Annotated in this window: 35 protein-coding genes (1 of these 35 only partly in view); 14 read left to right on the top strand and 21 right to left on the bottom strand. The window is 71.6% G+C overall.

What is annotated here, in order from left to right; genetic code table 11:
• Nucleotides 1-168: 168 nt before the first annotated feature.
• Entirely contained in the window at nt 169-759 is a 591-nt protein-coding gene (locus tag ABT053_RS23100) for a TetR family transcriptional regulator (protein WP_350971177.1), read from the bottom strand.
• An 85-nt stretch (nt 760-844) separates the two neighbouring features.
• On the opposite strand from ABT053_RS23100, the gene ABT053_RS23095 reads away from it, so the two are divergent.
• From ABT053_RS23095 to ABT053_RS23085, 3 genes are all read left to right on the top strand, one after another.
• A complete protein-coding gene (locus ABT053_RS23095) occupies nt 845-1,726 on the top strand; it encodes an SDR family NAD(P)-dependent oxidoreductase (protein WP_350971175.1) in 882 nt (293 codons plus the stop codon).
• Nucleotides 1,727-1,978: 252 nt separating this feature from the next.
• The gene (locus ABT053_RS23090) at nt 1,979-2,605 is read left to right on the top strand and encodes a class I SAM-dependent methyltransferase (protein WP_350971173.1); all 627 of its coding nucleotides are present in this window, start codon (nt 1,979-1,981) and stop codon (nt 2,603-2,605) included.
• 86 nt (nt 2,606-2,691) lie between these two features.
• On the top strand, nt 2,692-3,273 hold the full coding sequence (locus tag ABT053_RS23085) for a P-loop nucleotide/nucleoside kinase family protein (RefSeq protein ID WP_350971171.1): 582 nt from the start codon (nt 2,692-2,694) through the stop codon (nt 3,271-3,273).
• Nucleotides 3,274-3,287: 14 nt separating this feature from the next.
• Here the strand turns inward: ABT053_RS23085 and ABT053_RS23080 are convergent, their stop codons facing one another.
• On the bottom strand, nt 3,288-3,515 hold the full coding sequence (locus ABT053_RS23080; protein ID WP_350971169.1) for a DeoR/GlpR family DNA-binding transcription regulator: 228 nt from the start codon (nt 3,513-3,515) through the stop codon (nt 3,288-3,290).
• Between the two features lie 54 nt (nt 3,516-3,569).
• Here ABT053_RS23080 and ABT053_RS23075 point away from each other — a divergent pair, with 54 nt between their 5' ends.
• The gene (locus tag ABT053_RS23075; RefSeq protein ID WP_350971168.1) at nt 3,570-4,439 is read left to right on the top strand and encodes an SIS domain-containing protein; all 870 of its coding nucleotides are present in this window, start codon (nt 3,570-3,572) and stop codon (nt 4,437-4,439) included.
• 126 nt (nt 4,440-4,565) lie between these two features.
• Here the strand turns inward: ABT053_RS23075 and ABT053_RS23070 are convergent, their stop codons facing one another.
• The 3 genes from ABT053_RS23070 to ABT053_RS23060 form a co-directional block, all read right to left on the bottom strand.
• A complete protein-coding gene (locus ABT053_RS23070; protein WP_350971167.1) occupies nt 4,566-5,714 on the bottom strand; it encodes an NAD(P)/FAD-dependent oxidoreductase in 1,149 nt (382 codons plus the stop codon).
• A gap of 177 nt (nt 5,715-5,891) precedes the next feature.
• Nucleotides 5,892-6,860 carry an LLM class F420-dependent oxidoreductase gene (locus ABT053_RS23065; RefSeq protein ID WP_350971165.1) on the bottom strand — a complete coding sequence of 323 codons (969 nt, stop codon included), beginning with the start codon at nt 6,858-6,860 and terminating at the stop codon, nt 5,892-5,894.
• 88 nt (nt 6,861-6,948) lie between these two features.
• Nucleotides 6,949-8,370 carry an NAD(P)/FAD-dependent oxidoreductase gene (locus ABT053_RS23060; protein ID WP_350971164.1) on the bottom strand — a complete coding sequence of 474 codons (1,422 nt, stop codon included), beginning with the start codon at nt 8,368-8,370 and terminating at the stop codon, nt 6,949-6,951.
• A gap of 515 nt (nt 8,371-8,885) precedes the next feature.
• Between ABT053_RS23060 and ctaD the strand changes: the two genes are divergently transcribed.
• Entirely contained in the window at nt 8,886-10,553 is a 1,668-nt protein-coding gene (gene ctaD / locus ABT053_RS23055; protein ID WP_350971420.1) for an aa3-type cytochrome oxidase subunit I, read from the top strand.
• Nucleotides 10,554-10,595: 42 nt separating this feature from the next.
• On the opposite strand, the gene mshB is transcribed toward ctaD, so the two are convergent.
• The gene (gene mshB / locus ABT053_RS23050) at nt 10,596-11,447 is read right to left on the bottom strand and encodes an N-acetyl-1-D-myo-inositol-2-amino-2-deoxy-alpha-D-glucopyranoside deacetylase (RefSeq protein ID WP_350971162.1); all 852 of its coding nucleotides are present in this window, start codon (nt 11,445-11,447) and stop codon (nt 10,596-10,598) included.
• Between the two features lie 103 nt (nt 11,448-11,550).
• Nucleotides 11,551-12,561, bottom strand: a complete 1,011-nt coding sequence (locus tag ABT053_RS23045) for a hypothetical protein (protein ID WP_350971160.1) — start codon at nt 12,559-12,561, stop codon at nt 11,551-11,553.
• 738 nt (nt 12,562-13,299) lie between these two features.
• Here ABT053_RS23045 and mshA point away from each other — a divergent pair.
• Nucleotides 13,300-14,577: a D-inositol-3-phosphate glycosyltransferase gene (gene mshA, locus ABT053_RS23040; protein WP_502991832.1), complete on the top strand. Its 1,278-nt coding sequence runs from the start codon at nt 13,300-13,302 to the stop codon at nt 14,575-14,577.
• A gap of 84 nt (nt 14,578-14,661) precedes the next feature.
• Here mshA and ABT053_RS23035 read toward each other — a convergent pair whose 3' ends face one another.
• Entirely contained in the window at nt 14,662-15,447 is a 786-nt protein-coding gene (locus ABT053_RS23035) for a tyrosine-protein phosphatase (protein WP_350971157.1), read from the bottom strand.
• A 186-nt stretch (nt 15,448-15,633) separates the two neighbouring features.
• Nucleotides 15,634-17,145, bottom strand: a complete 1,512-nt coding sequence (locus tag ABT053_RS23030) for a condensation domain-containing protein (protein ID WP_350971155.1) — start codon at nt 17,143-17,145, stop codon at nt 15,634-15,636.
• A 484-nt stretch (nt 17,146-17,629) separates the two neighbouring features.
• Between ABT053_RS23030 and ABT053_RS23025 the strand changes: the two genes are divergently transcribed.
• Together ABT053_RS23025 and ABT053_RS23020 are read left to right on the top strand one after the other, a co-directional pair.
• Nucleotides 17,630-24,691 carry a non-ribosomal peptide synthetase gene (locus ABT053_RS23025; protein ID WP_350971153.1) on the top strand — a complete coding sequence of 2,354 codons (7,062 nt, stop codon included), beginning with the start codon at nt 17,630-17,632 and terminating at the stop codon, nt 24,689-24,691.
• A 94-nt stretch (nt 24,692-24,785) separates the two neighbouring features.
• Entirely contained in the window at nt 24,786-25,169 is a 384-nt protein-coding gene (locus ABT053_RS23020; protein ID WP_350971151.1) for a phosphopantetheine-binding protein, read from the top strand.
• A gap of 69 nt (nt 25,170-25,238) precedes the next feature.
• Here the strand turns inward: ABT053_RS23020 and ABT053_RS23015 are convergent, their stop codons facing one another.
• From ABT053_RS23015 to ABT053_RS23005, 3 genes are all read right to left on the bottom strand, one after another.
• Nucleotides 25,239-26,228: an MBL fold metallo-hydrolase gene (locus tag ABT053_RS23015; RefSeq protein ID WP_350971149.1), complete on the bottom strand. Its 990-nt coding sequence runs from the start codon at nt 26,226-26,228 to the stop codon at nt 25,239-25,241.
• Nucleotides 26,229-26,568: 340 nt separating this feature from the next.
• Nucleotides 26,569-27,228 (bottom strand): response regulator transcription factor, encoded by a 660-nt coding sequence (locus tag ABT053_RS23010; RefSeq protein WP_350971148.1) that lies wholly within the window; start codon nt 27,226-27,228, stop codon nt 26,569-26,571.
• The gene (locus ABT053_RS23005) at nt 27,201-28,478 is read right to left on the bottom strand and encodes a sensor histidine kinase (protein WP_350971146.1); all 1,278 of its coding nucleotides are present in this window, start codon (nt 28,476-28,478) and stop codon (nt 27,201-27,203) included. Before ABT053_RS23005 ends, ABT053_RS23010 begins: the two co-directional genes overlap by 28 nt.
• Before the next feature lie 134 nt (nt 28,479-28,612).
• Between ABT053_RS23005 and ABT053_RS23000 the strand changes: the two genes are divergently transcribed.
• Nucleotides 28,613-29,221 carry a class I SAM-dependent methyltransferase gene (locus ABT053_RS23000; RefSeq protein WP_350971144.1) on the top strand — a complete coding sequence of 203 codons (609 nt, stop codon included), beginning with the start codon at nt 28,613-28,615 and terminating at the stop codon, nt 29,219-29,221.
• Nucleotides 29,222-29,358: 137 nt separating this feature from the next.
• On the opposite strand, the gene ABT053_RS22995 is transcribed toward ABT053_RS23000, so the two are convergent.
• The 3 genes from ABT053_RS22995 to ABT053_RS22985 form a co-directional block, all read right to left on the bottom strand.
• A complete protein-coding gene (locus ABT053_RS22995; protein WP_350971142.1) occupies nt 29,359-30,240 on the bottom strand; it encodes a LysR family transcriptional regulator in 882 nt (293 codons plus the stop codon).
• A gap of 960 nt (nt 30,241-31,200) precedes the next feature.
• A complete protein-coding gene (locus ABT053_RS22990; RefSeq protein ID WP_350971140.1) occupies nt 31,201-32,094 on the bottom strand; it encodes a serine/threonine-protein kinase in 894 nt (297 codons plus the stop codon).
• A gap of 25 nt (nt 32,095-32,119) precedes the next feature.
• Entirely contained in the window at nt 32,120-34,099 is a 1,980-nt protein-coding gene (locus ABT053_RS22985; RefSeq protein ID WP_350971138.1) for an N-6 DNA methylase, read from the bottom strand.
• A gap of 84 nt (nt 34,100-34,183) precedes the next feature.
• Here ABT053_RS22985 and ABT053_RS22980 point away from each other — a divergent pair, with 84 nt between their 5' ends.
• Nucleotides 34,184-34,987 carry a PP2C family protein-serine/threonine phosphatase gene (locus ABT053_RS22980; protein WP_350971137.1) on the top strand — a complete coding sequence of 268 codons (804 nt, stop codon included), beginning with the start codon at nt 34,184-34,186 and terminating at the stop codon, nt 34,985-34,987.
• A 428-nt stretch (nt 34,988-35,415) separates the two neighbouring features.
• On the opposite strand, the gene ABT053_RS22975 is transcribed toward ABT053_RS22980, so the two are convergent.
• From ABT053_RS22975 to ABT053_RS22950, 6 genes are all read right to left on the bottom strand, one after another.
• A complete protein-coding gene (locus tag ABT053_RS22975; protein ID WP_350971135.1) occupies nt 35,416-36,249 on the bottom strand; it encodes a phosphoribosylaminoimidazolesuccinocarboxamide synthase in 834 nt (277 codons plus the stop codon).
• Between the two features lie 191 nt (nt 36,250-36,440).
• Nucleotides 36,441-38,492 (bottom strand): protein kinase domain-containing protein, encoded by a 2,052-nt coding sequence (locus tag ABT053_RS22970; RefSeq protein ID WP_350971133.1) that lies wholly within the window; start codon nt 38,490-38,492, stop codon nt 36,441-36,443.
• Between the two features lie 110 nt (nt 38,493-38,602).
• Entirely contained in the window at nt 38,603-43,906 is a 5,304-nt protein-coding gene (locus tag ABT053_RS22965) for a DNA repair ATPase (protein ID WP_350971131.1), read from the bottom strand.
• Nucleotides 43,903-46,062: a flotillin family protein gene (locus ABT053_RS22960; protein ID WP_350971130.1), complete on the bottom strand. Its 2,160-nt coding sequence runs from the start codon at nt 46,060-46,062 to the stop codon at nt 43,903-43,905. Before ABT053_RS22960 ends, ABT053_RS22965 begins: the two co-directional genes overlap by 4 nt.
• Nucleotides 46,063-46,075: 13 nt before the next feature.
• Nucleotides 46,076-46,666 carry a hypothetical protein gene (locus ABT053_RS22955; protein ID WP_350971129.1) on the bottom strand — a complete coding sequence of 197 codons (591 nt, stop codon included), beginning with the start codon at nt 46,664-46,666 and terminating at the stop codon, nt 46,076-46,078.
• Between the two features lie 784 nt (nt 46,667-47,450).
• Nucleotides 47,451-48,212: a PP2C family protein-serine/threonine phosphatase gene (locus ABT053_RS22950; RefSeq protein WP_350971419.1), complete on the bottom strand. Its 762-nt coding sequence runs from the start codon at nt 48,210-48,212 to the stop codon at nt 47,451-47,453.
• 250 nt (nt 48,213-48,462) lie between these two features.
• On the opposite strand from ABT053_RS22950, the gene ABT053_RS22945 reads away from it, so the two are divergent.
• The 4 genes from ABT053_RS22945 to ABT053_RS22930 all read left to right on the top strand — a co-directional run.
• Nucleotides 48,463-50,046 carry a peptide chain release factor 3 gene (locus ABT053_RS22945; protein ID WP_350971128.1) on the top strand — a complete coding sequence of 528 codons (1,584 nt, stop codon included), beginning with the start codon at nt 48,463-48,465 and terminating at the stop codon, nt 50,044-50,046.
• A gap of 117 nt (nt 50,047-50,163) precedes the next feature.
• The gene (locus ABT053_RS22940; RefSeq protein ID WP_350971126.1) at nt 50,164-51,144 is read left to right on the top strand and encodes a Gfo/Idh/MocA family protein; all 981 of its coding nucleotides are present in this window, start codon (nt 50,164-50,166) and stop codon (nt 51,142-51,144) included.
• A gap of 605 nt (nt 51,145-51,749) precedes the next feature.
• On the top strand, nt 51,750-52,934 hold the full coding sequence (locus ABT053_RS22935) for an amidohydrolase family protein (protein ID WP_350971124.1): 1,185 nt from the start codon (nt 51,750-51,752) through the stop codon (nt 52,932-52,934).
• 593 nt (nt 52,935-53,527) lie between these two features.
• Nucleotides 53,528-57,671 carry the 5' portion of a LamG-like jellyroll fold domain-containing protein gene (locus ABT053_RS22930; RefSeq protein ID WP_350971122.1) on the top strand. The gene runs 4,862 nt beyond the window's last position, so only the first 4,144 of its 9,006 coding nucleotides appear in the window; it begins with the start codon at nt 53,528-53,530; the stop codon falls past the right edge of the window.

Raw genomic sequence — 57,671 nt, 5'->3', positions numbered from 1 at the left:
CCCGTCCGGTGCGCGACGGCGCCCACCCGCCGCCATCGCGGTTCGTCCACCGCGCCGTCGCGGCGGCCGGGCGGGGAACACGCCCGGCGAGGAGGGGCGCGCCCGGGGGGAGAAGCCCGTCCTCGCGGATCCGCGTGCTCCCGGGGGGCCGGTGTGTTCCGGCGCGGTTCACCTGACGGTGTCGCCGAGGTCCGGTTTCAGCAGGGCGAACGCGCGGTCGACCAGGGCGGCGCGGTCCGCGGTGCCGTCGGAGCGGAGCCACTCCCGGGAGACGGTGTCCAGGGCGGCTCCCGCCGCGTTGGTGAGCAGGTCCGCCGTGAAGGCGTCGAGCCCGGAGCCGGGACGGCCGCGCAGCGCGTCGGCGACCTGCTGACGCAGCCGGTCCCGCCTCTGGTGCGTCCGCGCCCGCAGGGACGGGGTCGACTCGATCAGCCGGAGGTCGGCCAGTTCCCGCTGGGACGCGTGGATCCGCCGCTCCCAGCGGCCGAGGACGACGCGCAGGGACTCCCACGGATCCTCGCCGGCGGGGCGGGCCCGGATCTCCTCCGCCACCTGCTCGCCCAGGTCGTCCACCCCGCCGAAGATCACGTCCTCCTTGGACGGGAAGTAGCGGAAGAAGGTCCGCTTCGACATTCCCGCGGCCCGGGCGATGTCGTCCACGGTGGTCTCGTCGAAGCCGCGGTCGGCGAACATGCGCAGGGCCAGTTTCGCGAGCTCGTCACGCATCGCCTGCCGGGTGCGTTCGCGCAGTCCATCCATGCACCCGAGTTTACTTGGGTCATTGAATGCCTTTAGTGTCACCGAGTGACATACTCTTGCGTCAGGGGCCGAACGAGGAGGAGACGTGCGCGGTAAGAGGGTCCTGGTGACCGGCGGCACCGGTGGGATCGGCAAGGAGACGGCACGAGGGCTGGCACGGCTCGGCGCCCACGTCGTCCTCGTGGGACGGGATCCGGGCCGGGCCGAGACGGCCGCCGACGAGCTCAGACGCGACACCGGCAACCGGCGGATCGACGCGCTCACGGCGGACGTCACCCGTCAGGAGGATCTCCACCGGCTGGCGGGACAGGCGGCGGAGCGATACGACGGGCTGCACGTACTGATCAACAACGTCGGCGTGAACATGGCGCGGCGCGAGCTGACCGTGGACGGTGTCGAAACCGCGTTCGCGGCGAACGTCCTCGCGCCGTTCACCCTCACGCGCCTGCTGACGCCCCTGCTCCGCGCCGCCGCCCCCGCGCGGGTCGTCAACATCACCGGCGGCATCCCGCGCGGGCCGATCGACCTGGACAACCTCCAGGGCGAGAGGAGATACCTCGGCTGGACGTTCACCCAGTACAACCACACGAAGGTCATCATGATGGCGATGAGCCACGTGTTCGCGGAGCGGGTCGCGGGCACCGGCGTGACGGTCAACGTGGCCTATCCCGGGCACGCCTACACGCCGGGCAACAGGGCCACGCCCATGCGGGCGTTCCCGCTGGTCTACCGTCCCCTCGTCCCCCTGATCCGGCTGCTCGGGCCGGTTCTGCTGGCGGACCTGGCGAGGCCCGCGCGATCCAGCCTCCGGCTCGCGTCGAGCGCCGAGGTGGAGGGGGTGAACGGGACGTACTTCGGCACCGACGGCGAGCCGACGCCGTGGCCGGCCTCCGTCCGGGACGAGCGCAACCGCAGGGCGGTCTGGGAGCTGTGCGAACGACTGGGCGGTGTGGATGTGGCGTGGTGAGCTTCTGACGCGTGACAGGCGGGCGGACGGATGCCGGGCCGCCGGAACGGTATCGGGGAGCGGTTCGTTACAGGGGGACCCGGCATCCGGCCGAGGTGGCGGGGCGTGACACGGGCGGGCGGGGTCTCGGCGGGATGGCCGTGGACGCGGCCGTCGCCTCGGGTGCGGTCCTCGCCTCGGTGAGGGTGGTCCTTCGCCGTCTCACGGCGGCGGGACGACTGTGCGGGGTTTCCGTTTCGGAAGGGGTGCTCGATGCGTACCACCACGGACGCCGACGTGCGGCGGGTGTTCGACCGGATGGCGGATCGCTACGACGACCAGATGCGGGTCTGGGAGCGGCGCCTGTTCCCGGGGAGCCGGGAGTGGGCCGTCGGGCAGGCGCGCGGCCGTACCGTGGAGATCGCGGTCGGCACCGGGCTCAACCTGCCGCTGTACGACGCCGGCGTCACGGTGGTCGGGATCGAGCTGTCCGAGCGGATGCTGGAGCTGGCGCGGCGGCGGGTGGCGCGGGAGGGCCTGGGGGAGCGGGTGGAGTTGCGGCAGGGCGACGTGCAGCGCCTGGACCTGCCCGACGGCCTCGCGGACACCGTGCTGTCCACGTTCACGATGTGCACCATCCCGGACCCGGTGGCCGCGGCGCGTGAGGCGTACCGCGTGCTCAGGCCGGGCGGGCGGTTCGTGCTGGCCGAGCACGGGCCGTCGAGCAACCGGCTCATCCGGGCCGGGATGCGGTTGGTGGAGCCGGCGCTCGTGCGGTTCGAGGCCGACCATCTCACCCGCGACCCCCGGCCGTTCCTGGAGCGGGCCGGGTTCCGGATCGAGTCGGTGTCCCGGATGACGCGCGGTGTCAGCTTCCGGGTGCTGGCGGTCCGGCCGTGACCCGCTCCTGGCTTTCCGTCCGTTCACGACACGGGGCCTCGCCGGTACGTCGATGGTGAGGCGCCCGCGGGCGTTAGGGTCGGATCATGGTCGCTGTGCTGGTCAACGGGTTGCCGGGAGCGGGTAAGACGACGCTCGCACGAGCGCTGGCCGACGAGTTGAGGCTTCCGCTGTTCAGCAAGGACTCCGTGAAGGAGTCGCTGGCCGAGACGATGGGCGCGGTGCGGCCGAAGGACTGCGCGCCCGGGGAGTGGAGCCGGGTCCTCGGCCGCGCCGCCTCCGAGACCCTGTGGACGTTGCTGGCCGACGCCCGTGGCAGGGCCGTCCTGGAGAGCCCGTGGCTGGCCCATCTGCGTCCCGTCGTCGCGGAGGGGCTCCGGCGCGCGGAGGTGACCGTGGTGCACGAGGTCTGGTGCGACGTGCCGCCGGAGGTCGCCCGCGCCCGCTTCGTCGCGCGGGCCGCCGGCCGGCACGCCGTGCACGCCGGGAGCGGCGGCTCCTCCGACGAGGAGTGGCGCTTCTGGGAGCGGGTCGCCGAGCCGCTCGGCCTGGGAGCCGTCCACCGTGTCGACACGACGAGGCCGGTCGACGTGCGGGCGCTCGCCGGACGCATCACCGCCACCGGCTGCGGGCGGGCGACGACGGCCTCGACGCCCGGCGAGGCCTGACCGCCCCGGGACCCTCAGGCCTGGACGACCTCGATCCCGGCCTCCGCGAAGCGCCGGACCGTCACGGCGGGGGCGTCGCCGTCGGTGACGAGGACGTCGATGTCCTCGCAGGGGCAGATCCTGGCGAACGCCCGCGCGCCGAGCTTGGAGGAGTCGGCCACGACGACCACCCGGTGGGCGGTCCCGGCCCGTGCCGTTCCGCGAAGCGTATCGAGCGTCGCAACGGTTACCGTTGCTCGCACATGCTCGAATATGGCAGGTCGCAAGCATGAACAAGCACTCACGAGGAGGCGCACGTGACGTACGTCCTGCGGGAGATCGCCAGTCAGCCCGCGTGCTGGCGGCGGGCGCTGGATCTCGGCGCGGCGAACCCGGCGGGCCTGCCGCGGGCGGGCGAGCGCGTCGCGGTGATCGGCTGCGGCACCTCGCTCTACATGGCGCAGGCCTACGCGGTCCTGCGCGAGCGGTCGGGGCAGGGGGAGACCGACGCGTTCCCCGCCTCCGAGCTGCCCGCGCGCCGCTACGACCGGCTGATGGCGATCACCAGGTCCGGGACCACGACGGAGGTGCTGCGCGCCCTCGAAGCGGCCGGAGACGTCCCGACGGTCGCCGTCACCGCCGACCCCGCGACCCCGGTGACCGGCCTGGCCGGGACGGTGGTCGCGCTGGAGTTCGCCGACGAGCGCTCCGTGGTGCAGACCCGGTTCGCCACCAGCGGGCTCGCCCTGCTCCGCGCGCACCTCGGGGAGGCCCCCGCCGACCTCGCGGCCCAGGCCGAGGCCGCGCTCGCCACGCCGCTCCCCGAGGGGGCGCTATCGCGGCGGCGGTTCACCTTCCTGGGAAGCGGCTGGACCAACGGCCTGGCCCAGGAGGCGGCCCTGAAGCTCAGGGAGGCCGCGCTGGCCTGGTCGGAGGCGTATCCCGCGATGGAGTACCGGCACGGGCCGATCAGCGTCGCCGACGAGAACAGCCTGGTGTGGTTCCTCGGCGGCGAGGAGGAGCTGCTCGACGACGTCGCCCGCACCGGGGCACTGACCACGGCCACCGCCCTCGACCCGCTGGCCGACCTGATCCGGGCCCAGCGGCTCGCGGTGGAGCTGGCCCGCTCGCGCGGCCTCGACCCGGACAGCCCGCGCAACCTGACCCGCTCGGTGATCCTCCGGTAGTCATGGGCGAGCCGCCGGCGGGCGGCTCCCGCCGGAACCGTGACCGCGGTCGCGGACGGCGACGCCACGATCCTCAACGAGCCGGACCGGCGCCGGACGTGTCGCCGGCGGCCGCCGGGGCCGTGGTCAGCGTCGCCGGACGGTGTTCAGGAGCCAGCGGCGGGCCACGGCCAGCGCCAGGGGCACGGGCACCGTGCCCGCGCCGAGTCCCACGTCGACCAGCAGGTCGAACACCTCCTTGCGGCGGGCGGCGGTGTCGATCGCGGCGTCGATGAAACCGGGTGACTGGGAGGCGAGGGCGAGCACGTCGGTGGTGCGCAGGTGCCGCCCGAGGGCCTTCCCCAGCCCGCGCCGGTACGCGGGCAGCGGGTCGCCCGCCGCCTGGACCGCGGCCTCCCCGGCGAGCCGGCCGGAGACCAGCGCGTAGAAGATGCCCTCGCCCGTGAGCGGGTTGATGAGACCGGCGGCGTCACCGGCGAGCATCACCCGCCCGGAACCCGGCCTCGGACGGCCGGGGGACAGGGGCAGGTGGTGGGCGCGCAGGTCACGGGCGTGCACGTGGGGCAGCAGCTCGGCGAGCCGTCCGTGCAGCACCTCCTTCCCCGGCAGGCCGGTGGCGTGCAGCCGGGGCAGGAGCATGCCGTAGCCGACGTTGGCGGTGCCGTCGCCGATCGGGAACGACCACGCGTACGCGGGCCAGCCGTCCCGCTGCATGAAGATGGACTGGACGTCGTCGTCGGCGTCCACGTCGGCGTAGCCGCGCACGGCGATCGCGGTGTGCCTCTCGGGGGAGGGGGAGATGCCGATGAGGCGCCGTACGGTCGAGTTGGCCCCGTCCGCGGCGACGACGGCGCGGGCGGTGACGGTGCCGTCGAGGACGACGTGATCGCCGAGGACGGCGAGCGCGCGGACCTGGTGGCGGCGGACCTCGACGCCCCGGGCGCGGGCGGCGTCGACGAGGCGGGCGTCGAAGACCTTGCGGGGCACGACGTGGTTGGGCCGGGCGGAGGTGGCCGAGACGCGCGCGCCACCGGGGGAGACCACCGCCAGGCGCTGCGTCGGCCTGTAGTCGGCGATGAGGTCGGGGACGCCCAGCAGGGCGAGCTCGTCGCGCCCGTGGGCGGCGATGCCGTCGCCACAGGCCTTGTCGCGCGGGAAGTCGGCCCTGTCGAGCAGGAGGACCCGCGCCTCGGGCCTGAGCTGCCTCGCCCGCAGGGCCGCGGCGGCCCCCGCGGGCCCGCCGCCGACGACCACCAGATCCCAGACGTCATCCACCCCGGTGAGCCTTCCCCGTACGTCCCGGGGGAACCTCTGCCGAGGTGAGGTGAGGTGAGGTGAAGGGAGGCGAGGGGCGTGGGCGGCGGGTGGGGTCCGCCGTCCCGGGCGCGTGTCGTGGTCCCGGCCCTCCCGTGACTCGTCCCGGACGGGTCCGTGACCCACGCCGGGCGAAGGCTAGAGGTTGCTCAGGGCGGGGAGCAGTTCCTTCTCGGACCAGTCGAAGAAGGAGTCCTGGTGCTCGTGGCCGATCTGGACCAGGGCGACGTGGGTGAAACCGGCGTCGGTGTAGGCGCGTACCGCCTCCACCACGGCGTCCACGTCGGGGCCGCACGGCACCTTCGCCGCGACGTCCTCGGGCCGCACGGTCTGGGCGGAGGCGGCGAAGTTGACGGGTCCGGGAAGCTCGGCCATGACCTTCCACCCGGCCAGCGACCAGCGCCACAGCCGGTGTGCCCGCTCCTTGGCGGCCTCCACGTCGGTGTCGTAGCAGATGGCGAGCTGGCCGTAGACGGGCTTGCCCGTGCCGCCCTCCCCGGAGAACAGGCGTACCAGCTCCGGGTCGGGGTCGACCGCGACCAGCGCGTCGCCGTGCTCTGCGGCGATCCTCCCCGACTGGCCGCCCGAGGCGGCGATCGCCAGCGGGACGGGCTCGTCGGGCAGGTCGAACAGCTTGGCCGAGTCGACGTCGAAGAACTCGCCTCGGTAGGTGACGTACCCGCCCTCGAAGAGTTCCCTGATGATCTGCACGGCCTCGCGGAACATCCCGTGCCGGGTGTCGGCCGAGGGCCAGCCCTGGCCTGTCACGTGCTCGTTGAGGTTCTCCCCGGCGCCCAGGCCCAGCGTGAAGCGGCCCTCGCTCAGCACGCCCATGGTCGCCGCCTTCTGCGCCACCACGGCCGGGTGGTACCGCATGATCGGGCAGGTCACGTACGTCATCAGGGGGAGTCGCCGGGTGGCCTGCGCCGCCGCGCCGAGCACCGACCAGGCGTACGGGGAGTGACCCATCTCCTCCAGCCAGGGGAAGTAGTGGTCGGAGATGACCGCGTAGTCGAAACCGACCTGCTCGGCGGTGGTGACGTCCTTGACCAGCTGCCTGGCGGGCGTCTGCTCGCACATCATCGTGTAACCGATCTTTGCTGCCATACCCCGCCCCCTACCCGGCTCCCTGGAAGCATCGCCGGGAGAGCCGAAAATCTCGCCGCACTTTATGAATTTTACGAATTACGGCCTTTTACGAATCGTCTGCCTTCGAGGAGTTGCCCGCCTTCGACGAGGCTCCCGCCTTCGACGCCCCCGCCTTCGGGGACGCGCCCGCCTTCCGCGAGGCGTTCGTCTTCGGCGGGTCCTCTCCCGGGCCGTGGGGGTGCTCGGGGGTGGCCTGGGTGAGCGGGACCGCCGGGCCGCGGACCAGGTTCAGCTGGACGGTCTGGCGGGGCACGACGAGGTCCAGCAACCAGCTTCCCGCGATGCGCGCCCGGTTGCGCGGGATGGCGAGCAGGTGGTAGCCCCGGGTGACCGCCTTGGCGAGCATGCCCGACAGCGGCACGCCCAGCGGGTTCGCGGCGGCGCCGGTCCCGCCCAGGTCGACGACGAACCCCAGGTCGTGGTGCTTGTACGGCTGGAGCTCCCCGTGGCCGTAGGAGGCGGCGATGTTGCGGGCGGCGCGCTTGCCCTGGCGGCTGGCGTGCTGGGCGGTCATCGCCGCGTACTCGCCCGGCCGGGTGAGGTCGGGAACGGCGGCCGCGTCGCCGCAGGCGAAGATCTCGGGGTGGCCCGGCACCTTGAGGTACTCGTCGACGAGCAGGCGCCCCTTCTCGGTCGGCAGCCCCAGGGACTCCACCATCGGGTCGGGACGCACCCCGACGCACCAGATCAGGGACCTGGTCGCCACGAACTCCCCGTCGGAGAGCTTGACCCCCTCCGCCGTCGCCTCGGCCACGCTCGTGCCGGTGCGGATCTCCACGCCGCGCTCGGACAGCGTCCGGTGCGCGGTCCGGGACAGGCGCTCGTCGAGCTCGGGGAGGATGCGCGGGGCGACGTCGGCGAGGATCCAGCGCACCGGCTGGCCGCGCAGCCCCGGCCGCCGCCCGCGGAGGTCGCGGGTGAACAGCTGGCCCTGGGCCGCCACCTCGGTCCCGGTGTACCCGGCGCCCACGACCACGAACGTGCACCGGGCCCTGCGCTCCTCGGGGTCGTCGGACGCGTCGGCGAGCTCGATCTGGCGGATCAGGTGATCACGCAGGTAGAGGGCCTCGGCGATGCTGCGGAAGCCGTGGGCGTACTCGGCGACGCCCGGGACGGGGAGCAGCTTGTTGACGCTGCCGACCGCGACCACCAGGCGGTCGTAGCCCAGCTCGCGGTGGTTGCCCTCGGTGTCGGTGCACTTCACGCGGCGCGCCTCGACGTCGACGGTGTCCACCGTGGCGAGCAGGTGCCGTACCCCGGGATGGTCGCCCGCCAGCGAGACCGCCACCTTGCGCGGGTCGAGGATGCCCGACGCGACCTCCGGCAGCAGCGGCAGGTAGAGGAAGTAGTCGGTCGGATTGATCAGGACGATCTCGATCGCGCCCTTCGCGATCCGGGAGAGGGTACGGACCACGGTGAAACCCGCGAACCCTCCTCCGATCACGACGACTCGTTGTCGCTGGACCATGACGTCGTTCCTTTCCGTGCTCTCCGTACTCCGTTTCCGTACTCCGTTTCCAGCGGCGTGCCCTGTCTGCCCCCGGGTCAAGCACGACGGGCCGTCCGATGTTGCCCTTATGCCGCGTACGGTCCGGGCTGGGCCGGTGATGCCGGCCGGTGGGGCGAGGATCGCCAGAAGGCGGACAAGAGGGATTAATCGCCAGGTCATCGCGCGGGCAAGATGACGGCGCGGGCGAGTGGGAGCCGCTTTCCGCGGGGATGGCCGGGGGAAGGCGGTGGGAATCGGATGCCGCGCCGGTTCGAGAACGGTCCGGTTCGTGGACGGTTTCGTGGATGGTTCGGTTCGAGAACGGTTCGTTCGCGGACGGTCCGGTTCGAGAACGGCCCGGTTCGGCGGGAGGTCCGGTTCGTGGGTGGGCCGCTCGCGGGGACGGGCCGGTCGCGAGAACGGTCCGGTTCGGGGGCGAGCCGGTTCGAAGGGGGTGGGTCGTGACGACCTTCGAGAAGTCGCGCGAGGAGCCGCTGACCTCACCGCTGGCACCGCGCGGGAAGGCGCCGGGCTCGATCGTCGTACGCTGGCTCACGAGCACGGACCACAAGGTCATCGGCTACATGTACCTGATCACCTCGTTCGTCTTCTTCATGCTCGCCGGGCTGATGGCCATGGTCATCCGGGCGGAGCTCGCCCACCCTCAGCTGCAGGTGGTGACCCAGGAGCAGTACAACCAGCTGTTCACCATGCACGGCACCCTCATGCTGCTGCTGTTCGCCACGCCGCTGTTCGCCGGGTTCGCCAACGTGGTCATGCCGCTGCAGATCGGGGCGCCCGACGTTGCCTTCCCCCGGCTCAACATGGTGAGCTTCTGGCTGTTCCTGTTCGGCGGGACCATCGTGTTCTTCGGCCTCATCACCGAGGGGGGCGCCGCCGACTTCGGCTGGACGGGATACCCTCCGCTCTCCACCGCGACCTACTCCCCGCAGCTCGGCGGCGACCTGTGGATCGTGGGCCTGGCGATGTCCGGGCTCGGCACGATCCTGGGGTCGGTGAACTTCATCACCACGATCATCTGCATGCGGGCCCCCGGGATGACGATGTTCCGCATGCCGATCTTCACCTGGAACACGCTGCTCACCGGCGTGCTGGTGCTGATGGCCTTCCCGGTGCTGGCCGCCGCGCTGCTCGTCCTGCTGGCCGACCGCCGGTTCGACGCCCGCGTCTTCGACGCGCAGACCGGGGGAGCGCTGCTCTGGCAGCACCTGTTCTGGTTCTTCGGCCATCCCGAGGTCTACATCATCGCGCTGCCCTTCTTCGGCATCATCACCGAGGTGATCCCGGTCTTCAGCCGCAAGCCGATCTTCGGCTACATCGGCCTGGTCGGCGCGACGATCGCCATCGCGGGCCTGTCGATGACGGTGTGGGCGCACCACATGTTCGCCACCGGCCAGGTGCTGCTGCCGTTCTTCTCCTTCATGTCGTTCCTGATCGCGATCCCGACGGGGGTGAAGTTCTTCAACTGGGTCGGCACGATGTGGCGCGGGCACCTGTCGTTCCACACGCCGATGCTGTTCGCGCTCGGGTTCCTGGTGACGTTCCTGCTCGGCGGGCTGACCGGGGTGATCATGGCCTCCCCGCCGCTGGACTTCCACGTGACCGACTCGTACTTCGTGGTCGCGCACTTCCACTACGTGGTCTTCGGCACCGTGGTGTTCGCGATGTTCGCGGGCTTCTACTTCTGGTGGCCGAAGATGACCGGCAAGATGCTGAACGAGAAGCTGGGCAAGTGGCACTTCTGGACGCTGTTCATCGGCTTCCACACCACCTTCTTCGTCCAGCACCTGCTGGGCGCGCACGGCATGCCGCGCCGCTACGCCGACTACAGCGCGTACGACGGGTTCACCGGCCTCAACCTGATCTCGTCGATCGGGGCCTTCCTGCTGGGCGCCTCCACACTGCCGTTCATCTACAACCTCTGGCGCACCGCGCGCCACGCCCCACGCGTGACGGTGGACGACCCGTGGGGGTTCGGGAACTCGCTGGAGTGGGCCACCTCCTGCCCGCCGCCCCGGCACAACTTCACCTCGATCCCGAACATCCGCTCGGAACGTCCGGCCTTCGACCTGCACCACCCGAGGGCGGCGATGCAGCCACGCCAGCTCGACCCGGCGGCCGGGCTCAACGAGGAGATCTGACGGCCGGCTCGCCGCGCGTGGACGCGGTGCGGGACGGGCGGGTCAGCCGAAGAGGCCGGTCTCGCGGCCGTCCTCGCCGGGCGGGCCCGGCTCCCCCGACAGCAGCGTGTAGTACTCCATGCCCAGCGCGGGCTGCCCCACGTTGTCGGAGAGCGCGAAGAACAGGCCGTCCACGCTCAGCTGCGTGCGGTGCGCGCGCAGTGCGGTGATCTTGGCGCCCAGGTGCGCCCTCGCGTCGACCCGCGTCGTCACCCGCTCGCCGGGGACGCCGAAACCGAACTCCTCGACGGAGCCGACCCGCTTGAACGGCCCGGTGCCCACCACGTGCTCCAGCTCGTCCAGCGGCATGGCGGTGACGTAGAACCGGGAGGGCCGCCACGGCTCGCCCTCGCCGAAGGACGGGTCGGAGGCCTTCTCGAACGCCCGCCACGCCACCCGGTGGGCCTGGATGTGGTCGGGATGGCCGTAGTAGCCGTTGTCGTCGTAGGTGACGATGACATGGGGTCTGACCTCCCTGACGACGCGGACCAGCTCAGCGGCGGCCTCGTCGAGGTCGGCGCGGTAGAAGCAGTCCGGGTGGTCGTTGGACGGCGAGCCCATCATGCCGGAGTCGCGCCAGCGTCCGGGCCCGCCGAGGAAGCGGTGGTCGGCCACGCCGAGGGCCGCGCACGCCACCGCCAGCTCGCCCACGCGGTACGGGCCCAGCCGGTTCTCCCGCCCGGCGGCGAGGTGGCCCAGCTCGGGCGGGACCACGTCACCCTCCTCGCCCAGGGTGCACGTCACGAGGCAGACGTGCGCGCCCTCGGCGACGTACCTCGCGATCGTGGCGCCCGTCCCGATGGACTCGTCGTCGGGATGGGCGTGGACGAGGAGAATGCGACGGTCGTACGGCATGGCTCCGCTCGGCTCTCTGTTCTCGTGGTGAACGCCGTTCTCGTGGTGAACGCCGTTTTCGGGGTGACCCCCGCCGGTTCCCGTCACCGGGCCCCGGCGGGGGTCACCGCGCGTCGACGTACCCGCTCGCGGCGGCCCGGATCCCGGCCTGGAACCGGCTCACCGCGCTCAGGTTCTGCAGCAGCGCGCCGATGTGGCGGCGGCAGGTGCGCACGGACATCCCCAGCCTGCGGGCGACGGCCTCGTCGGTGAAGCCCTGGGCCAGCAAGGTGACGATGGCGTGCTGTATCTCGTCCGTCGCGCCCTGGTAGCCCAGGTCGGAGGCGGAGTAGGGGGTCGCGGAGTTCCACAGGTGCTCGAAGACCTCCGACAGGAACCCGACGACGGACAGGTCGCGTGCGGCGACCGCCCCCGGCGCCGCACCCTCCTCGCCCGGCCGGGACATGAAGGCGATCTCCCCATCGAAGATCACGAGATGGTTCGGCAGCTGGGGCGTGGTGCGCACGCTGGCACCGGCCGCGATGAGCTTCTTGATGTGCCCCCTGGTGGGCAGGTCGGCGCGGGCGCTGTGCTGGTAGAGCATCCGCAGCCGCACCCCCCGTTCCAGCATGGCGAGGTTGCGCGTCAGCGTGTCGTCGAGGTCGGCCCAGGAGGGCGCGTTCGGCTCGACGCTCAGCATCTCGCGCTCGCACGCCGCAGCGGCCATGTGCAGCGAACCGCGCACGGCCGCGCCGTCGGGCAGCGACTCCACCGGGTTCGCCGGTTTCCTGGTGCGCTGCACCTCGTCGTATCCGTGCATCAGGGAGTGCATCTGCGTACGGATACCGGTGATCAGGTCGCGCCGGTGGTGGATCTCCGTCTCCATCGGCGATATCAGCGAGGCGGCGGCGATCTCCGGGTTCACCGGTACGAGGTTGGTCAGATGTCCCGGCTCCGGGCGGAGCAGGTGCAGGCGGGTCAGCCGTTCTATCGCGTCCTCGACGGTGCGGGGGTCGAGGCCGAGCTCTTCGGCGACGTCGCGGGCCGTACCGATGTGGCCCCTGTGAAGCGCCCTGAAGTAGACGGAGGCGGTGTCCTCGTCCAGGGCACGTAGTTGGTCAGATAGTCCACCCACAAGCCTTATCCCCCTTGCGGCTATTCTTGCCAGAGTGTGCCAGAAAATTGCACAACATTGCTAGATAGTTGTGAAGAACTGTCTGGATCGCTTTCCACATCGCTGCCGAGGGGGCCGGCGGGCAGGGAAGGCCGGTAGAACCGGTGGAACCGGGAGAACCGGGGGAGCGGCAAGAGCCGGGAGAGCGGAAACCGGGAAGGCCGGGAGCCGGGAAGGCCGGGAGCCGGGAAGGCGGGAGCCGGGAAAGCCGCCGGCGGGCCTTTTCCGAGGGCCGCGAACGTAACCGCACACCAAGGGCGCTGGCACCATCGGGGTGGCCAATTGTTGCCAATGTCCTGCGCCGTGACGTCGGCGTCAACCGGTTGACGACGTCGTGGGCGAGAGTGTCTGATCATTCACAGTTCGCGACCGGCGCGTACCGCCGGATCGCGACGACCACACCCGGCCCCCCGTGATCCCGCGGCGGCCGGGCACGACTTCCGGATTCCGTCCCGGGAGAACGGCGGGGGCGCCGCGTGCGGCAGCCGTACCTCGCCGGACTTCCGCACGCCTCCACCGAGATCCTGTACGGCGCGGTCGCCCGGGAGACGGGACGGGCGGAACGGGTGGGACGGGCGGGACGGCTCGCGCCGCGCCGTCCGAGAACCCGGCACCGGTGCCGGGGTTCCGGTCACCGGAGATTCCCGGCCGCGGGAGCGGAGAACGACGCGCCCCGGGCGAATGCTCAAGCGGAGGTGAATGCCTGTGCCGCGACGCCTTCCCCCTCCCCGGAGGATCGCGACCGTCAGCGTCCTTACTTCCCCGTTCGCCCAGCCGGGCGGGGGCGACGCGGGGGGACTCAACGTCTACATCGTCGAGGTCGCCCGGCGGATGGCGGCGCTGGGCGTCGAGGTGGACATCTTCACGCGCGCCGACGCCCCGGGCGCGCCGCCGCTGGCCGAGCTCTTCCCCGGCGTGCTGGTCAGGCACCTGGCCGCGGGGCCGCCCAGGGAGCTCGACAAGAACGACCTCCCGGCCACCCTCGGCCCGTTCACCGCCGAGATGCTGCGCGCGGGGGCCGGGCGCGGGCCGGACGGCGGGTACGACCTCGTGCACGCCCACCACTGGCTGGCCGGACGGGTGGGGGCGGTCGTCAAGGCGTGCTGGGGCGTTCCCCTCGTGCAGTCCATGCACTCGCTCGGCGCGGTGAAGAACGCCTCGCTCGCGGCGGGCGACGCGCCCGAACCCGCCGGGCGCATCGCGGGGGAGACGGAGGTGGTGGCCGCCGCCGACCGGCTCGTCGCCAACACCGTGCAGGAGGCCGACCAGCTGGTCACGCTGTACGGGGCCGACCCGGCCAGGGTGCGGACCGTCAATCCCGGCGTCGACCTGTCCCTGTTTCGCCCCGGCTCGCGGGCCGAGGCCCGGCGCGCGCTCGGCCTCCCGCCGGACGCGGTCGTGCTGCTGTTCGCCGGGAGGGTGCAGCCGCTCAAGGCGCCGGACGTCCTGCTGCACGCCGCGGCCAGGATGATCCGGCGCGACCCGGGCCTCGCCGGGCGCCTCGTCGTGGCGGTCGTGGGCGGGCCCAGCGGGGCCGGTTGGGGCCGCCCCGACCACCTGGGCAAGCTCGCCGCCACCCTCGGCATCACCGGCCAGGTACGGCTGGAGCCGCCCTGCCCGCAGCCCCGGCTCGCCGACTGGTACCGGGCGGCGACCGCCGTCGTGGTGCCTTCCCACGCCGAGACGTTCGGCCTGGTGGCCGTCGAGGCCCAGGCGTGCGGCACCCCCGTGGTCGCCGCGGCCGTCGGCGGCCTCCGCACCGCGGTGCGCGACGGGGTCTCCGGCGTGCTCGTGGACGGGCACGACCCGGCCGCGTACGCCCGCGTGCTCGGCGACCTCGTGGCCGCGCCCCGGCTGCTGCGCGCCCTCGGCGCGGGCGCGCTCGCCCACGCGTCCCGGTTCGGCTGGGACCAGGCCGTCGACAGGCTGACGGAGGTGTACGCCGACGCCGCCCGGGTGGCGACCCCGTCCGGGTGACGGGGGTGGCGGGTCGTGTCATCCAGGGCCGCCGCGGCGGGCCGTGTCGTCCGGGTGGTGGCAGACGTGGTCGGACGGTGCCGCTCAGGTGGCGGGGCCGACGAGCCGGGCGCGGGCGGCGGCCAGGTCGGCCTCGCCGAGCCCGGCGCCGCGCAGGTAGGACTCGACGTCGAGCGACTCCACCGTGGCCACGATGACCTCGCGGGCCGTGGTGTTCGCGCGGGCGAGCGCCGCCTCGATCCTGGGACTCTCGTCGGCCTCGCCGAGCTTGACGAAGAGGGGCCGCAGCCGCCCGGCGCTCAGCTCGTAGTCGTCGGCGATGTCGGCGGCCGGCACGCCCGCGAGGGCGAGCATCAGCAGGGTGACGAGCCCGGTGCGGTCGCGGCCCGCCATGCAGTGCACGACGACCCCGCCGGGCTCGGCGCGGGCGATCGCCGATATCGCGGCGGCGCACCGCTCCGCCTTCCGTTCCAGGAAGGGCCGGTAGTACAGGGGGGTGCCGTACAGGCCCTCGGCGAGCCCGGACCAGAACTCGGTGTCCCCCCGGTCGTCCAGCGGCACGCGCACGGTGGTCAGACCGGCGGGACGGCGTACCTCCTCACCCCGCCAGTCACCGTCGTTGCGCAGGTCGACGACCGTGCGGACGCCGTGGTCCGCGAGCGCCCGCCACCCGGCCGGGCTGAGGCGCTCGGGGGCGTCGGAGCGGACGAGCGCGCCCCAGCGCGTCTCGCGGCCGTCGGAGGTGCGCATGCCACCGAGGTCGCGGACGTTGTGGCAGCCGTCCCAGTCGAGGTGCCGGTCTCGCGGGACGACGGCGTCCCCGGAGGCAGCCGGTCCTTCGTGACCTCGGTCGTCACGTTGAGCGTCCATGCGGGCCTCCCGGCGTCTCGTCGTGCCGCTGCCGTGTTCACGGCGATCATGCCACCGCCGTTCTCACGATGATCGTGCCGGCGCGGTGTGCGTGACGGCCGTGCCACCGCCGTTCTCGCGGTGTCTGTGCCATCGCCGTGTGCGTGGCGGTCACGTCGTCGCCGTTCGCGCGGCGGACGTCCCGCGTCAGGTCGCCGGGCCCGTGACGCCGAGCGCCGGAGGGTCCCCCGCGCACTCCGACGCGGCCCAGACCATCAGGTCCTCGATGTACAGGAGCATGTCCTCGGCGGTCTCCCCCCAGCCGGTCGCGTCACTCCACTGGAGGCTGAACACGGCGCCCGCGGGGCGGTGCAGGACGGTCATCATGTAGCGGGCGCCCAGCGGGCGGGGCGGTGAGAAGGTGACGACCCGGTCGTCCTCGTCGCCGGGGAACCCGTCGTCGCCCGCAGGCCACAGCGTGTTGAGGTCGTCCGCGACCCCCTCGTCCATATAGCTGAACCGGGGGTAGGCCACCCCGGTCTTGTACAGGTCGCCGAGGATCTCCTCGCACATCCGTTCCGTGGCATACGGGTCGGCGTTGGCGAACCGGTGGCCGGACAGCTGCTGGGCGGCGCAGTCCGCCAGCGCCCTGCGGTACGCGGTCCCCGGCGACTCGGCGGACACAGCGGACACGTTGGACACGGCGGGCAGGAGCATGGGCATCGTCATGGTGGCCTTGCGCACCGACCGTCCCGCCCCGGCGGAGAAGCGGTTCGCCGAGATCGCGAAGATCCCGGCCCGCGACGACCGCTCCACCGCGCAGACGCCGGCGCCGAAGGCGAGGAGGAAGGCGGCGGAGGGGGAGACGCCCGTCGCCCGCGCTATGGCGCCCGCCGCCCGTCCCGCGCGGCGGGACGCCAGCCAGCAGGACCGGAACTCCCCCTGAACGGACACCCCGGACGCACCTGACTTGCCGCCGGGCTGTGACTCGCCGGGTTGCCCGAGGGAGGCCCGTGAGGGCGCGAAGGGCACGTGGCCGTCGAGCGCCTTGCCGATCTCGCCCAGCCTCCGCTCCCAGTAGCCCAGGGCTCGCCGCTGGTAGGCCAGCCCGGCGGGAGAGGCCTCGGCGAGCGCGGCGTCGATCGGCTGCTCGACGGCGAGACCGCCGGGCCTGCCGGGGCCACCGGAGCCGAACGGCTCGCGGCCCGCGGCCCGCGCGCGGAGCGCGTGGTTCAGGTCGTCGCACAGGACCCGCATCCCCCACGGGTCGATCGCGACGTGGTCGACGACGAGGTCGATCCGGCGTACGCGCCCACCGGTCGTGTCCAGCACGGCCTTGACGGGCCACTGCTCGCCGATCCTGAAGCAGGTGCGCCGCCACGGCGTGTCGAACCGCCGCCTGAACGACGCCTCGTCCTCCATCACCTGGACCACCTCGTCCAGCCGGTCGTCGACCGGGCAGACGTACTGGCGGCTGTCCTCACGGCCCGCGCGGCGGACCAGCGACCGCAGCCCCTCGTGCCGGGCGAGGACGTCGCGTACCGCCGTGACGACCTGGCCGGTGGGCAGGTCCCGCCCCGGTACGGCGGCGCAGATGTTGTCCTCGTAGGAGGTGTCCGTGTCGGTGGGGATCCACTGGACCCACTCGTGCTGGGCCCAGGTGAGCGGCCCGTCACGCACCACCCTCGCGTCCGGAGACCAGCCGGGTCCGGTCAACAAAAGCCCCCGCCTTCGAATATCGGAAATCTCTCCCCGGGCCGGAGGCCGACAATGGTTCGGACGGGACGCCGGGCGGAGGGAGAGAACGTCGTGGGCGAACGCCCGGACCGCGTCCGGCGCGATTCCGCGAGCCGCGTGATCCGCCCGTGAAGCCGCTCGCCGACAATGAATCAGACACTCCCGGCGTCGGCGCGGTCAACCACCCACCCCCCGCCCTCGCGGCCCGGGCACCGGCAACTAGTGTCAGGCAACATGATGTCAGCGGTACGCTCGGCGGCGTTCCGGGCGGTCCGGAACGAAGTCAGCGCCTCCCTCGAAGGCGGTATCCATATCCGGGGGTAAATGTCTACTCCTTGCGGATTTATGTTTTTATCTGACAGTCTTTTGTCGTGATTATGAGGAATCTCCTTTCGGGCTCGAGATCTGCCAGTGGGGAGGCCGTCATGAGAACGGCTCCCGCGCCTCTCCGGCGGGAGGTTTAGGCATGGACATGCTCGCGCGGGGGGACGCGCGGGACGGGATCGCTCCCCGGCCCGATGGCATCCGCGAGCTGCCGCTCTCGTTCGGCCAGGAACGCATGTGGTTCCTCGACCGGCTGGAAGGGGCCGCCGGTGGCGGCGCCCACAACGTCTTCATCGCCGAACGGCTCCGGGGACCGCTCGACCCGGACGCCCTGGAGTGGGCGATCGCCGGGATCGTGGCGAGGCACGAGATCCTGCGGACCCGCTTCCCGAGCAGGGACGGCGCTCCCGTCCAGGTCGTCGACGAGCCGCGCCCGCCCGGCGACCGGCCGTACACCGGCGCGGCCGGGACCTGGGACGGGACCGGAGCGTGGGGCGAGAGCGGAGCACGGAGCGAGACCGGGGTACGAGACGGGACCGGGGCGCGGGGCGACACAGAGGTACGGGGGAAGATCGGGGCACGGGGTGGGTTCGGAGCGCGGGACGAGGCCGGTTCGGGAAACCAAGGAAACCAAGGGCACCCGGGGAACCAGGGAAACCGGGAAGACCGGGAAGACCGGGGAGACCGGGGAGACCGGGGAGACCAGGGGACCGAGGGGAACGAGGGGTACGACCGGCCGTACCTGAAGCTGCTGGACCTGTCGGATCTTCCCGAGGCGGAACGCGAGGCGCGGACCGTGCGGCTCGTCCGGGAGCAGATCGAGCGGCGGTTCGACCTGGCGGGCGAGCCGCCGCTCAGGGCAGGCCTGTTGCGCCTGTCCGAGCGGGAGCACGCGATCTACATCGTGTTCCACCACATCGCCGTCGACGGCTGGTCGGTCGGCGTGTTCGCGCGCGAGCTGGCCGCGCTGTACGAGGCGTTCCCCACCGGTGACCGGCCGTCGTGGGCGCCGCTGCCGATCCAGTACGCGGACTTCGCGCTGTGGCAGCGCGGGCAACCGGACGACGCGGCTGACGAGCAGCTCAGTCACTGGCGGCGAAGGCTCGCCGACCCGCCGACGCTGGAGCTCCCGACGGACCGGCCGCGTCCCGCGGTCAGGACCTCCGAGGGCGGCTGCGCCCTGCTCCGGCTCCCCGCCGAGCTGGCCGGGGGCGTCGACGAGCTCGCCCGGCGCACCCGCACCACGCCGTTCATGGTGCTGCTCGCCGCGTACATGGTCCTGCTGTCGCGCCGCTCCGGCCAGGAGGACGTCTGTGTCGGCACGCCGATCGCGGGACGGGACAAGGACGAGCTGGAGCCGCTCATCGGGCTCTTCCTCAACACGCTGGTGATCCGCGGGGACCTGTCGGGCGACCCGACCTTCGGGGAACTGCTCGTCAGGGTCCGTCGCTCGGCTCTTCAGGCGTACACCAACGCGACCCTGCCCTTCGACCGGCTGGTGAGCGAGCTGAACGTCCCCAGGGACCTCAGCCGCACGCCCCTCTTCCAGGCCCAGCTCGTCCTGCACGACTACCAGGACACCGCCCTCGCCCTGCCCGGCGTCACCGCGGAGGCGGTCGACCTGGGCGACGCGCGGTCGGCGAAGTTCGACCTGTCGCTGGAGTTCGGGCGGCGGGACGGCGACCTCGAACTCTCCCTCGTCTACAGCACCGCCCTGTTCGACCACGCCACGGCGGAGCGGATGGCGGCGCACGTCGCGGCCATGCTGCGCCGGGCCGTCGCGGACCCCGGCACGCGGCTGTCGGAGCTCGGCCTCCCCCCGGAGGAGGAGCGCGAGCTGGCCCTCACCACCTGGAACGACACCGCCGTCCCGCGCCCGGAGACCACCCTCCACGATCTGGTCGCGGGCGAGCCCGGGGCGGTCGCGGCCACGTGCGGGGGGCGGAGCCTGACGTACGCGGAACTGGGGACGAGCGTCAACCGGCTCGCCAACCGGCTGCGGCGCGAGGGCGTGCGGCCCGGCGCCGTGGTGGCCGTGTGCGCCACCCGTTCGCTGGAGATGCTGGTCGCGCTGCTGGCCGTGATGAGGGCGGGCGGCGCCTACCTGCCCCTCGACCCGGACTACCCCGCCGAACGCCTCGCGTTCGTCCTGCGCGACTCGGGCGCGGAACTGCTCCTCACCGAGGAGAGCGTCCGCGGACGGCTCCCCGAGGACGCCGGGAGCGACGGGAACACCGGGAGCGACGGGAACACCGGGAACACCGCGCGGGTCCTGCTCATCGAGGACCCGCTGGCCTTCGCCGACGAACCCGGCACGCCTCCCGCGCCGCTCGCGACGCCGGACGACCTCGCGTACGTGATCTACACGTCGGGCTCGACGGGCCGCCCCAAGGGGGTCGCGATCGAGCACCGCGCCGTGGTCAACCTGCTGCTCGCGATGAAGGGCCTGCTCGGCGCCGGGCCCGGCCACGTCTGGCTCGCGCTCACCTCCCTGTCGTTCGACATCTCGGTGCTGGAGTTCTTCCTCCCGCTGGTCAGCGGCGGCAAGGTGGTCGTCGCGGGCAGCGCGGAGGCGCCGGACGCGCTCGCGCTGGTGAGGCTCGCCGCCGCGCACGGCGTGACGCACGTCCAGGCCACGCCGTCGGGCTGGCGGGCGCTGCTCGACGCGGGGTTCGACGGGCCGAGGGTGACCGCCCTGGCCGGGGGCGAGGCGCTGCCGCCCGCCCTCGCCCGCGCGCTGCGAGAGCGCGTACGAACGATGTGGAACGTGTACGGGCCCACCGAGACGACGATCTGGTCCACCCACGAGCCGGTGCCCATCGAGCCCGGGGCGGTGGCGATCGGCAGGCCGCTGGACAACACCCGTGTGCACGTGCTCGACGAGAGGTTCGACCCGGTCCCCATCGGGGTGGTCGGCGAGCTGTTCATCGCGGGGACGGGGCTGGCCCGGGGCTACCTGAACCGGCCGGGCCTGACCGCCGAACGCTTCCTGCCCGACCCGTCCGGCCCCCCGGGATCGCGTCTGTACCGGACCGGCGACCGGGTGAAGTGGCTGGCGGACGGGCGGCTGGAGTTCCTCGGCCGGGCCGACGGCCAGGTGAAGCTGCGAGGCCACCGCATCGAGCTGGGCGAGGTCGAGGCCGCCCTGGAGACCCACCCGGGAGTCTCCCGCGCGGTCACCGCGATCGTCGACGACATCCTGGTGGCGTACGTCGTCGGGGTCTCGCCCGCAGTCGGAGTCGGAGCCGGAAGCGGGCCCGGAACCGGTTCGGGCACCAATACCGAGGGCGGAGTTGGCGCGACCGCTGATGGACCGGATCTCGCCGGGCTCCAGGAGCACGTCGCGCGGTCGCTGCCCGCGATCATGGTCCCCGCGGTCGTGGTGCCGCTGCCCGCGCTGCCCCTCACCCCGAACGGCAAGGTCGACCGCAAGGCGCTCCCCGCGCCCGGCAGGCCGTCCGCGGGGCACGGCCGCCCGCCGGAGAGCGACCTGGAACGACAGGTGGCCGGGATCTTCGCCGAGGTGCTGGACGTGGCCGTCGGCCGGCTCGGCGCCGACGACGACTTCTTCGGCCTGGGCGGGCACTCGCTGCTCGCGGTCAAGGTCACCGCGCGGATCGCGGCGCTGCTCGGCGTGGAGGTACCCGTCAGGGAGCTGTTCGGCCGGCCGACGATCGCCGGGTTCGCCGAGGCCGTCGGCGCCGCCGCATCCGGCCCCGCGGACGACCGCGACGGTCGTGCCGCCCCGCTGCGTCCGCGCCCCGAGGGCGCGCCGCCCACGCTCTCGCCCGCGCAGGAGCGGCTCTGGCTCATGCACCGGCTGGATCCGGACGACGCGGCGTACAACATGTTCACCGTCTGGCGCCTGCGCGGCGATCTCGACACCGCCGCGCTGGAACACGCTCTCCGGGACCTGGCGGCGCGGCACGAGACCCTGCGCACCCGCTACCCGGAGGTGGACGGCGGGCCGGTCGCGATCACCGACCCCGCGACCGGTCCGCTGATCGAGTACCTCGACCTCACCGGCGAGGGACCGGCGGGCGACGTACCGGAAGGGCGGCTCGCGGGTGGAGAAGCCGCTGGAGGAGAGAACGGCGAGCGGCTCGCGGGGGAAGGGACCGCCGCAGGAGAGGGCGGCGAGCGGCTGTCGAGGGGAGGAGCGGGCGGTGAGCGGCTCGCGGAGCGGGAACGGGAGGCGCGGAGGCTGGTCGCGGAGCGGACCAACGCCCCCTTCGACCTCACGGGCCCGCCCCCGTTCCGGGTCACCCTGCTGCGCCTGGCCGAGCGCGACCACGTGTTCTGCCTCACCCTCCACCACATCGCGGGTGACGGCTGGTCGCTCAACGTCCTCGCCGACGACCTGACCGCCCTGTACGTCGCGCGCAGGGACGGGACCGACCCCCGTCTCGCCGAGCCGTCGATCACGTACGGGGACATCGCGTTCTGGCAGCGGGGCCACGACGACGGGGCGGCGCTCGGCTACTGGCGCGAGCGGCTCGCCGACCCTCCCGTGCTGGAACTGCCGCTCGACCGTCCCCGCCCGCTGGTCTCCGCGCACAGAGGAGGGTTCCACCCCTTCCGCCTGCCCGCCGGTCTCGCCGCGCGGCTGGAGGAGGTGGCCCAGGAGTGCGGGGCGACCCTCTTCATGGTGCTGCTCGCCGCGTACCAGGTGCTGCTGGCCCGCCACACCGGCCAGGACGACGTCATGGTCGGCTCCTCCTACGCGGGGCGGGACCGCGTCGAGCTGGAGCCGGTCGTCGGCTATCTCGCCAGCACCCTGGTCCTCCGGGGCGACCTGTCGGGAGATCCCGCCTTCACCGACCTCGTGGGGCGCACGCGGAAGGTCCTGCTGGAGGCGATGGCCTACCAGGAGGTGCCGTTCGAGAAGCTCGCGACGGAGCTGGAGGTGGAGCGCGGCCTGAGCCGTACGCCGCTCTTCCGGACCATGGCCATCCTGCACAGCCAGGACGACGGCACCAGGGACTCCTTCGCCGACCTGGACCTGGAGTTCTTCGACGCCGGGTACCGGCAGGCCAAGTTCGACCTCATGCTGGAGATGTGGCGGGACGACGACGGGCTCTTCCTGGTGCTCGGCTACGACGCGGAGCTGTTCGAGGCCGAGACCGCCGCGCGGTTCGCGGACCGGTTCGCCGTCCTGTGCCGCGCGGTCGCCGTCGATCCCGGCCGGGCCCTCTCCGCGCTGCCGCTGCGCACCGACGAGGACGACGCCCGGCTGCGCGTCCACGAGGAGGCGACGGCCCACGTCCCCGGTCCCCTCGTGCCGGAACTCGTCGCGGAGGCGACCGCCTCGCACGCGGACGCGACCGCGGTGGGCTGCGGTGACGAGACGCTGACCTACGCGGGCCTGGAACTCCGCGTCGCCTCGCTGGCCGCGCTGCTCCGGCGGCACGGTGTCGTACGGGAGACGGTCGTCGCGGTCCTCGCGGACCGGTCGATCGACGTCGTCGCGGCACTGCTCGCGGTGTGGCGCGCCGGTGGCGCCTACCTGCCCGTCGACCCCGAACTCCCGGCGGAGCGGGTCGGGACGCTCCTGTCCGGCAGCGGGGCCGCTCTCCTGGTGACGGCCCGCCGCCCCGAGGGACCGCCGCCGGTGGACGTCCCGGTGCTGGTCCTGGACGACCTGGAGCCGGGGGAGCCGGAGGAGACTGCGCATCTCGCGGACGGGGACGACGCCGCGTACGTGATCTACACCTCGGGCTCCACCGGGCAGCCCAAGGGCGTGGTGGTGGAGCACCGGGCCCTGGCCGACCGGGTGGCCTGGATGAGGGAGGCGTACGGGCTGGGGCCGGGAGACCGCGTGGTCCAGTTCGCGGCGCTCGGCTTCGACGCGCACGCCGAGGAGATCTACCCCGCGCTGGCCTCGGGGGCGGCCCTCGAACTCCTGCCGGGCGGCGCGGTCACCCTTCCCGAGGTGCTCGCCGGGCCCCGGGGGCGCGAGGTGACCGTGCTGGACCTGCCCACCGCCTACTGGCACCGGCTGGTCGACCAGATCGACGAGGTGGCCTGGCCGGAACGGCTGCGGCTGGTCATCCTCGGCGGCGAGCAGGTGCACGCGGAGGCCGTGGCCCGCTGGCGGGAGCGGTTCGGCGACCGGGTCCGGCTGGTCAACACCTACGGGCCCACCGAGGCCACGATCATCGCCACCGCGGCCGACCTCGGCTCCGCCGACACCGAGGGACGCCCGCCGATCGGACGGCCCGTCGGCGGCACCTTCGCGGTCGTCGCCGACCCCCGCGGCCACCACGCACCGGCCGGTGCGTCGGGAGAGCCCTTCCGTACGACGCCGGGCGTCTCCGGAGAGCCCCTGCGTACGACGCCCGGTGTCTCCGGAGAGCTCCCGCGCACGACGCCGGGCGTCTCCGGAGACCTTTCGCGGCGCGCCTCGGGAGAGCCCCTCCGTCGCGTGCCGCCCGGTGTCCCCGGGGAGCTGCTCCTCGGCGGCGCGGGGCTCGCCAGGGGCTACCTCGGCCGTCCGGACCTCACCGCCGAGCGCTTCGTCGACGATCCGGAGGCGGGGCGGCTCTACCGCACCGGGGACCTGGTCCGGTGGCGCCCGGACGGCCTGCTGGAGTTCCTGGGCCGCGTCGACGACCAGATGAAGGTCCGCGGGTTCAGGATCGAGCCCGCCGAGATCGAGGGACGCCTCCTCGCCCACCCGGGCGTGCGGCAGGCGGCGGTGACCGCCGGTGAGGACCGGCTGGTCGCCTACGTCGCGGGTTCCGCCAACCCGGAGGAGCTCCGGCTCGACCTCGCCGTGGCGCTCCCGCCGTACATGGTCCCCGACGTCTGGGTGACCCTGGACGAGCTGCCGGTGACCACCGGAGGGAAGATCGACCGCCGCGCGCTCCCCGCGCCCGGCCTCGACCCCGCCGGGGACCGGCCCTTCGTGGAGCCGAGGAACGACGCCGAGTTCCTCGTGGCGGGCGTCTGGGAGGAGGTGCTGGGGGTCGGCAAGGTCGGCGCGCTCGACGACTTCTTCGCGCTGGGCGGCCACTCGCTGCTCGCCGTGCGCGTCGGCTCCCGCCTGCGCAAGGCCGCCGGGATCGACGTTCCCGTCCGAGAGCTCTTCAGGAACCGTACGGTGGCCGATCTCGCGGTCGTGGTGGAGCGGATCCTGATGGAGGAGCTGTCCGAGCTGACGGACGAGGAGGTCGCCCGGATGCTCGGCACGGACGGTTCCTGACCACCCCCCGCCCGCTCCCCATGAGGAGCGGCCTGGGGAGAACCCGACGCCCTCCCGGGACCGGAACCCGGGGTTCCCCCACTGGAGGTATCGAATGAGTCACCCAGACGTCGCCGGTCCGGCGGGTCAGGCCGACCCGGTGGAGCCCGTCGTCTCCGCCGTTTCCACCGGTCAGACCGCGCTGGCCGAGCGGCCCGAGGGAACGACGGGGGAGGGCGTCCCCCTTTCCGGGGACTCCCTCCGGGTGTGGCTGGCCGGGGCCCTGTCCACGGCGTGCGACGGGGAGCTCTCCGCCCAGGAGATCCTCCGTTCCGACAGCTCGTTCGTCGCCATGGGGATCACCTCGATCGCGACGATCCGCCTGGTCGACGCCATCGAGGCGGAGCTGGACATCATGATCGACTTTGGCGGTGACACCTGGTTCCTCCAGGACCTGGATGCCCTGACCACCTACCTGACGGACCTCACCCGCCCCTGAGCGCCCCTTAGAGCCCTTGGAGGCCTTGGAGCCTTTGGGGGCCTTCGGGGATCTTTGGGGGCCGCCCCGTCAGGGGTGACCCGCGCGGCCGAGGGCGATCCTGGTCGTCTCCTCGGGGTACGGCGACAGGCGCACGGCGTCGGCGGGGGACAGGGACCCCGCCGTCACCCGCTCGCAGAGGTGGGCCAGGGCGGAGATCTCCGCGTGCTGGGCGACGACGAACGCGCGGTCGACCGGGTCGCCGTGACCGGGAACGACGACCGCGCCGCCCCGGCCGGGGACGGACGCGACCGTGTGATCGTGACCATGACCGTGCCCGGGGTCGGCCGTACCGCCAGGGATGGGGCGGCCGACGGCCGGGTCGCCGTGACCGGGGGCGGTCGGGTCGCCGTGACCGGAGAGGGACGCGGCGTCGGGGCCGTTGTCGGGCAGAGCGGGTAGGTCGAGCAGGTCGGGCAAGTCGAGCAACCGGGCGACCGTGGCGGGCCATTCGAGGGGGTAGGCGTCCTCGTAGGCGGGTGGCGCGCCGTTCTCCACCAGGTCCCCGGCGAAGGTCACCCCGGCGTCCGGCACGTGGACGACCAGGTCGTTGCCGGAGTGGCCTCGGCCGAGGTGGGCCAGGACGATCGGGCGGCCCCCGACGACCAGCCGGGCCCGGTCGGTGACGAGGTGGTCCGGTGGCACGATCTCGGTCCTCGCGATGTCGTCGGCGATGTCCGGGCGCCCCAGGTCCCGGTAGTACCGTGCCCACTCGTCCCTGGCCCGGCCGCCGTTCTCCACCAGGTCGGCGCGGCAGTCCTCGTGCGCCCAGACGGGACGGCCGAGGAACGACCGGGTGCCGAAGCTGTGGTCAAAGTGCGAGTGGGTGATCGCCACCGTCCACGGGTCGCGGGTGACGCGCCTGACCTCCGCGAGCAGCTCCGCCCCCTGCCGCTCGTCGCCCCGCGTGTCGACCACCAGGCAGCCGCCGTCACCCATGACGAGCCCCACCGACAGGTCCAGCTCGGCGTACCGCCGCACCAGCACCCGGTCCGCCACCTCGACCCATCGACCTTCCACGGGCCGTATTCTCCCCGATCCCGATCCCGATCCCGATCCCGATCCCGATCCCGATCCCGATCCCGAGGCTGAGGTCGAGGTCGAGGCCGAGGTCGAGGTCGAAGTCGAGGTTGAGGTCGAGGTCGAAGTCGAGGTTGAGGTCGGCCGAGGCGGCCGGGCGCACGGGGATGCACCCACCACGCGTCCTCCCGCCCCCGGGCCTCGCCGGTCCGTACCTCCGCCGGTCTGCCTCCCGTCCGGTCCGCCTCCCGTCCGCGCCTCCGCCCGTCCGTGCCTCCGCCGGGCCGCGCCTTCCGCCGGTCCGCCTCCCGTCCGCACCTCCCGGAGACCATTCGGCCGTTCAGCCCCGCAGGTACGTCACCACCGCCAGCACCCGGCGATGGTCGTCCTCGGCCGGTGGCAGGTCGAGTTTGGTCAGGATGTTGCCGATGTGCTTGCCGACCGCGGCCTCCGACACCACCAGGGCTCTGGCGATCGCCGCGTTGGAGCGGCCCTCGGCCATCAGGGCGAGCACCTCCCGCTCGCGGGGGGACAGCCGCTCCAGCGGATCGCGGCGGCGGCGTAGCAGTTGCCTGACCACCTCGGGATCCACGATCGTCCCGCCGCCGGCCACGTCGCGCAGCGCGTCGACGAACTCCTCCACGTCGCCGACCCGGTCCTTGAGCAGGTAGCCGACCCCGGTGCCGTCACCGGAGTCCAGCAGCTCGGACGCGTAGGTCTGCTCGACGTACTGGCTCAGCACCAGCACGGGCAGGCGCGGGTCCGCCGCGCGGAGCGCGACCGCGGCCCTGAGGCCCTCGTCGGTGAAGCCGGGCGGCATCCGCACGTCGGTCACGACGATGTCGGGGGCGTGCTCGCGCACCGCCTCCACGAGCCCGGCGGCGTCACCGGCCGTGGCCACCACCCGGTGCCCGAACCGGGCGAGCAGCTCGACCAGCCCGGCGCGGAGCAGCACGCCGTCCTCGGCGAGGACTACCTTGAGGGATCGATCGGGGTGCACGGGATCTCCACGCGTAGCAGGGTCGGCCCGCCGGGCGGGCTGGAAAGCACCAGTCTGCCGTCGACGACCGAGACGCGGTCGGCCAGCCCGGCCAGCCCGCTCCCCTCCGCGGCGGCGGCGCCGCCCACGCCGTCGTCGCCGATCTCCACGACGAGGCGGGCGCCGTCCGTCCGCCCGGTGACCGTGGCCCGCCCGGCCCCGCTGTGCCGGGCCACGTTCGCCAGCGCCTCGCACACCACGAAGTACGCGGTGGCCTCCACCACCTCGGGCAGCCGCGCGGGAAGCGCCATGACGACCTCCACGGGTACGGGGGAGCGGTCGGCGACGTCGGCCACGGCGGCGGGCAGCCCCCGGTCGGTGAGGATCTGCGGGTGGATCCCCCTGATCAGGTCGCGGATCTCGGCCAGCGCGAGCTTCGCCTGCTCGTGCGCCCTGCCGACGAGTTCGGCCGTCTCGTCCCCCCGGGTGAGCCTGGCCAGGCCGAGCGTCATGGTCAGCGAGACCAGCCGCTGCTGGGCGCCGTCGTGCAGGTCCCGCTCGATCCTGCGGCGTTCGGCCTCGAAGGCCGAGACCAGCCGGGACCTGGATCGGGTGAGCTCGACGACCCGCCTCGCCTCGTCGCTCTGCCGGGGACCGAGCAGCGCGCGGGCCACCAGCCCGTGCAGCACCGCGAGCGCCGTCAGCGGGTACGAGAACAGCACGAGCAGGACGACCCCGAGCAGCGCCGCGAGGAACGCCTCGGGATAACCGCTGATCAGCCAGAACTTGAGCAGCCTCACCTCCCCGTCCTCCTGGACGGCGATGGGCGCGTACATGGCCAGCACCGGACCGGCGATCCCGTACACCAGGGCGATCAGTTCCATCGGCCAGAGCACGGTGACCAGCAGGCCGGTGTAGGCGAGCTCCCGCCAGGTGGCCTGCTCGCCGAAGCGCGTCCGCGCCCACGCGCGCAGCCCCGGCCGGTCGGGCTCGCGGTGCGGCGACTCCACCGGCTCGGAGTCGATGATCCGCAGGCGGCGGCGCTCCAGCGCGGCCACCGGTATCCCGCCGAACCCCAGCGCCACCACGAACAGGATGCCCACCACCACCAGCGTCAGCACCGCGCCGACGGCCAGGCAGACCAGGACCACCACGAGCGTGACGGCGCCGACGAGGACGCTCGTCAGCAGGTACGCCACCGAGCGCCACGGCCACCACGTGGCGAGCAGGTTCCACCGGGTGAGCGCCTGCCAGGCCGCCCGCGATCGCATCACCCGACAGTACGGCCCGTGCGGGAACGCTCTCTACCTGGCCAGACCTACTCCGGAGGTATGGCCAGGTATACCTGGAAGATTAGGTCCCGGCGCCCTGCGGGCCGTACCCCCTTGGCGGTCTGATGGGAGCCATGAACAAGACGGCGGCACCCGCGGACCTGCGGACATTCCTGACGGCGGCGGTGCGCAGGCAGCGCGTGGTGGGCGCGATCGCCCCGAGTTCCCCGGCGCTGGGCCGGGCGCTCAGCGCGGTGGTCCCCGCGCTGGGCCCGTCGGTGGTCGTGGAACTGGGGGCCGGCACCGGCCCGATCAGCGAGGCCATCCGGGCGCGGCTGGCCCCGGGATCCCGCCAGCTGGCCGTGGAGATCGATCCCGGCATGGCCGCGCACCTGCGCCGGACGAAACCCTGGATGGAGACGATCGAGGGCGACGCCGCCGACCTCGGCGAGCTCCTGGCCGGTGCCGGGGTCGGCCGGGTGGACGCGGTCGTCAGCACGCTGCCCTGGTCGCTGTTCCCCGGGGAGCGGCAGGAGCGGATCCTGGCGGGCGTCGGCCGGGCGCTCGCGCCGTCCGGGGCGTTCACGACCGTCACCTACCTGTCCGCCCTGCCGCTCGCCGGGGCCAGGGCCCTGCGCCTGCGGCTGCGGGCGGCCTTCGACGAGGTGCTGACCACCGGGCCCGTCTGGCGGAACCTGCCTCCCGGGGTGGCGTACGTGTGCCGCAGGCCGATCGTCCGCTAGCCTCCGCCCGGTCCGCCCGGTCCGCCCGGCCGCGAGCCGGACGGGCCGCCCGCGAGTTCGAGGCCGTCACCTCCGCGGCGGCCGGGCGGGCGACGCGCCCGGCCTCCGGCTTACCGCCTGGGCGGCCGGTCTACGGCTCACCGCTTGGGGTGGACGGTCTCCCGGACGACCTCGGCCAGGGCGGTGATCAAGGGGGAGTGCCGGGCGCTCTCCCAGGCCAGCACGACCGTGCTCGGCGGGGCGTCGGCGACCGGGACGTAGACGACGTCGGACCGCGGGAACAGGAAGTTGATCGAGGGCGGGAGGAACGCCACGCCACGTCTCACCCGGACGTACTCCACGATCTCCTCGATGTCGTGCACGGCGGGCCCGGAGCGGGGCCGGGTCCCGTCGGGGCGCGGGTCGATCCTCCAGAAGGCGTTCCACGCCGGGTCGGCGTCGGCGTAGTGCAGGAGGGGCTCGTCGGCGATGTCGTCGAGCCTCAGCGAGGCCTTGGCCGCCAGGGGGTGGTCGGCCGACAGCAGGACGGTGAACGGCTCGGTGTACAGGAACATCGTGCTCAGTCCATCGGAGATCAGGGGGAGCCGGACGAGGCCGGCGTCGACGCGGCCGTCGAGCAGGGCCTCGCTGCGGTCCTTCGAATGCAGGCGTTTGAGGTGGACGATCACGTCGGGGTGGCGCTCGGCGAAGCGTCGCAGGGCCGGAGCGGTGTCTATGCCGAGCATGAACCCGACGGTCAGGTGGTGCCCGCCCTCACCGGCGCGGCGCGCTCTGTCCCGGACCGCGTGGCTGGCGGCGAGCAGCCGTCCCGCGTCACGCAGGAGCTGTTCGCCCGCGGGAGTGAGGGCGACCTCCCGGCTGGTACGGGCGAAGAGTGCGACGCCCACGTCATGTTCGAGCTGTCTGATCTGCCGGGAGAGCGCGGGTTGCGTGATGTGCAGCGCCTCGGCCGCCTGGCCGAAATGCAGCCGCTCCGCCACCGCGACGAAGTAGCGCAGCTTGCGCAGATCGAGATCCATTCGAGCACCACTCCCGCCTGATCGCGTTCATCGATGCCCGGAGGGCATCGATGACCTCGGAACAGGCCTTGGACGCATGGCGAAACCTGATGAAAGCTTGGTCCAGGCGGTTGTACGCGGCCCGCTGACCAGCCGGAAGCCGCGTCAAGCCCGATCCGTGCCACCCCACTCTCCTGAGTTCTACTGAGCTTTCCTGATGTCTCCTGAGGTTCTCCCAGGGCCCGTCGCGCGCCGGCGCCGCCGTGGTGAACGCCCCGTCACCGCCGATCGAGCTCGACGCGCTCCGGGCCGGACCGGCCAAGGTCATCGGAGTCGTCGCACGTGAAGCCCGGTTCTCCGGCCTCGGCTCACTGCTCGGCCCTTACCCCTCCGCCCGCTGCCCAACCTGTCCCCGGCCGCGAGGCCGCGAGGTCACGGGAGCGGTCACCGCCCTCGGCCGGGGCGTCGTCCGGCCGGAGATCGGCTCCCGCGGACGCCGTGACTACACGGCACACATCAAGTACAGGAAGGAACATTCGTGGAAAAGGGCAACCTCGCACGGGTGATCGCGCTCGCGGGTGCGAGCGTCGTGCTGTCGTTCGGCCTGAGCGTGCTGGGCGCGCCGAGGTGCGCGGCCGTGATCGGCGGCGCCGTGCGGGACCCGGCGTCGGCCGCTTTCGACGACTGCGACCTCCCGACCTCCGTACGCCCCGGCAGCACGTACGTCATGAGCCGGAGCTGCTACATCTGCCTGTACGAAGAGGTCAGCGCGCACGCCCTGTACCCCTGGCGCGACTACTACTGCACCTACAACCCCCGCAGCGACCTGAGCGACCTGTATTACATACCGAAAATGCCGATAAATGGGGCCAGAGACATCGGAACAGCACCATGGGAGCCGTCACCCGGTGCCCTCGGCGGAGAGGCGCGGGCGAGGAGCCGTGCCCCGGCCCGCCCGGTGGCCGGGTGGTCGCGGGCCCGTCAGCCCAGGACCCGGCCGACCATCCGCGCGTACATCCGTCCCGGGCTCGGCACCGACGACGGGTGCAGGAAGCCGGGAAGCATCGGCAGGTCCACCGCGAAGGGCTGCAGCCGCTCGTAGAGGACGTAGGCGCCCGAGGGGCGGTCGTCGGGGTCCTTCTCCAGCAGCTCGGCGACGAGGCGGTTCAGCTCGTCGGGGACCCCGGGCACCTCCGCCGGGCGTTCCTTCACCTGGCGCTCGAACACGGCGTACTCGGTGGGGCCGGTGAACAGCTGGCGGCCCGTCAGCATCTCGTGGATCACGCACCCGAGGGCGTAGAGGTCGCTGCGGGGGCCGGACAGGCCGCGCTGGATCTGCTCGGGCGCCATGTACGACGGGGTGCCGAGGATCTGGCCCACCCGGGTGAACTGGGTCGAGCCCGACTCGCGGAGCACGGCCAGGCCGAAGTCGAGGACCTTCACGCTCCCGTCGGGGCAGAGCATCAGGTTGGTCGGCTTCAGGTCGCGGTGGTAGATGGACAGCGCGTGGGCGGCCGTCAGCACCGCGCAGGCCTGGGCGGCGATCGCCGCGGCCCACGGCACCGGGAGCGGGCCGTGCTCGCTGACCACGTCGGCCACGGTGACGCCCTCGATGAACTGCATCACCTGGAACAGCCGCTGGTCGAAGGTGCCGAAGTCGTACAGCACCGGGGCGCCGGGGTGCTCCAGCCTGGCCAGGATGCGGGCCTCGCGCAGGAAGCGCCGCTTCAGCTCCTCGTCGGGGCCGGTGAGGAACTTCAGGAACTTGACGGCCACCCTGCGGTCGAGATGCTTGTCGTGGCCGCCGTAGACGGCCCCCATGCCTCCCTGGCCGAGAGGAAGGTCGTCGAGCACGTATCGGTCGCCGATGACCATCGACCCTCCCATGGACCTGCGGGCGTCACGCCCCTTGGTCGCACGGCCGGAGATGACCGTCGACCAGTCCGTCAAAGCCTAGCCGGAGCAGCGTTTCCCCCAGCGTCCGCGTTTCGCGCAGTCTGTCCTCCAGTTCGAACAGCTCACGGAAGGCCGTACCGTACATCCGCTGGTCGGACAGGGGCAGCATGGGCACCCGCGCCCGTCGCACGTCGAGGCGGCTGGAGCTGGGATGGATCCTCGCCGCGTCGGCCGAGCGCAGGAACCCGGCCAGGAACCCGGAGTCGAGCCGCTGCGGGTCGACCCGGTAGAGCGTGAGCTGCGGGCCGAGCGCCGCGCCGCTGTGGGTGATCACCCTGACCGCGCCCAGCGCGGTGGTCACCACGTCACCCGGCCTGATCATGACCAGGGCCGGGTCGAGGGTCGTGCGGCCCGAGGGCGGCGCGCCCGCCGCGGTGTCGTCGGCGGTCAGCACCGGGAGCGGGCCCTCGTCCGCGGACATCCTCGCCGGAGCCTGCAGGATCGTGATCAGGCCCGCCTTGGCCAGCTCGCCGACCGTGGTGGTCGGCAGGTCCTGCCGCTCGGCGAGCGGCTGGAGCGCGGGAGTGGCGTCCGGCAGCAGCGCCGAGGTCTCCTTGAACCTGGTCAGCGCGTCGGTGAAGTCACGCAGGAAGTCGAGGCCGCCGTGCTGGGGGCGGTGCCTGGACGGGGTGAGGTCGACCTCGTCGTCGAGCAGGTCGATGATCCGCACCGTCCGGCTCTCGCCGGACAGCTCGGCCTCCGGGTCCGCCACGTACGCGCGCCAGGCGGGTTCCACGATCGACAGGTCCTCGGCGGCGTCCACCACCAGCAGCTGGGACGGCGGACGCCCGCCGTCGGGCCTGCGGAGCATCCACAGGTCGGGGCCGCCGGGCGCCAGCGTCACCACGGCCCGCAGCGCCCCGGCCCGGAGCAGGTTGCCGCGGATCCGCTTGCCGGGACGGCGGCCGGCGGCGGCGGGGGGCATCAGGATCGCCACCAGGCCGCCCGGCCTCACCCGGGCCAGGCAGTGCTGCACCCAGGCCAGCTCCGACTCCCCGCGCGGCGGCAGGCCGTACTCCCAGCGCGGGTCGCCGGCGAGCTCCTCGTGCCCCCAGACCCGCTCGTTGAACGGCGGATCGCAGACCACGGCGTCGGCGGGCTCACCGGCCAGGCCGTCCTCGCGCAGGGAGTCACCGGCGACGATCCGCGCCTCGGCGCCGCGCAGCAGCACGCGTACGGCGGTGAGCAGCGCGTTCGTCTCGTTGATCTCCTGCCCCATCAGGACGGTCCGCCGTCCCGCCGGGACACCCGTCCCCGGGGCCTTGGAAGCGTTCTTCCGGAAGTCCTGCGGAGGGTTCGCCCGGGAGGCCGCGCCCAGCAGGAGCGTCCCGACGCCGCACGCGGGGTCGAGGACGACGCCCCCGTCCCCGGCCGCCAGCCGGACCATGAGCGCGGCCACGTCGTCCCTGGTGACCGGGAGCTGGCGGGAGTGGGCCTCGGCGTAGCGGCCGAACAGGAACTCGAAGACCTCCAGGGGACCGTGCTCGGCGGCCAGTTCGGCGACCAGCCGGACGAGGGCCAGGTCGTCCAGGCGGAGATCGGCGGAACCGGGCAGATCCGTCGTCACCTCGGCCACGCGGGTGAGAGACTTCGTACCATGATCACGCCAGGCGGTGGGCTCGCGGCGCAGGAACAGCAGGAACGCGCCGACCCTGGCCACCAGCTCGCCCAGCCTGAGGTCGTCGACCGAGGTGCGCATCCGCTGCCAGACCAGGTCGCCGAGCGAGACCTCGAAGGACTTGCCGTTCGCGCGCAACCACACGGCGATCTCGGGCAGGGAGAACAGCGGGCTGGAGGCGGTGCCGCCCACCGGCTGGGGAAAGTCCTCGTGGCGGCGGCGCCAGTTGCTCACCGCTGCCCTGCCGACCCCGGCGAGCCGGGCGATGTCGCCCGCGTTCACGGTGATCTCCTGGCTCTCCTCCATGGAGGGCCACAGTAGTTGACTGTGCCGCAACGGTCTACAACGACTTTGCTTGTGAAGTGCTTCAACCAATGATTTACTGCCCTCATGGCACTGAACCAACCACTTGCACTGCGCTACGCGGCCCGCTCCGACGTGGGGGTCCGCCGTGAGGCTAACGAGGATTCGGGCTACGCGAGCGCGCGCCTGCTCGCCATAGCCGACGGCATGGGTGGTCACGCGGGTGGAGAGGTCGCCAGCTCACTTGCCGTCACCGCGATGGCGAAGCTGGACGACACCCTGCCCGCCGGCGGTGTCGACCTGCTCGCCGCGCTCAAGGACGCCGCCAGGGACGTGAACCACACGCTGCGCGAGATGAGCGAGCAGGACCCCACGCTCCGCGGCATGGGCACCACCCTGACCGCGATGCTCTGGGACGGCGCCACCTTCGCCCTGGCCCACGTCGGGGACTCCCGGGCCTACATGCTGCGCGACGGCGCCCTCTACCAGATCACCCACGACCACACCCTGGTCCAGTCGCTGGTGGACGAGGGGCGGATCACCCCCGAGCAGGCCGCCGAGCACCCGCGCCGGTCGATGGTGCTGCGGGTCCTGGAGGGTACCGGCGACGGCGAGCTGGACCTGTCGCTGCGCGAGGCCTTCCCCGAGGACCGCTACCTGCTCTGCTCCGACGGCCTCACCGCCGTGGTCGGCCCCGAGACCCTGTTCAACACGCTGACCGAGATCTCCGACCCCGACGAGGCCGCCCGCTGGCTCATCGACCTGGCCAACCGGGGCGGCGGCCCCGACAACATCACCTGCGTCGTGGCCGACTTCGGGGCGCCCGCCGACGCGGCCCCGGCGGGCCCGACCATCGTGGGCGCCGCGGTCGAGCGGAGACTCTCCCTCTGACCCGCGGTTCCGCAGGCCCGACCCCCGGGTCCCGCGGGTTCCGGCTCTCCGGTCCCGCGGGTTACGGCTTTCCCGGCTTCCGGTCCTGCGGGTTGCGGCTTTTTCGGCTTCCGGCTCCCCGGACCTGGCGGGTTCCGGTTCTCCCGGTCTTGGGGGTTACGGCTCTTTCGGCCTCCGGACCTCGCGGGTTACGGCTCTCCCGGCATCACGGGAATCCCGGCATCACGGGACCCGGGAGCGGGACCTCGCCGGTGGGCATTCTCGTCGAGGAACGTCCGCCTGAGGACATCCGCCGGAGGACGTCCTCACCGGGGCGGGATCCGGGCCTCCGAAACCCACAAGGTCACACGCGAGGCCACTCGCGAGGTCACAAGGCCACCCACAAGGTCACTCGTGAGGTCACCGCCGGGTCCGAGGTCACTCCCGGGTCACTCCCAGGTCTTGCCGGTGATGCGCTCGTACGCCTCGATGTAACGCGCCCGGGTGACCTCCACGACCTCGGCGGGCACCTCCGGAGCGGGTTCCTTCTTGTCCCAGCCCGTGCCGGTGGCCCAGTCACGCACGTACTGCTTGTCGAAGGAGAACTGCGCGTGGCCCGGCTCCCACCGGTCGGCGGGCCAGAAACGGGAGGAGTCGGAGGTCAGCACCTCGTCGCCGAGCACGAGCGCGCCGTCGGCGGCCCGGCCCAGCTCGATCTTGGTGTCGGCGATGATGACGCCCCGCTCCGCGGCGAGCTCGGAGCCGCGCCGGTAGACCTCCAGCGTGATCCGCCTGAACTCCCCGGCGGCCTCCGCGCCCTCCCGGGAGACGACGTCCTCGAAGGAGATGGGCTCGTCGTGCTGCCCGAGCGGCGCCTTGGTGCTCGGGGTGAAGATCGGCTCGGGGAGCCTGGAGCCGTCGACCAGCCCGGGCGGCAGCGGCACGCCCGAGACCGACCCGTGCGCCTGGTACTCCTTCAGCCCGCTGCCGGTCAGGTAGCCGCGCGCGATGCACTCGACCTGCACCATCTCCAGCCTCCGGCACCGCACCGCGCGCCCCTCGAACTCGGCGGGCACGTCGGTCGCCGAGATCACGTGGTTGGGCACGATGTCGGCGAGCTGCTCGAACCACCACAGCGACAGCCGCGTGAGGATCTTCCCCTTGTCGGGGATCGGGGTGGGCAGGATCACGTCGTACACCGACACCCGGTCGGACGCCACGAGGACGATGTCCCCGCGATCCTCGTAGACGTCGCGGACCTTCCCGGAATGAAGAAGCTTCACTGCGTTCCTTGTTCCTTGCTCTCGCTCGACCCGGCGGCCGTCTGCGGGCCCCCGGTCGCTGACCGACACCTGCTCACCGTATTCGACCTCACCGTATTCGGTACCCGGCGGCGACCCGAGCCCGCCCTGCCGGACGACCGGCTCCCGCAGGGGAGAGGCCCGGCCTCGTCGGCCGGTGCCGGAGGGCGCGCCTACTCGGCGCTGCGGCCCTCCGTGCCGGCGATGCCGATCGTGCCGGTCGAGCCGCGCAGGCCGAAGCCGTACCGGTACTCCCGACGCGCCTCCGGGGTCGCGAGCACGTCGCCGATGTCGGCGGTGATCAACCGGTGCCACACCCCGTCGGTCTCGGCGTAGGAGGTGATCCTGTCGCCGGACAGCAGCAGCGCGAAGCGGTCCCCGGGTTCGAGGGAGAGCGAGGATTGGCCGGGGGTCTCGAGGTGGGCGCCGTTCACCCGGACGTTGATCCCCGTGTCCTTGCGCGTGTTGTTGTACCAGGCGGTCACGTAGTCGTTCCCGCCCTTCACCCAGCCCACGAAGACGCTGTCCTCCGGCTGCCCGGTGTTGGCGAACGTGCCGACGGTCAGCACGCTGACCGCCTCGCCGGAGGAGGGCGTCCCGGTCCCGGCGACCAGGCCGAAGAACGGCGCCGAGCCGGTCCCGGCGAACGTCCCCGACCCGGCGGTGGTCACCGGCAGGATCTCGTTGCTGTTCTCCCGGTACGCGGCGTACTGCCCGGAGGTGTCGTCGGCGAACCGGTCGACGACGTCGACCCGGGGGAACGCCTTGAGGTCGAGGGACGCCCCCGCCTTCGGCGCGCTCGCCGCCTTTTGCTCACCGAACAACGGCGGCAGGAGCAGCACCCCGGCCGTCACGGCCAGGGCCGTGACCGTCGCGGCCACCGCGATCACCGGCCCCCGGGAACGCCTCCCGGACGGTTCGCGACGCGCCGACCCGGTGGACGGCGAGGTCGGGGCGCCGTCGAGGCCGCCCGCCCCTCCTGGGGCGAGCCCCGGCCCGGCGACCGGACCGCCGAGTGCGGCCGTACTGCCGAGCGCGACCGTACTGCCGAGCGCGACCGGACCGCCTGATGTGACGGGACCGGCGAGCGCGGCCGGATCGACGAGCGTGTGCCCGCCGTGCCGCATCCCGGCGGGGACGCCGGGTCGCGCTCCCGGATGCCGGTCGGGGTACGCCACCGTGTTCCCGCCTGTGATCCCGCCCGGGTTCCCACTCGTGTGCCCGCCGGTGTTCCTGCCCGTGTTCCCGTCCGGGTTCCCTCCCGGCCACTGGCCGGGGCCCTGCCGTCCGTCCGGCCGGGGCCCGCCCGGTGGCCGCTCCCCGGGCCGAGGGCCGTCCGCGAACCGCTCCCCGGGACCCCGCCCGCCCACGAGCGACCGGGCCGTGTCACCGCCATCACCGCCATTACCACCGCTGCCGCCGTGGTCGCCGGTGAGGTCGCGGAGCAGGTCGGCGGCGGCCGGGCGGGCCGCCGGGTCCTTGGCCAGGCAGATCGACACCAGCCGGCGCAGCGGCCCCGGCACGCCGGAGACGTCGGCCTCGCCCGACAGGATCGCGTGCAGGATCGCCGGGACGCTGTTCGCGGGGAACGCGGGCCGCCCGGTCGCGGCGAAGATCATCGTGCCGGCCCAGGAGAACATGTCGGAGGCCCCCGTGAGCGGCTCGTCCGCGATCTGCTCCGGTGACATGTACGCGGGCGTACCGGCCAGCTGGTCGCTGCTCGTCATGTGGTCGAGCGCGCGAGCGATGCCGAAGTCGATCACGACCGGCCCCTCCGGGCCGAGGATCACGTTGCCCGGCTTGAAGTCCCGGTGCACGACCCCGGCCCGGTGGATCGAGGCCAGCGCGGTCAGCGTGGCGACCGCCAGGCGCTCCAGGCCGCTGCCGGCCCGCGGCCCGCCGGTCCTGACCAGCTCGTCGAGCGAGGGACCCTGCACGTACTCGCTGACGATGTACGGCCGCCCGTCCGCCACCCCGGTCGCGATGACCCTGGCCGTGCAGAACGCGGCCACGCTCGCCGCGACCTCCGCCTCGCGCAGGAACCGCCGCCGGATCCCCGCGTCGGCCGCGAGCCGGGCGTGCAGCACCTTGATCGCCACCCGCGCCCCGCCGGGCGACTCCCCCAGGTAGACCGCGCCCTGCCCGCCCTCGCCGAGCAGCCGCGAGACCCGGTGGTCACCGATCCGCTCCGGCGTTCCGGGCCCCGGCCCGCGAGGACCCGTCACCGCTCACCCCGTACCATCAGATGATCTTCTTGTGTCGGGCACAGGCTACTCCGGCACTCTCCGCACCGCTGGAGAACACCGACATTTCGTATAGGCCTCCAACTAAGACGTCACGGGTCCGGGGACCCGGGGGACAGGCGGTCGGCGGCGTGTTCGATGGCGGTGCTCACCCGGTCGGCCAGCAGGCCGACCGCGCCGACCGCGCGGGTCATCGGGTCGTCCCCTGCGCCGCCGAGGGCCTGGGACCGCAGGTAGGCGGCCTTCACCTCGGCCCACCGCGCGGCCTGCGCGGGGGTCATGGTGCCGCGCAGCTCGGCCAGCTTGAGCAGGTTGGCCTCCGCGCCCGAGGTGAGGGTCTGCGCCTCGCCGAGATAGTGGTCGTCGATCACGGCCTCCAGCTCGGCGTCGTTCATCACCGGGACGACCCGGGCCGCGAGCTTGTTCATGTTCCGGTACGAGCCCTGGAGCTGGAACGGCGGCTCGGTCCGCGACGCGTCCGCCTGGGCGGCCGAGGCGATGTACGCCCGGTTGTTGGCCAGCACCACCCGCTGGATCCGCAGCAGCTTGCGCAGCACCGCGAGGACCTGTTCCAGCTCCACCGAGGAGTACGGGTGGGAGAGCTGGTCGGCCCGCACCCCCGAGTCGCCGCGCGCCAGCCGTACCAGGAGGCGGATGTCGCCCCGGTCGCGGGTGGAGAGCGGTGACAGGACCGGGTTGGAGGTGAGCGCGTTGTCGATGTAGCTCAGCGCGAACAGCTCGTCGCGCCCCGACAGCACGTCGCCCAGGTTCCACACGTCGGCGCGGTTGGCGAGCATGTCGGGGATACGGAAGCGCTTGCCCGCCTCGGTGTACGGGTTGCCCGCCATGCAGACCGCGAAGCGCTTGCCCCGCAGGTCGTAGGTGCGGGTCTTCCTCTCCCACACGCCCTCCATCCGGCGCTGGCCGTCGCACAGGGAGATGAACTTCTGCAGCAGCTCGGGGGAGGTGTGCTGGATGTCGTCCAGGTAGAGCAGGACGTTGTTGCCCATCTCCAGCGCGAAGGAGATCTTCTCGATCTCCTGCCGGGCCGTCGCGTCGGGCGCCCGCGCCGGGTCCACCGAGGTCACCAGGTGACCCAGGGCCGGGCCGTTCACCTTGACGAAGATCAGCCCGAGCCGGTTGGCCACGTACTCCATGAGGGTGGTCTTGCCGTAGCCCGGCGGGGAGATGAGCAGCAGCATGCCCATCTGGTCGGTCCGCTTGGCGTCTCCCGCCGCGCCGAGCTGCTTGGCCAGGTTGTCGCCGATCAGCGGCAGGTAGACCTCGTCGAGCAGCTGGTTGCGGACGAAGGCGGTCATCACCTTCGGCCGGAACTCCTCCAGCCTCAGCCGCTCGCGCTCGGCCGCGACCAGCTCGTTGCGCCGCCGCTGGTAGGCGCGGTACGCGGGGACGCGGTGGTCGCGGAAGTGCCGGGTCCTGGCGAGGAACTCGTCCAGCCGCAGCTCCATCGCGCGCCCGGAGACCCGGGGGTGCGCGCCGAGCAGTCCCTCGACCGTGACGGTCAGCGCCGCCGAGGAGTCGTGCCGGGGCACCTCGCACAGCAGCACGGCCACCGCCTCCACCAGCTCCGCCGACCCGGCACCCGGAGCCCATCCGGTGCCCGAAGCCCATCCGGTGCCCGAAGCCCATCCGGTGCCCGAAGCCTGTCCGGCCCCCGGAGCCCGTCCGGCGCCCGAAGCCTGTCCGGCTCCCGGAGCACGTCCGGCCCCCCAAGCCGGTCCTGCGCCCGGAGCCCGTCCGGCACCCGAGGCCCCCGGTTCCGGCCCGGAGCCCGTACCCGCTCCCAGGCCCGGGCCCGGGCCCGGGCCCGGGCCCGGAGTCGATCCCGATCCGGAGGGCACCGAACCCGAGCCCGAGCCCGAGCCCGAGCCCGAGGTCGCGGTCGCGGTCGCGGTCGTGGTCGAGGCGTCGAAGGCGGAGAGCCACGCCTCGGCCAGGCGGTGGCGTGCGGCGAGGTCGTCGCCGAGCGCCCGCAGGTCGTCCTCGAACTCCCCGCGCGCGGGCCCCAGCGCCCGGTCGAACCGGTCGAGCAGCGACCGCGCCCCCGCGCTCGTCACGAACCCGAACGGCTTCCCGGAAAGCTCCTCGAAGAGATACTCCCCGGCGAGTTCGAAGACGCCCTCGTCCGCCGCCTCGCCGTGCAGCCCCCGGCTGAAGGACGCGATCGCGGAGCCGAGGGCGGCGCGGGTCTCCTCCACCGCCTCCACCGCGCCGAACAGGGTCCGGGCCCGCGCGAGCGACGTCGCCCGGGTGGTCCACGCCGCCCGGGTGGCCTCGTCGGTGCCGAAGGCCCAGAAGAGCTGGGCGGCGGCCCTCGCGGCGGGCGGGTAGCGGAGCAGCCCCGCGCCCGCGTGCAGGCGGAGCGCGGCCTGGAGGATCGCGGCGGCGTCGTGGTCGTGGACGCCCCGCTCGTAGCCCTCGTCGTACCTGGTCTCCGCCACCCGGCGGACGATCTCCAGCAGCTCCCCGCCGCTCACCGCGGCCTCGTGCAGCGCCTCCAGGGAGAGCGATGCCTCCGAGGAGAGCCGTGTCTCCGAGGAGACGGGCGCTCCGGTCTCGGCGGCGGCCAGGATCGAGGCGGCCAGGTGCTCGCCCCGGTAGACCTCGGGAGACTCCGAGACCGTCAGCTGGTTCCAGAACGGCCGGGTGTCCTCGAAGGCCGCGTCGCGCACCGGGGAGCGGTAGTCGGTCCCGGTCACGGCGAACGCCATCCGGTCCTCGTGCGGGACCAGGGTGAGGTCGGCCGGCTGGGTGTTGACCGCGAACAGGTGGCGGCCGAGCCGGATCGTCTCCCCGCCGTCGGTGTAGAGGTCGAGCCGGTCGCGCAGGGCGCGGCCCGCCTCCTGGCGGGCGGACTTGATCCGGCCTTCGAGCTCCTCGGCGCGCACCTGGTCGCCCAGCGCGCGCAGCTCCCCGGCCACGCCCTTCAGCTTGAGCACCATCGGGTCGGACCCGAAGTAGGTGTTGACCTCGTCCAGCGACGCCAGCCCGGCCACCCGTCGCCGTACGCTCGACAGGATGCGGGCCGCGGAGTCGGCCAGCCGGTCGGCGCGGCGGGCCCACTCGTCGAGCAGCGCCTGGCGGCGCGAGGAGAACGCCTCGTAGACGTCCTCCCGCTTGGCGGCCAGCTGCCCCAGGAAGTCGTCGAACTCGGCGAAGCGCGACTCCAGGTTCTCCAGCTGGAGCATCAGGCGGCCCAGCTGCTCGTCGCAGCGCTCGGGGGTGCCGGACATCGCCAGCGCCCCGGTGACCGCCTGCCCCAGCAGGGCGTACTCGGCCGCGAAGGCCGCCCGGCCCTCACCGGCGAGCAGCTCCCCGCGCCGGGCCTCCAGCGTGGCGCGGGCGCGGTTGACCCCGCCGAGCACCTCGCCGACCCGTTCCAGGATCGCGGTCCGCACGGTGGCGTCGGCGATGTCGAGCGTGCCGACCACCTCGACCACGATCTCCAGGCCCCGGGCCTGCCGCTCCAGCCGTTCGCCGATCGGCCCGGCCTCGGCCACGGTCGCGATGGCGCCCGCGTCGGAGACCAGCCGCTCGACCTCGGCGTGGTACCCGGCGAAGGCGTCGTCGCCCCGCAGGAACCCGGCCGCGCGCTGCGCGGTGCTGCCCAGCTCGGCCGCGAGCTCCGCGTCGAGCGCGTCGATCCTGGCGGTGTCGACGTGGCGCAGCTCGCGCAGCGTCACCAGGTGCCCCTGCGACCGCCGCAGCTCCGCCAGCCGGTCGACCCAGCCCTGCGCGGACCGGGGCGCCTCGCCGCGCGCGTGCCGTACGAGCGCGGCGACCTCGGCGGCGGCGGTCTCCAGCGCCTCCGCGGCCTGCCGGGTGAGCGCCTGGACCTTCTCGAACTCGTCCAGCACCTGCTCGGCGGTGGCCCGCAGGTCGGCGAGCGGGCCGCGCAGCCGGTGCTCGCCCAGCCAGTGGTAGTGGTCGAAGACCCGGGCGCAGGAGGCGATCAGCGCCTCGAAGACCGGGACGGACGGCGCCATCTCCTCGACCATCCGGGCCACCGAGAGGCAGTCGGAGATGCCGCGTACCAGCTCGGCGTTGCCGATCCGCTCCAGCGGCCCGGTTCCGGCCGGGCGCCCGGCGGCGTAGACGTCCGACTGGTACGCCGTCTGCCAGACCTGCATGGGGTGCACGCGGGTGGGCTCGTCGGAGGTGGCCCTGAAGACGACCAGCGTGCCGTCGTCGAACAGCGAGTACCCGTGACAGGACAGCGGGGTCTCCACCCGCTTGCGGATCACGTTGTACGGCAGCAGCAGCGACCGCCCCTCGGCGCGGGCGTGGAAGACGTACAGCACGTCCTCGCCGTTGGGGGAGCGGACGACCCGCTCGAACTCCAGCCCGGACACGTCGGTGTCGAACGTCTTGCTCACCCCGGTGGACAGGTAGTAGCCGCCCGGGAAGATGATCCCCTGGTCCTCGGGCAGGCGCTGGCAGGCCTGCCCGATGCCGTCGAGGCGGACCACGCCCTTGGTCCTGGTGTTGAACACCAGGTGCCGCCACTCCGGCTCCTTGTACGGCCGCACCCGCAGCAGGATCAGCGGGCCGATCCTGGCGTGGTGCACCTCCGCGTCGGCGAGGCTCTGCAGCGGCTCCACGACGGGCTCGCGGTAGACGCCCTCCCCGGTCTCGGTGTTGTTCTCGATCTTGATGGTGAGGTCGCCGCCGACGGTCTCGACGAACACCTCGCCCTCGATCGAGATGTGTGGATGGCGGCCCGTCACGTGGTCGTCGCGGGTGGCCGGGACCCACTCGAAGTCGTGCGAGGGCGGGAACGTGTGGTCGCGTTCCCCCCGGTCGTCGATGTACGAGAGCGTGCCGTCCGTGCCGACCTGCCAGCGCAGCACGCGGGTGTCCTGCGGGCCGGTCCGGAAGACGGCCAGCATCTTGCCCTCGACGCGGCGGAGCTGCAGCAGCCGGGTCTCCCGGTAGTACCGGTAGAGCTCGGCGAAGTCCCGCTCGAAGCGCGGGTCGCGGAACATCGGCGCGGGGTCGAACCGGAACGCGTTCCCGCTCTCCCCGCCGTCTCCCGTCACGTCCCGCACGAAGGTGTGCACGGAGAAGACGTCCTCGACGGTCGTCTCCGGCTTCATCCCGATGAACACGTTGTAGCCGAAGAGCATGAGCCCGCCCACCGACACGATGTCGCGCGGCACGCAGTTGTTCTCGGTGCGTATCCGCTCGGTGCCGACCAGGCGCAGCTCGGCCCCGCCGAACACCGCCAGGCGCTCGGCGTTGAGCGCGTCGGACTGCCGGGCCAGCTCGGCGGCCTGCTCGGCCAGCCGGGCGCGGAGCACCTCGTAGGTGCCCGCGTCCAGCCCCGCCCCCTCGCCGGGGGCGCCGGTGACGGCCTCCGCCGTGGAGGACGTCACCGCTTGGCGGAACCGGCGGAGTTACCGGCGGAGTTCCCGGTACCGGCGTTGGCGAGCGCGGCGACGGGGACGGGGACGGGGACCTCGGTCGTGGTGGCCGCCTGGGCCTCGCCCAGCAGGCCGCGCAGCCGGTCCGCGTCGGGACCGCCCTCCTTGATCATTTTTATCAGCAGCGCGGACAGCGAGAGGTTCCGCACGTCGGCGGTGTCGACCGAGCCGAGGACCCTGCCCAGGTCGGCGGGGAGGCTCGCCGAGCCGTCCAGGTAGGGACCGGCCAGCGTACGGGCGACGTCGGAGTTCTCCACGAAGCCGTCCACGGCCTTGCCCATGGTGATCGAGCTCATCAGCCGGTCGAAGAACACGGTGTCGCCGCCGACGATGTCGATGTTCGCCTTGGACAATCCGGCCGACACCACGGAGGCCTGCGCCTCGGCGATCTTGAGCTGGACGTTCACCCCGGCGAGGCGGATCTCCTTCTCGGCCTCCAGCCGCAGGCGGTACTCCTCGTGGGCGCGGGTCGCGTCGGTGAGCGCGGCCATCGCCGCGGCCTTCTCGGTGAGACCCTCGGCCTCGGCCTTGAGCTTCTCGCCGACCGTCGCGGCGGCGGCCAGCGCCATCGCCTGCTCGCCCTCCGCCTCGGCCTTCAGCTTCTCGCGCACCGCGGTGGCCGCGGCGTGAGCTCTGGCCTGCTCGCCCTCGGCGACCGCCAGCGCCTTCTCCCGCTCGACGGCGGCCTCGGCGCGGCCGACCTTCTCGATCGCCGCGGCGTCCCGCTCGCGTACCTGCACCTCGGCCAGGCCGGCGGCGGCCGTCTCGGCCTGGACGCCCTCGGCGAGACGGATCTTGGCGCGGGCGTCGAGCTCGGCCGCCTGCTGCCGCGACTCGGCCAGCACCAGCGCCTCGCGCGCCCGGTGCTTGGACGCGGCCTCGGAGGCCTCGGCCGCCTTGATGTCCTTGACCAGGCTCTCCTGCGCCTCGGCCTCGGCCTGGATGATCACGGCCTGGCGGGTCCGCTCGGCCTCCTCGACCACGCGCAGGCGCTTGATGCTCTCCTCCTGCTCGGCGACCGTCTTCTCCACCACGATCCGCTCGCGGATCACCTCGGCGATGGAGCGCTTCTCGCCCTCCAGCTCCTTGTCCTTGGAGATGCGCGACAGCTCGGTCTCGCGCTCGCGGGCGATGACCTCCAGCAGGCGGTCCTTCTCGATGCGCTCGGTCTCGATCGCGAGGACCCGCTCGCGGTTCTTCGCCGCCACCGCGATCTCGCGGGCCTGGTTCTCCTGCTGGACGCCGAGCTGCTCGTCGGTACGCAGGTGCGCGGCGTTCGCCTTGAGCCGCTCCTCGGCCTGGACCTTGGCGGTCTCCGCCTCCTCGCGGGCGCGCATGGTCTCGACCTCGCGCTTCTGCTTGGTCTCCGCGTCGGCCTGGCGGCGCTCCAGCTCCAGGATGGCCTCCCGCGCGTCCACGTTCTGGCGGGTGATCTCCTTCTCCTCGCGCCGCTGGAACTCGTTGGTTCGTACGTGCTCGATGGCGGTCAGCTCGGTGATCTTCCTGATGCCCTGCGCGTCGAGGATGTTGTTCCTGTCCAGGGAGAGCAGCGAGGTCTGCTCCAGGTAGTCGATGGCCGCGTCCTCGAGGCTGTAGCCGTTGAGGTCGGTGCCGATGACCTGGATGATCTGGTCGCGGAACTGGTCGCGCTGGGTGTAGAGGTCCACGAAGTCGAGCTGCTTGCCGACCGTCTTGAGCGCCTCGGAGAACTTGGCGTTGAACAGCTCCTGCAGCGTCTCCTGGTCGCTCGCCCGCGCGGTGCCGATGGCCTGGGCGACCTTCACCACGTCCTCGACGGTCTTGTTGACGCGGACGAAGAAGGTGATGCGGATGTCGGCGCGGATGTTGTCGCGGCAGATCAGGCCCTCACGGCCGGTACGCGCGATCTCGATGGTCTTCACCGAGATGTCCATCAGCTCGGCCTTGTTGAAGACGGGCAGCACGACGGCCCCGGTGAAGGTGACGTCGACCTTGTTGATCTTCGAGATGATCAGGGCCTTGCCCTGCTCCACCTTGTGGAACAACCGGCTGATCATGAAGAGCACGGCGATGACGACGAGGAGGGTGACGGCGAGGAGAATGCCGAGCCCGGTGGAGATGACGTCCAATGTGGTCCCTCGGTTAAATAGGACGATCAGGGTCGAGTTCCGCGTCGTACGGCATCACCCAGAAGAACTCGCCGGGGGAGTCGTAGGCGAATATCAGGGCGACGCTGCCGGCGGCGAAAACCTCGTCGCCGGTCTGCCGTACTTGAACGAGAGCGGAGGAGCCGTCTGCGGACGTGACCTCGGCCTGGCCGAAGGTACGGCCGACGCGGCTCGTGCGGACGACGCACACGCGGCCCACGAAGTCGGCGCGGGAGGGGACGCGCTCCTTCGGGACGAGACGCCGGAGTGACAGGACGACGAGGCGCGTGCACGCCCAGGCGCAGACCAGTGCCGCGACCAGTACGGCGACCAGGGCGGGGGTGCTCGTGAACAGCGTGCCGCCCACGAGGCTCGCGAACCACGCGACGGCGACCAGCAGCGAGACCGCCACCGCGGCCGGGACCCCGCCGAGCCCCAGACCGCTCAGGAGGCCGGTGGCCCCCGACGCCTCGGACCCGTCACCGTCGCCACCGCCGTCGAACCCGAACACCCCGGACACGACGAGCACCCAGTACGCGATGATCACCAGGAGCAGGAACGTGAACAGGACGGTCGGAAAAGACAACGCGGCATCGACGAACTGGCCCATCGGCGTGTGAAATCCCCCTGCTGGCACAACCGGAACGCGCTCCCCCGAGCACGTGTGGGTGACTATATACAGATAAAGTTCAGTTAAAGGGAATAGTTCCCAAAACGGAAAATATCCGCATGGATTTCTCGCCAGGAAGGGCGGCGGGCGCGCGGGAAGGTCGTGGAGACCGGGCCGTGAGGGCCGGTTCGCCGAGGCGGGGAGAGCGCGGGAGGCCGGGGGAGCGGAGGCCGGGAGAGCGGAGACCGGGGCGCGCGGAAGGCGGGGGCCGGGGAACGCGCGGGGCACGGAAAGCCGGAAAAACCGGAAAAGCCGGAAAGGCTGGGCCTGGGAAAGTCAGGGCAGGAGGAAACGGAGGAACGGGAGCGGGGCTCCGCGTCCTCGGATCCGTCCCGGAGGGTCGTCCCGGGAGGTCAGGCGGGGCGAGTGATCATGTAGGCGAGACCGACGAGGATCACGATGGGAATGAGCCACACGATCGCCTCGATGGCGAACTCCTTGTACATGAGGAACATCCCTCCGGAGCTGTGCTCGGCGAGGAGCGCGGATCTCCGACGATAGCCGCTGACCCCGGCGACGGCCAGAACCCGCCGCGTACCGGATCCTCCGGCAAGGGGCCGCTTCCTTCGAGGGCCGGATTTCCGCGAGAGGGCGATTCTCGGTCGGTTTCCCGGCCGGTTCCCATGAGAGGCCGCGAAGGGGCGCGAGAGGGCGGGGAAGGGCCGCGAAAGGCGGGGGGCGGCCTACTGCGGAGGAGGGGCTACGAGGGGTTGGCCGAGCCGACCACCACCGAGGTGTCCGAGAGGTCTCCCTCGACCACGTCGGCGACGACGCAGGTGATGTTGTCGGGACCTCCCGCGTCGCAGGCGAGCGCGATCAGCTGACGTGTCACCTCGTCGAGGTCGTCGACCTCGGCGAGCACCTGGCGGAGCCGTTCGGCGTCGACCACCCCGGACAGCCCGTCGGAGCAGAGCAGGTAGCGGTCGCCGAGCTCGGCGTCCCGGAGGGAGAGGTCGAGCTCGAGATTGTCGCCGCCGTCGAGGACCTGCAGCAGGATCGACCGGTGCGGGTGGCGGGCGGCCTCCTCGGCGGTGATCCGGCCGTCGTCCATCAGTGTCTGGACCAGGGTGTGGTCGTAGGTGATCTGGTACAGGTCGCCGTTGCGCAGGAGGTAGGCGCGGGAGTCGCCGATGTGGGCGAGGGCGACGCGGGAGCCGTTCCAGAGCATCAGGGTCAGGGTGGTGCCCATGCCGGTGAGCGACGGGTCCTCCTCGACCAGCTCGCGCAGGCGCTGGTTGGCCTTGCGGACCCCTGCCTCGGCGGCGGCGGCGAGGTCGCCGGGGCACTCCTGGTCCAGGGACGCGACGGTGGCGATCGCCGCAGAGCTGGCGACCTCCCCGCCCACGTGACCGCCCATCCCGTCGGCGACGGCGAGAAGCCGGGCGCCCGCGTAGGCGGCGTCCTCGTTGCCTTGCCGGATCCGGCCGACGTCGGAACCTGCCGTATAGCGCAGCGTGATCATCTGCACATCACTAGATCGTCGAGTTGCACGAGCTGAGCCGCTTTCGGACAGTTGGGATGGGCATAGGGCGAACCGAGATGTTCCACGATCCACTTAACACCATGGTGGCGCAAGCGGCCTGGGGAAGTGTTGCCACATCTGTTGACACCTGTGGTGGCGCGTAAGCTTGTTTCAGGACACCCAACCGCCCTTCGGTGCCCCCGCACTGTGCCCGGAGTACCCCACTTTACGCATCGCTAGGAGATCATTAATGGCCGCGATCCTTCAGGAGGCGGCTCGTCGCCGCACGTTCGCGGTGATCAGCCACCCTGACGCGGGTAAGTCGACCATGACCGAGGCGCTGGCGCTGCACGCGTCCGCGATCAGTCAGGCGGGCGCGGTGCACGGCAAGTCCGGGCGGCGCGGTGTCACCTCCGACTGGATGGAGATGGAGAAGGCCCGGGGCATCTCCATCACCTCCGCCGCGCTCCGGTTCGAGTACCGCGGCCACATGTTCAACCTGGTCGACACCCCCGGCCACGCCGACTTCTCCGAGGACACCTACCGGGTGCTGGCCGCCGTCGACTGCGCGGTCATGCTCCTCGACGCGGCCAAGGGCATGGAGCCGCAGACCCTGAAGCTGTTCGAGGTCTGCCGGCACCGCCGCATCCCGGTGATCACGTTCGTCAACAAGTGGGACCGGCCGGGGCGCGAGGCGCTGGAGCTGCTGGACGAGATCGAGGAGCGCACCGGGCTGAAGCCCACGCCGATCACCTGGCCGATCGGCACCGGCGGCTTCTTCCACGGGGTGGCCGACCGCGCCGCCGACCGGATCGTCCGCTACACCCGCACCCCCGGCGGCGCCACCAAGGCCATCGAGACCGACCTGAGCGCCGAGCAGGCCCTGGCGGAGCTGGGCGGCGACTGGGAGCGGGCCAAGGACGAGATCGACCTGCTCTCCGCGATCGGCGCCGACCACGACCAGAAGACCTTCGAGGCGCACGAGTCGACCCCGGTGCTGTTCGGGGCCGCGCTGTCCAACTTCGGCGTCGGCCGCCTGCTGGACGCCATGGTCGACATCGCCCCCGCCCCCGCGCCCCGCCCGGACGTCGCCGACGACCCGCGCCCGCTGGAGGAGCCGTTCTCCGGCCTGGTCTTCAAGGTGCAGGCCAACATGGACCCCTCGCACCGCGACCGCATCGCCTTCGTCCGGGTCTGCTCGGGCAGGTTCGAGCGCGGCATGGTGCTCATCCACGCGGCCACCGCCCGCCCGTTCGCGACCAAGTACGCCCAGTCGGTCTTCGGCCAGGAGCGCGCCACGATCGACGAGGCGTACCCCGGTGACGTCGTCGGCCTGGTCAACGCCAGCGCGCTGCGTCCCGGCGACACGCTCTACGACGGCCCGTCCGTCGAGTTCCCGAGGATCCCGAGCTTCGCTCCCGAGCACTTCTCCACGGCGAGGGTCCGCGACTCCAGCCGTTCCAAGCAGTTCCGCAAGGGGATCGAGCAGCTCGACGCCGAGGGCGTGGTCCAAGTGCTCCGCTCCGACGTCCGCGGCGACCAGTCGCCGGTGCTCGCCGCGGTGGGCCCGATGCAGTTCGACGTGGTCAAGCACCGGATGGCCGCCGAGTTCAACACCGAGATCCTGATGGACCGGCTCGACTTCAGCATCGCCAGGCTCACCGACGCCGAGTCCGCGCCGCTCCTGGCCCGCCAGCGCGGGGTGGAGGTCTTCGTCCGCTCGCTCGACGGCGCCCTGCTGGCGCTGTTCACCGACGAGTGGCGCATGCGCGGCGTGATGCGCGACAACCCCGACCTGGTGCTGAACGCCCTGCTCGCCGACACGCGCGGCTGACGGTCCTTCCGGGGTACGGGCCGCCGTGAGGCCCGTATGAGGCTCGTGTGAAGTGGGACGGGGAGGTCCGGGTGCCGGGGGCCTCCTCGTCAGACGTTCGTGGTGAAATGTGTCGTTATGAGCGCTATCAAGTGGGGAATTCTGGCGACCGGCGGCATCGCCGCGACCTTCACCGAGGATCTGAAGCTCCTGCCGGACGCCGAGGTGGTCGCGGTCGGATCGCGGTCGGAGGAGTCCGCGCGTGCCTTCGCCGACCGTCACGGCATCCCGCGGGCCCACGGGAGCTGGGCGGAGCTGGCCGCCGACCCCGACGTGGACATCGTCTACGTCGCCAACACCCAGAACGCCCACCGCGACGCCGTACGGACCTGCCTCGAAGGGGGCAAGGCCGTACTGTGCGAGAAGGCGTTCACCCTCAACCGGGCCGAGGCCGCCGGGCTGGTCGACCTCGCGCGGGAACGGGGCCTGTTCCTGATGGAGGCCATGTGGACGCGCTGCATCCCGGCCGTCCGCAAGATCATGGAGCTGGTCGAGGGCGGCGCCGTCGGCCCGGTCCAGACCGTCCACGCCGACTTCGGGTTCTCCGTCTCCGTCCCGCCCGAGCACCGGCTCCGCAACCCGAAGCTCGGCGGTGGCGCCCTGCTCGACGTGGGCGTCTACCCGATCTCCTTCGCCCACATGCTGCTCGGCGCCCCCGCCGGGGTACGATCCTGGGCGCGGCTCACCCCCGAGGGGGTGGACGAGAACACCGGCGTGCTGCTCGGCTACGACAGCGGGGCGGTCGCCCTGCTGTCCTGCGGCATCACCACGCACAGCCCGGTCGCCGCGTCCATCTCCGGCACGCTCGGCCGGATCGAGCTGCCGGCCCCGTTCTTCCGTCCCGACACCTTCACCCTGCACCCGGTGGAGGGCGAGCCGGAGACCTTCCACGTCCCCTTCGAGGGGAAGGGCATGCTGCACGAGGCGACCGAGGCGATGCGCTGCCTGCGGGAGGGCCTGCTGGAGAGCCCGCTGATGCCCTGGCAGGCGACGCTCGACGTGATGGGCATCCTGGACGAGGTCCGCTCGCAGGTGGGTGTCCGTTTTCCCGGCGAATGACTGTTTAGTGGTTCCCTTTCCGGGATTGTGAGGCGTCGTATACCCGGGGTGCTTTTTCGGCGCACCCGGTGTTTTCCGGGTGCGCTCGGTGTGGTCGTTGCCGGTCGTTGTCTGTGCTCGCTGCGGTGGGCGGGTGCTCCGGCCGGCCGTCTCAGTTGCTGTCTGGTGGTTCAGGCCTTCGGCCTGCGCGGGCGTGGTGGTTGCGGGCTTTTTTAAGCCGGCCGGAACACCCGCCCACCTCCGCTGTACATGTTCTGTCGGTGGGGGTACGGGCCGTAGTCGCTTTCTTTCGGGAGGCCCTGTCGGCCCGCCGCCGCTGAAGCGTCTGTCGGGGCCGGTCCGGGGCGGGCCGCCGTAGCTGAAGCGCGGCCTCGGAAAGGAGCGCAGGGCCGGGGTCACGACCCGGCCCGGGAGCGTGGGGCGATCGGCGGTCGTACGCATCGAGAAGCGCGAGGGCGTTCCCGCTGAGTGGCTTCTCAGCGAATATCAGGGTCCTCTCAGGTTGTTCGTGATGTCGTTACGCCGCTGCCACCGCCCGGTCCGCGCCGTCCCGAAGACGTGACAGAGCGGTCACGTGCGCCACCTTCCCCAGGAGCCTCCCGACCATGACACCTCTCGTGATCCACGCCGGACTGATGTTCGACGGCACGAACCTGTCCGGCCCCGCGACGGTTTTCGTGGAGGAGGGGCGGATCACCCGCGTGGACACCACGGGCGCCCTTCCGCCGGACGGGGCGAACCTGATCGACCTGGGCGCGGACACCTTCCTGATGCCGGGACTCGTCGACCCCCACGTGCATCTCGGCTTCGACGCCGGCCCCGACCCGGTGACCGCGTTCACCACCGCCGACGACGCGGAGCTGCTGGCCAGGATGCGGACCGCGGCCGACAGGGCGCTCCAGGCCGGTATCACGACCGTGCGCGACCTCGGTGACCGCGACTACCTGGCGCTGGCATTGGGCGCGGAGTCGAAGCTGCACCCCGGGCGGGGGCCGGAGATCCTCGCCGCCGGGCCCCCGATCACCACGCCCGGCGGCCACTGCCATTTCATGGGCGGCGCGGCCGAAGGAGCCGCCGCCCTGCGCGCCGCGGTACGGGAGCGGCACGAGCGGGGCTGCGCGGTGGTCAAGATCATGCTGAGCGGCGGCAACATGACGCCGGGCTCACCGCCGCCGCACGAGTCGCAGTACTCACGGACCGACCTGCGGGTCGTCGTCGACGAGGCACATCGGCTCGGCCTGCCCGTCGCCGCCCACGCGCACGGTACGCGGGCGATCGGGGACGCGCTGGCGGCGGGAGTGGACAGCGTCGAGCATGCGACGTTCGTGACCGCGGACGGCGTCGACGCGGACCCCGCGCTGCTCGCCGCCCTCGCCGAGAGCGACACCTTCGTGAGCGTGACGATCGGGGTCGTCCCCGGCGACTCGCCGCTCGTCCTGCCGCCCGAGGTCGCCAAGCGGGTGGAGGCCGTACACGAGGCTCTCAGGACCCTCTACAGGCTCGGCGCCCGCATCGTGCTCGGCACGGACGCGGGCATCATGCCGGTCAAGCCGCACGACGTGCTGCCGTACGCCATCGCCCAGTTCACGGCGGAGGGCCCGTCCCCGTCGGAGGCGCTCACGGCGGCGACCAGCCTCGCCGCCCGGGCGTGCGGGGTCTTCGACCGGAAGGGACGGATCGCGGTGGGCGCGGACGCCGACCTGCTGGCCGTGACCGGGAACCCCCTCGACGATCTCGACCGGCTCCGGGACGTCCGGGCGGTCTTCCGCGCGGGCGTCCGGGTCAGGTGACGCGGCCAGGGTGATTCCTGCCGGTGCTTCATGCCCTGTATATGTACCTCTGGCGTAATGGTCGCGGCCTCTTTTGGGCTGGCCAGAACGATCGCCTCCTCCGCCGCACGTGCTCCGTCGTACGGTATGCGCCATAGCTGCTCGCTTTTCGGCCCCCTGGACAACGCGCCGCCACTGAAGAGCACTTGCACGACCCAGGTCGGGGGCAAGCGCAGGATCTTTCATGGTCCGAGTTGTCGAGGTGTTCACGTTCCGGCCAGGACAGCTGTCCTGGCACACCTGGTTTGAGACGTCGGGAACCGGGTGGTCCTATCTCAGATCCAGGGTGCAGCGTAATTCGCTGGTAAGGCACTGTTTACCCTCGCCTCAAGATCGACTTCTAGGTGACATGCCATGTAGAGACGCGGTCCAACGCCTTTAGGTAGGGCCGAATACCTTCTAGCACCCAAAGGCCTCAGAAATTCCTAGATCGCTCACTTGACATCAAGTCAGGCATATGTGGATGATCAAGACTGATCATTTTTATCTCGGCTTTACCGCGTCGGCGACCCCTATGGTGCCGCGCGCTTCGCTTGGTTGTGGAGGGTGCGGCGGTGGCTGCTTCGCGTGCACGTTTTTTACGGGCTGGGCTCGTTGCGGGCCTGGTGATGATGGTGTTGATCGCGGGGGTTGGCGTCCCGGATGATCTCTTGATGCGGGCGGCGGCGGTTTCCCCTGAGTCCGCTGAGCGTTCGGTGGATGGTCGTGACCTGCCGCCGGTGAAGGAATTCAAGGGAGCGGAGGATGCTCTGTCGTCTTCGCCGCGACGCGAACGGCGTGAGCCCGTCTGGCCTGTGGAGGAACAGGCAGAGGTCACTTTGGCCGGTGCCGACAAGCTTAAGGCCGTTTCGGGTCTGCCGGTGCTCATAGCCGCTGTCGGTAATGGTCAAATTCCTGCAGCGCGCACTGCTACGTCGACAGCGCAACAGGTTCCCGTAGCGGAGCGACCTGGCAAAGTGAAGATCGAAACGCTGTCCGCGCAGCAGGTGGCGGCGATGGGCGGCATCGGTTTGGGTGTTCGGGTGACTCGCACTGACGGTGACGCCGATCCGGGTCGGGTCCGCCTGGGTTTGTCCTATGACGGTTTTCGTGATGCCTATACCGGTGGCTTTGCTCAGCAACTGCGTATGGTCCGTCTTCCCGCTTGTGTGCTGGTGACACCGCGTTCGTCGCAATGCCAGCCTGCTCAAGAAGTGATCAGAGGATTTAATGACCTGAAAGCTGGTCAGGTGGTCGCGGAAGTAGATGTCCCCTCACGGGCGCAGCTCGCCGCCCCGGCCGATGGCGGCCCTGTTTACATGCTGACCGTTGCGACATCGGCCTTGCCTGGTGATTCCGGGGGCACATTCTCGGCAACGGATCTGAGCCCTTCAGGTCAGTGGCAGGCGGGCGATTCCGGGGGGGCGTTCAACTGGAGTTATACACTGCCCGAACCTCCGTCCCCGGCAGGTGTGGGCCCAGGGCTGGCTTTGTCGTATGATTCGACCTCGCAGGACGCACGTGCCTGGTTCACCAATCCTCAGGACGGTTGGGTTGGTGCCGGCTGGGAATTGCCGGTCGGGTTCATCGAGCGCCGCTACCGGCCATGCAGTGAAGACATTCAGCAGAATCCGGCGAGCGGGTGGGAACACCTACAGTGCTGGGAGTCACCTACTTCCACTCCCACCGATTCCGAGCTGGTCATATCACTGGGCGGAACCACAACACGTCTGGTCAAGGAGAGCGGCACGGGCGCCTGGCGCACCGAACGGGATCAGGGCTGGAAGATAGAGCAAATTGCCGGAGCCGAGTCCGGTGACGTGTACTGGAAAGTCACCGATCAGAAAGGCAAGGTTTACCGGCTGGGGTACAAGCGGGACGCGACCTGGCAGACCCAGTTCTTCGGTAACGACCCCGGTGAGCCCTGCTCAGCCAAAAAATATGACAATCCGCCAGTGTGTGCGGGGACGTGGCGGTGGAACCTCGATCACGAGGCCGACTCCAACGGTAACGCCATCGATTACACCTGGATCCGGGAGATCAACAACTTCTGCTATCGCGCTACCGATCAATGCGGGGTGGGCACCAACCCCTGGAAATTCGCCTCCTATGACCGGGGCGGTTACCTGCAGCGCGTGGAGTGGGGGCACAACACCCGCATCGCCGAGAGCGTCCCCACCACCAAGATGGAATTCGGCGTTCAGGATGCCTGGGACATTCCGGCATCCCTGCGCTGCGAGACCCCGGTTAGTAGCTGCCAGAACCGGACCCCTTCATTCTTCATCACCAAGCAACTCGCCGCGGTGACCACCTATGCTCGTGCTCCTGGGGCGGCGACCTGGGATGACGTCGCCCGGATCGACTTATCCAGAAAGATGGCCAACGCGGGCGATGAGCACATCTTCAACTGGCTGGACGGCATCCGTATGACCGGTCTGGCTGGCCAAGGTGAGATCGCGCTCCCCAAGGTTGGCTTCGATGCGGTCATGGTCACCCACAAGACCGATTTCAACGAGGACGACAACCCCCAGAGTCGGCCAACACTCTCACCGCGCCTGGGAGCGATCACCAACGAACTCGGTGGGCGCACTGTGGTGACCTATGGCCAGGTGAAGACCTGTGGGGATCGGACTCAGCGGCATCCGCTGTCGGACTGTTGGCGCGTCGTCCACCGGGAATCGAATGTCTCGGGAGAAACCTACCGAGCGCAGGAATACACCGAGTATCACAAGAACCTGGTTCTCAAGGTTGTAGAGAAGGATCTCGTCGGGGGATCACCGGACCAGACCACTCGGTATGAGTATTTGGGGCAACCCGCTTGGGCCATCCCCGATGACCTGATCAACCCATGGAGTGGGAACTCCTACGTAGGGGCGAATGAGTGGCGCGGCTACGGGAAGGTTCGCACTGTCGCCGAAGCCGAGGTCGCGGCTCAATCGTCGGTAACGACGAACACGTTCTTCCGTGGCCTCAGCACACGTCAACTTGGCGTTGATCAACAACCGCAGACGATCACGCTCACCGACTTCGACGGTAACACCGTCGAAGACCTGCCGGCGATGCAAGGGCAAGTGTTGCAGGAGCGGACTTGGCGGGCTACCGACAGCGGCCTCGCCGAACCACCTCCGAGTTTGGGGGAGCGGGCTCACTGGAAATTCGACGCGAGCAGCGGCACCAGTGCGACAGACTCTTCCGGCAATGGCCATACGGCGACGCTCACCTCCGCTTCCTGGGGGGCGGGCAAGAACAGTGGCGGCCTGGCGCTGAACGGCACGTCAGGCTACGCGGCCACCAGTGGGCCGGTCGTACTCACCAACGCCGATTACAGCGTCTCGGCATGGGCTCGCTTGGATGCCACCAATCGTTCTGACACGGTGATCAGTCAGGATGGCGCGGTCAACAGCGCTTTCAAACTTGGCTATTCCTCCAGTGACCAGAAGTGGCGGATGGTCACGTACCAGACCGATACCACCAATGCCACGGCCGTGCGCGCCCTGTCCACGCAGAACGCGGTCGCGAGCACCTGGACGCACCTGGTGGGCGTTTACGACACCACCGCCGGAAAGATCCGCCTGTACGTCAACGGCGTTCTCAATGCCGAGACCACCTACACCGGCAGTTGGAATGCCACCGGCAACGTCCAGGTCGGCCGCACCAAGGTCAACGGTGCTTACAGCGACTACCTCAAGGGCGGAGTTGACGAGGTACGTCTCTACCGGCGTGCGTTGACCGCGACGGATATCTCCACCCTCTACAACGGGGTCACTTCCCAGAGTCAGTCGGCAGCGCAGGCGATCACGTCGGCCAGCGCGTTGGCCGCGCAGGTCCAGGCTCAGCAGCAGGCGGTCCGGTCTGGTAAACCGGTTGAAGTCTCCTTGGCCGCGACCGAGACCAGTAAGACCGTCGCCAACGCTGACGGGCGTACCTTTACCACCGAGGTGTGGGGAACACCGCATCGGGTGTATCGCGATGGTGCGTGGGTCAACGTTGACACCACCCTGATCGAGCAGGACGGTGTACTGCGGCCCAAGGCGGCGAAGGCCGACGTGGAGGTGTCCACTGGTGGCGAGGGCCCGTTCGTGACCCTCCGCGACAACCACAACCGTTCCTATGCATTGAGCTGGCCCACGCGACTGCCTCGCCCGAGCATCAAAGAGAACGTTGCCACATACGTAGATGGGATCGCTCCGGGAGCGGACCTGGTCGTCACCGTGCTGCCCAATGGGTTCCGTCACGATGTCGTGCTGCGCCAGCGTCCGGACAAGCCGGCGGAATTCCGCTTCCCCATTACTTCTGCTGGCCTGGCGCTTGCCCAGCGCAAGGACGGCGGGCTTGAATTGCGGGCTTCCAAGGAAACCAAAGATGTCGTCGCCTCGGCGCCCGTACCGGTGATGACCGACGGTTCAGCCCTTAGCCTGACTGGAAAAGAGAAGACCTCGGCGAGACCACGCGTCGGGAAGATCACTACGCGGGTGGTATCCGAAGCCAACGGTCAAGCATTGGTTCTCAAACCCGATCCCGCGTTCCTCAGTGCTTCCGGCACGGTTTATCCCGTCGTAGTGGATCCTGCGATGACACTCGCAAAGACCGACGCCGCATGGATCCGTTCCGACCAGGTCAAGGGCTGGAACGCTCTGACGGTCGGTAACATCTCCGTGCCGGAGGGTGGGGGAGTTTACTCCAGGGAAGTGGCCCGGTCACTGTTGCGATTCGACATCA

The sequence above is a fragment of the Streptosporangium sp. NPDC002524 genome (genome assembly GCF_040295985.1).
Lineage (GTDB): Bacteria > Actinomycetota > Actinomycetes > Streptosporangiales > Streptosporangiaceae > Streptosporangium.
This window is presented reverse-complemented; position numbering and strand designations above follow the sequence as displayed.

Excerpts from the sequence above, each read along its gene's own strand:
- ABT053_RS23100 (WP_350971177.1), bottom strand. The coding sequence starts at position 759 with ATGGATGGACTGCGCGAACGCACCCGGCAGGCGATGCGTGACGAGCTC.
- ABT053_RS23090 (WP_350971173.1), top strand. The coding sequence starts at position 1,979 with ATGCGTACCACCACGGACGCCGACGTGCGGCGGGTGTTCGACCGGATG.
- ABT053_RS23085 (WP_350971171.1), top strand. The coding sequence starts at position 2,692 with ATGGTCGCTGTGCTGGTCAACGGGTTGCCGGGAGCGGGTAAGACGACG.
- ABT053_RS23065 (WP_350971165.1), bottom strand. The coding sequence starts at position 6,860 with ATGGCAGCAAAGATCGGTTACACGATGATGTGCGAGCAGACGCCCGCC.
- ABT053_RS23060 (WP_350971164.1), bottom strand. The coding sequence starts at position 8,370 with ATGGTCCAGCGACAACGAGTCGTCGTGATCGGAGGAGGGTTCGCGGGT.
- mshB (WP_350971162.1), bottom strand. The coding sequence starts at position 11,447 with ATGCCGTACGACCGTCGCATTCTCCTCGTCCACGCCCATCCCGACGAC.
- mshA (WP_502991832.1), top strand. The coding sequence starts at position 13,300 with ATGCCTGTGCCGCGACGCCTTCCCCCTCCCCGGAGGATCGCGACCGTC.
- ABT053_RS23035 (WP_350971157.1), bottom strand. The coding sequence starts at position 15,447 with ATGGACGCTCAACGTGACGACCGAGGTCACGAAGGACCGGCTGCCTCC.
- ABT053_RS23025 (WP_350971153.1), top strand. The coding sequence starts at position 17,630 with ATGGACATGCTCGCGCGGGGGGACGCGCGGGACGGGATCGCTCCCCGG.
- ABT053_RS23020 (WP_350971151.1), top strand. The coding sequence starts at position 24,786 with ATGAGTCACCCAGACGTCGCCGGTCCGGCGGGTCAGGCCGACCCGGTG.
- ABT053_RS23005 (WP_350971146.1), bottom strand. The coding sequence starts at position 28,478 with ATGCGATCGCGGGCGGCCTGGCAGGCGCTCACCCGGTGGAACCTGCTC.
- ABT053_RS23000 (WP_350971144.1), top strand. The coding sequence starts at position 28,613 with ATGAACAAGACGGCGGCACCCGCGGACCTGCGGACATTCCTGACGGCG.
- ABT053_RS22995 (WP_350971142.1), bottom strand. The coding sequence starts at position 30,240 with ATGGATCTCGATCTGCGCAAGCTGCGCTACTTCGTCGCGGTGGCGGAG.
- ABT053_RS22990 (WP_350971140.1), bottom strand. The coding sequence starts at position 32,094 with ATGGTCATCGGCGACCGATACGTGCTCGACGACCTTCCTCTCGGCCAG.
- ABT053_RS22985 (WP_350971138.1), bottom strand. The coding sequence starts at position 34,099 with ATGGAGGAGAGCCAGGAGATCACCGTGAACGCGGGCGACATCGCCCGG.
- ABT053_RS22980 (WP_350971137.1), top strand. The coding sequence starts at position 34,184 with ATGGCACTGAACCAACCACTTGCACTGCGCTACGCGGCCCGCTCCGAC.
- ABT053_RS22950 (WP_350971419.1), bottom strand. The coding sequence starts at position 48,212 with ATGATCACGCTGCGCTATACGGCAGGTTCCGACGTCGGCCGGATCCGG.
- ABT053_RS22945 (WP_350971128.1), top strand. The coding sequence starts at position 48,463 with ATGGCCGCGATCCTTCAGGAGGCGGCTCGTCGCCGCACGTTCGCGGTG.
- ABT053_RS22940 (WP_350971126.1), top strand. The coding sequence starts at position 50,164 with ATGAGCGCTATCAAGTGGGGAATTCTGGCGACCGGCGGCATCGCCGCG.
- ABT053_RS22935 (WP_350971124.1), top strand. The coding sequence starts at position 51,750 with ATGACACCTCTCGTGATCCACGCCGGACTGATGTTCGACGGCACGAAC.